Here is a 48,721-nt window from a genome sequence, read left to right on the forward strand (position 1 = left end):
ACCGCCTTGACCGCCGCCATGCCGTTGCGCTCGATGCAGGGGATCTGGACGAGGCCGCCGATCGGGTCGCAGGTCAGGCCGAGGTTGTGTTCCATGCCGATCTCCGCGGCGTTCTCGACCTGTTCGGGGGTGCCGCCGAGGATCTCGGCGAGGCCGCCGGCGGCCATCGAGCAGGCCGAGCCGACCTCGCCCTGGCAGCCGACCTCGGCGCCGGAGATCGAGGCGTTCTCCTTGAAGAGCATGCCGATGGCGCCCGCCGCGAGGAGGAAGCGGACGATGCCGTCGTCGTCGGCGCCGGGGACGAAGCGCTGGTAGTAGTGCAGGACGGCCGGGATGATGCCGGCGGCGCCGTTGGTGGGGGCGGTGACGACACGGCCGCCCGCGGCGTTCTCCTCGTTGACCGCCATCGCGTAGAGGGTCAGCCACTCGGTGGCGTGCGCGGCCGGGTCGCCCTCCGCGCGCAGTTGGCGGGCCGAGACGGCGGCCCGGCGGCGGACCTTCAGGCCGCCGGGGAGGATGCCCTCGCGGGACAGGCCGCGCTCGACGCAGCTCTGCATGACCTGCCAGATCTCCAGCAGGCCGGTGCGGATCTCGGCCTCGGTGCGCCAGGCCTTCTCGTTCTCCAGCATCAGCGCGGAGATCGACAGGCCCGTCTCGCGGGAGCGGCGCAGCAGCTCGTCGCCGGTGCGGAAGGGGTGGCGCAGCACCGTGTCGTCGAGCTTGATGCGGTCCGCGCCCACCGCGTCCTCGTCCACCACGAAGCCGCCGCCGACGCTGTAGTAGGTCTTGGCCAGCAGCACCTCGCCGTCGTGCCCGCGGGCGCTGAGCGTCATGCCGTTGGCGTGGTAGGGCAGCGAGCGGCGGCGGTGCAGCACCAGGTCGGCCGCCGGGTCGAAGGGCACCTCGTGCGCGCCGAGCAGTGCGAGGCGCCGGGTGGTGTGCACCGCGGCCACCTCGTCGTCGGCCGTCTCGACGTCGACCGAGCGCGGGGAGTGACCGGCCAGGCCCAGCAGCACCGCCTTGGGGGTGCCGTGGCCGTGCCCGGTCGCGCCGAGCGAACCGAACAGCTCCGCGCGGACTCCGGCGGTGGCGGTGAGCAGGTCCTCGTTCTTCAGCCGCTGCGCGAACATCCGGGCAGCGCGCATCGGCCCCACGGTGTGCGAACTGGAGGGGCCTATGCCGATGGAGAAGAGGTCGAATACGGAGATGGCCATGGGTCGTGTGCTCCCTGGTTTCCGCGGACGCCGTTGTCCGCGGGGTGCTGCCGGGTGGTACGGGCCCCGCGGGTCGCGCGGGGGTGCTGCTCGGGCGGCCGGGGGCCGCCGTTGTGCTGCTCGTGGTGCGGTCCGCGGCCGCGGGGCGGGTGTGCCCCGCGGCCGCGGGCGGTCAGGCGCCGAGCCCCGGGTAGAGCGGGAAGCGCTCGGCGAGCGCGCTCACCCTGCCCCGCAGGCTGTCGGCGTCGAAGACCGGCTGGAGGGCGGCCGCGATGATGTCGGCCACCTCCCGGAAGGCGTCGGCGTCGAAGCCGCGGGTGGCCAGCGCCGGGGTGCCGATGCGCAGCCCCGAGGTGACCATCGGCGGGCGCGGGTCGTTCGGGATCGCGTTGCGGTTGACCGTGATGCCGACGTCGTGCAGCCGGTCCTCGGCCTGCTGCCCGTCGAGGGCGGAGTCACGCAGGTCGACCAGCACCAGGTGCACGTCCGTGCCGCCGGACAGCACCTTCACGCCGACCGCCGCCAGGTCCTCCCGGCCCAGCCGCTCGGCGAGGATGACCGCCCCCTCCAGCGTACGGGCCTGGCGGCCGCGGAACTCCTCGGTCGCCGCGGCCTTGAAGGCGACCGCCTTGGCGGCGATCACATGCTCCAGCGGACCGCCCTGCTGACCGGGGAAGACCGCGGAGTTGATCTTCTTGGCCAGGTCGGCGGTGGACAGGATGACGCCGCCGCGCGGCCCGCCGAGCGTCTTGTGCGTCGTCGTCGTCACGACGTGCGCGTGCGGGACGGGCGAGGGGTGCAGCCCCGCCGCGACCAGCCCGGCGAAATGCGCCATGTCGACCATGAGGTAGGCGCCGACCCCGTCCGCGATCCGGCGGAAGGCCGCGAAGTCCAGCTGCCGCGGATACGCCGACCAGCCGGCGATGATCAGCTGCGGCCGGTGCTCCTTGGCCAGCCGCTCCACCTCGTCCATGTCGACCCGGCCGGTCTCGGCGTCGACGTGGTAGGCGGCGACCTTGTAGAGCTTGCCGGAGAAGTTGATCTTCATGCCGTGGGTCAGGTGCCCGCCGTGCGCGAGATCCAGACCGAGGATCGTGTCGCCCGGCTTGAGCAGGGCGAACATCGCCGCGGCGTTCGCCTGCGCGCCCGAGTGCGGCTGGACGTTCGCGGCCTCGGCGCCGAAGAGCGCCTTGATCCGGTCGATGGCCAGCTGCTCGATGACGTCGACGTGCTCACAGCCGCCGTAGTAGCGGCGTCCGGGGTAGCCCTCGGCGTACTTGTTGGTCAGCACCGAGCCCTGGGCCTCCAGGACCGCGACCGGCGCGAAATTCTCCGACGCGATCATTTCCAGGGTGGACTGCTGGCGGCGCAGCTCGGCATCGACCTCGGCGGCGACCTCGGGGTCGAACTCGTGCAGTGACTGGTTCAGGAGCGACATGGGATCTTCCCTCGGGTACGGGGTGGGGGCGACGGCTCAGGCCGCGGTGAAGTCGTCGTACTCGGCAGCGGTGAGCAGTTCCGCGTCCTCGTCGGCGACCCGCACCTTGAACAGCCAGCCGCCCTCGAAGGGCGCGGAGTTGACCAGCGAGGGATCGTCGGCCACGTCCTGGTTGACCTCGGTGACCTCGCCGGACACCGGGGCGTACAGCTCGCTCACGGACTTGGTGGACTCCAGCTCACCGCAGGTCTCGCCCGCGGTGACCGTCGCGCCCGCCTCGGGCAGCTGGACGAAGACGACGTCACCGAGCGCGTCGGCGGCGTGCGAGGTGATGCCCACGGTGGACACTCCCGCCTCGGCGGGGGAGACCCACTCGTGCTCCTTGCTGTAACGCAGGTGCTCAGGATTGATGCTCATGACGGAAATTCTCCCGGATGCGAAGGGTTGCTGGTGGAGGCGGCGCGGCAGCCTGTGGATAACTTCGTCACCCCCGGCGCCCGCGCCGTGCGGATCGGCGTGGATCGTGGTCGTCGTGGTCGTCGTGGTCGTCGTGGTCGCCGTGGTCGACCTGGTCCGGACGGCGGCGACGTCCGGCTCAGCGCTCGCGGCGGTAGAAGGGAAGGGCCACGACCCGGTACGGTTCCCGGCTGCCCCGGATGTCGACGGCGACGTCCGGCGTCCCCGGCGCGGCGGCCGACTCGTCGACGTACGCCATCGCGATGGGCACCCCGAGGGTCGGCGACGGCGCCCCCGAGGTGACCTCGCCGACGACCGCGCCGTCCGGGCCCGTGACGGCGAAGCCCGCGCGCGGCACCCGGCGGCCCTCGGCGACGAGCCCGACGAGCGTGCGCGGCGGCTGCTCGGCGGCTCGGGCCGCGGCCGCGAGCAGCGCCTCGCGGCCGACGAAGTCGCCCGGCTTGTCGAACTTCACGACCCGCCCGAGCCCGGCGTCGAAGGGCGTCACGTTCGCCGTCAGCTCGTGCCCGTAGAGCGGCATCCCGGCCTCCAGGCGCAGGGTGTCGCGGCAGGACAGGCCGCAGGGCACGAGCCCGGCGTCGGCCCCGGCGGTCAGCAGCGCCTCCCACAGCCGCTCGGCGTCCGCGGGCGCGACGAACAGCTCGAAGCCGTCCTCGCCGGTGTAGCCGGTGCGGGCGATGAGCGCGGGCACGCCCGCGACCGTGCCCGGCAGCCCCGCGTAGTAGCGCAGGGCCGGCAGATCCGCGTCGGTCAGCGACCCGAGGATGCCGGGCGCCTCCGGCCCCTGCACGGCGAGCAGCGCGTACGCGTCCCGGTCGTCGGTCACGGTGGCGTCGAAGTCCGCGGCCCGCAGCGCGAGGGTGTCCAGCACCGTCTGCGCGTTGGAGGCGTTGGCCACCACCAGATAGCGCTCCTCGCCGAGCCGGTAGACGATCAGGTCGTCCAGGATGCCGCCGTCCGGGGCACACACCATGGTGTAGCGGGCCCGGCCCACCGCGAGCGCGGACAGGTGGCCCACCAGCGCGTGGTCCAGCGCCTGCCCGGCCTGCGGGCCGCTCACGGTGATCTCGCCCATGTGGGAGAGGTCGAAGAGCCCGGCCCGGGTGCGGACGGCCTGGTGCTCCTCGCGCTCGCTGCCGTAGCGCAGCGGCATGTCCCAGCCGGCGAAGTCGGTCATGGTGGCGCCCAGCGCGCGGTGGACCGCGTCGAGCGCGGTGCGGCGCGGTGCGGCGGGGGAAGGACTCGGTGCTGCGCTCATCGAAGGTGCTCCCAAAAGCGGCGGACGGGTCGTGGACTGCCGGCCGGGACTGACCCCGGCCTCCCCATCTGTCATCGGAACCTGAGAGGTTCACCGTGACCCTGCGGGCCGCGGCTTGCACCTTGGGTGGGGCGGGACCGGTGAACGCGGCCCGCCCGCTTTTCAGATCTGCCTCGTCCGCGCGGTATCTGTGCCTGAGAGATTCAAGGGAGGACTTGCTCCTTCGGCGCCCGGCCCCCGCCGTCTCCGGTGGGGCGGGACTCTCCCGCGCGGCCTCCAAACGGCCGGTATGCGAATTGTGGGTGCTGCTCGTGCCGTCGGCGCAGGTCATGCCCTTCCCGCCGCCGGTACGCGCCGCCATCATCGCATGCCCGGACGGGCGCGGCGGCCAGCCGATAGGGTTTCCCGGCAGGCAACGGGTGGCCGCCGACGGCGGCACACAGCGCGGACGAGGATGGACATGGACAATCCGGCACCGTACATATGGCCGGCGAACGAGCTGGAGGAAGTGCTCGCGGCCAGCCTCGGCAACCCCGCCGCGACGCCCCGGCTGCTGGAGGTGCTCGGCCGCTCCCACGTGTGGGTGCCGCTGCCCAACGGCGGCTCGTCCGCGTCCACCGACCTCGACCTGCCCACCGTGGAGCTGGGCGGCGCACCCTATGTGCCGGTTTTCAGCTCGGAGCAGCAGTACCGGCTCGCCGCCGAGGGCATGTCCTGCGCGGTCGCCCCCGTCCGCGACTTCGCCCGCGGCCTGCCCCCGATGGTCGGCATCGCGGTCAACCCCGGCGGTGCTGTGGGCGTCCCGCTGCCGCCCGCCGCGGTCGCCGAGCTGTGCCGCGGCACCCGGCCGCCGGGCGCGTACGGCGAGCAGGTCCCCGGCGGCGCCAGGGTGCGGCTGTGGGAGCCCGCTCCGGATGAGGAGCCCGTCGACTTCCTGGCCATCGCCGCCGCCGAGTACGCCGTCACCCCCGTGGTGCTGAGCGCCCGCCGCGCCATGGCGGCCGTCGAGGAGGAGCCGCCCGCGCTCTTCGTCGGCGTCGAGCTGGACGGCTGGCAGGAGGGCGACCGCGCCGCCGCCATGGACGCCCTCGGCCGGGCGCTGGGCGCCGCACCGCTGCCCTGGCCGGTCCATCTGATCCTGCTCGACGTCGCCCAGGACCCGGTGGCCGACTGGATGCTGGAGACCGTCCGGCCCTTCTACGCCAGGGACTGACCCGGCGGGTGCCCGGTGCGGGCGTATACGAGCCGTATACGAGCCATTTAGCCCGTGCCGCTTGAGTCGGTCAGCGTTCCGATGGCCAGAGCCGACCTGGTTTGATGGCGTAATGACGGCGTAAGACGAATCTGACGGGAAAGGGGCGGTCCGACGTGATCGCGGGCGCGCACGGCGGCGCGGCGGCCGGCCATGTGGAGCAGATGCTGCTCCAGGTGGCGCCGGGCCGCTTCGACGCATACGAGAACCTGCTCGCGTCACTGGCCGAGGGCCAGGTATGGATGCTGCTCTGGCAGGGCGCGCCCGGCACCCACGACGCCCAGTACGCCGCGATGGAGGTCGCGGGGCACCGCTACGCCCCCGCCTGCACGTCCCCGCGCGAGCTGGGCGCCAGCGGCTGGAACCGCGAGCACGAGATCGCAGCGGGCCGCGACATCGCGCTCACCCTCTTCCCCGACCACTGCGGTCTGTGGCTCAACCCGCACGCCCCTGGCGGCGGCGTCGGTATCCCCTGGCCGGATCTGCGCCGTGTCGCCGCGGGCCTGGACCTGCTGCCCGCGGGCCCGCTGCGGATCGGCGAGCCCGCCGTGCAGATGCCGCAGTTCTACGCGCTGCTGGCCACGGCGGCGCAGCGTACGCCCGCGGTACGCGCGCTGCGGCAGGCGTGGGTACAGCCCGCGCTGGGGGAGGCGTACCTCGCCGTCGGCGTCGAGGTCTACGACTCCTCGCCGCAGGCGGTGGAGGCCGTACGGCTGATGATGCAGCAGGCCGTGCCCGGTGTCCCGGAGGGGCTGCCGGTCTCCACGGTCGCCATGTCCGATCCGCACGACCCGGTGGCGATGTGGCTGCGTGCCAACGCCCAGCCGATCTTCGACCGCGACGCCTTCAGCAGCCCGCCCGCCTGGGGCCCGCCGCCGCGCTACTGAGCCCGCCCGCCTACGCCGGTGCCCCGGCGTCCAGCAGGCCCAGCGGGGGCGCCCCGAGCGCCAGCAGGTCGGCGTGGAAGCCCGGCACCGAGAAGCCCGGCGAGCGCTCCGCCCGCTCACGGGCCCGCATGATCTCCAGCTTCCCCCACGTGTACCGCCCGTACCCGGCGTCGAAGGTCCCGCGGCGCGCCTCCGCGGCGGCCCCCGCCGGTGCCAGGTGCGCGTCCCGGACGAACAGGTGCGTGGCGTCTGCGACGTCCATCGCCCCGGTGTGCAGCCCGATCGCGCAGGTCAGCCGGGTCACCCGGACCAGCGCCTCCAGGGCCACGCCGATCGCGAAGCGCGGGTCGCGGGCCCGGAAGCCCTCGTCGAGGCAGACCTCCTCGACGTAATGTGCCCAGCCCTCGCAGAAGGCGAGGCTGTGCAGCACCCGGCGGACCGGTCCGGCCGCCCGGCGCAGGGCGCGGCCGTGCGCGAAGTGGCCGGGCGCGACCTCGTGGACGGTGATCGAGGGCAGGCTGGTGCGGCTGAAGACCGTCAGCCACTCCTCGCGGTCCTGTGCGGGCCAGTCCGGCTCCGGCGGCGTCACGTGGTACCAGGACGGCGTCTCGGGCTCCCCGGGGCCCGCCCAGGTCATCATGGCCATCGCCCAGCGCCGCGACGGCGGCGCGGGCCCCACCAGGCACTCGCCGTCCAGGTAGGGCGCGAGCTGCCGCTCGCGGGTGAAGGCGATGACCTCCTCGGTGAGCCGGGCGGCGGCCGGGATGACGCCGTCGGCGCCCGGGTGGTCGGCGAGCAGCTCGGGGATCAGGTCGTCGACCGACCGGCGCGGGTCGAGGGCGCGACAGGAGTCGGCGAGCAGCTGTCCGAGCCGTACCCGCTCCCGGTCGGCCGTCTCGGCGAGCGCCGTCAGATCGACGTGCATGCCCTCCTGGGAGCCCATCAGCGCGGCCAGCCCGGGGCCGCCGAGCCGCGGGTCGGGGTCGCCGTGCTCGGCGGCGTGCTCCAGGTGGGCGGTCAGCCGGGCGTGCGCGTCCAGGGCGTCGGCCTCCACGCCCTCGTCCGGGTCGAGGCCGAAGGCGAGTCCGTGGGCGGAGCCGAGCAGGGCGGACGCGACGGGCGCGCTCACCCGGTCGAGCGAGGCCAGCGCGGCGTCCACCGCGTCGGGCCACTGCGCGAGGTGCCTGCGGCGCGCCGCGGCGCGCTCCTTGCGGGGGGCGTACTCCCGGTCGTAACAGGCGAGTTCGAGGTTGGACAGATGGGGGTAGGGGTCGCGCCGGTGCATCTCCAGCTCGCCGTACTGCACCCGCACCGACTCCTCGAAGACGCTCAGGTGCGCCTCGTCGTGCGGGTCGGGAAGGCGTGGCGTATTGCGCCGGGCGGTGTCGACCGCGGCCAGGGCGCGGCGTATTCCGTCGGGGGAGAGGTCCTGCACGCGGCCGTCGTACTCGTGCAGCCCGGCCATCTCCCGGACGGTGGGCATCATCAGGTCGCAGACGGCGCGGAGCCGATCATCCATGCTCCGACCGTAGCGTTGCCCGCGCCGCCCGTCTGCCCGCGGGGCGGGCGAGTCGGGCCGCCCCGGAGGGCGGCTCAGGTCTGGCCGGCGGTCCTGGCGCGCTCCACGGCCGGGCCGATCGCCCGGACCAGCTCGGCGACCTCCCCGGCGGTCGTGGTGTGGCCGAGCGAGAAGCGCAGCGTCGCGCGGGCGTCCGGGGCGGGGCTGCCCATCGCGAGCAGCACATGGCTGGGCTGGGCCACGCCCGCGGTGCAGGCCGAGCCGGTGGAGCAGGCGATGCCCTGGGCGTCCAGCAGCAGCAGGAGGGCGTCGCCCTCGCAGCCGGGGAAGGTGAAGTGCGCGATCGAGGCGAGGCGGCCGCCGGCGTCCGGGTCGCCGTTGAGCACCGCGTCGGGCACCGCCGCCCGCACCCCGCGCACCAGCTCGTCGCGCAGCGCGCCGACCGCCGCGGTGAATTCCGTACGGTGCCGCGCCGCCAGGGTGCCCGCCGCGGCGAAGGCGGCGATGGCCGGTACGTCGAGGGTGCCCGAGCGGCTGCGCTCCTGCTCGCCGCCGTGCAGCAGCGGCACGGGGGTGTCGTCGCGGCGCAGCAGCAGGGCGCCGACCCCGTACGGACCGCCCACCTTGTGCCCGGTGACGGTCATCGCGTCCAGACCCGAGGCCGCGAAGTCCACGTCGGCCTGGCCGAAGGCCTGCACCGCGTCGGAGTGCATCGGCACCCCGAACTCGGCGCAGACAGCCGCGAGATCGGCGACCGGCAGGATGGTGCCGACCTCGTTGTTCGCCCACATCACGGTGACCAGGGCGGTCTCGTCAGGGTGCGCGGCCAGCGCGGTACGCAGCGCCTCGGGGTGCACCCTGCCGTAGGAGTCGACCGGCAGCCACTCCACGACGGCGCCCTCGTGGTCGGCCAGCCAGTGCACCGCGTCCAGCACGGCGTGGTGCTCCACCGGGCTCGCCAGCACCCTGACCCGGCGCGGATCGGCCGCCCGGCGCGCCCAGAACAGGCCCTTGACGGCCAGGTTGTCCGACTCGGTGCCGCCGCCGGTGAAGACGACCTCGCTCGGCCGGGCGCCGAGCGCCTCGGCCAGGGCCTCGCGGGACTCCTCGACCGTCCGCCGGGCCCGGCGGCCCGCGGCGTGGAGTGCCGAGGCGTTCCCGGTCACCGTGAGGTGCGCGGTCAGCGCCTCGACCGCCTCCGGCAGCATGGGCGTCGTGGCGGCGTGATCGAAGTAGGCCATGGTCCGTCGATTCTACGGTCCGCGGGCCGTCCGGTTCCCGGCGCTCTCCGCACGCCCTTTCGGCACGGCCCGGCGGGGCGCGCCGACGGGGGACGTGCCCCGGTCAGGCGCGCGGGGCGCGCGCCAGCTGGCGGGACTGCGCCACCAGCCGGTCCTGGGAGTCCCACACCTCGGCGTCCTCCTCCAGGAGGCCGCCCGCGAGGTTGCGGGTGGAGATCGCCACGCGCACCGGCCCGGGTGCCGGGACGGCCCGCACATGCACGGTCAGCTCGACCGTCGGCACCCACCCGGCCAGGCCGAGTTCGAAGGCGGTCGGCGGCAGGGCGTCGACGGCCAGCAGCAGCGACAGCGCGTCGTGGTCGCGCCCGTCGGCCAGGCCCAGCCAGCCGCGCATCTCGCCCGAGCCGGAGGGCGCGCCGACCGCCCAGCCGGCGGTCGCCGGGTCCAGGCGCAGGTCGAGGCGGCCGAGGATGGCGGTGGAGCCGCTGACCGGCCCGGCGCCGGGCGGCGCGTCCTCCGAGCCGACGCAGTCGGCGTAGGACGGCATCAGCGGCGGCTTGGCGGCGGTGCGGACGTCGTCGGGGAGCGCGGTGAGGTCGCCGTATCCGGCGATCACCCGGATCCGCTCGACCTCGCGCCCCTGCGCGTCGCGCTGGTAGAGCGAGGCCTGACCGGTGGACATGCTCCGCCCGGCCCGTACGGTCTGCGTCCTGACGACGGCGGGGCCGGGCTCGGAGGCCGTCAGGTAGTGCGCGGTGACGGTCAGCGGGTCGGGGTGCGGAAGCGCGTCGCGCAGCGCGCGGGCCACGACGGCGAGCAGGTAGCCGCCGTTGACGGCCCTGATGATGGTCCAGCCCGCGGAGAGCGCGGCGTCGTACGTGCCCGGCTCGTCCGGCCGCGCGACCACGGCGGTGTCGCGGTTGAACTCGCTGTCCCCGATGGCCGCGCGGGCCGTTGCATCTGCCATGGAGTGATGTTACCCATCGGTAGTCGCCGGTTGTCCAGTCCCCCGGAGGGAGGGCGATGCCACCGCCCCGCCGGACGGTCCGCGCAGGCCCGCCGGAGCCCCCGTGCCGTGCAACGCCCGGACCCGCGGGCCTCTTCCGCCGCCGCGGCCGGGCCCTGCGCGGCCCTGTGGACAACCCACGGGCCCGCGCGGAGCCGACCGTTACCCTGGACAGGTGAACGACTTCTCCCAGCCCGCCGAGCCCCGCCGGCTGCGCGTGCTCGCCGCGATGAGCGGCGGTGTCGACTCCGCGGTGGCCGCCGCCCGTGCCGCCGAGGCCGGGCACGACGTGACCGGTGTCCATCTGGCCCTGTCGGCGAATCCGCAGAGCTTCCGTACCGGCGCCCGCGGCTGCTGCACGGTGGAGGACTCGCGGGACGCCCGGCGCGCGGCCGACGTCATCGGCATCCCCTTCTACGTGTGGGATCTCGCCGAGCGCTTCCGCGAGGACGTGGTGGCGGACTTCGTCAGCGAGTACGCGGCCGGCCGCACCCCCAACCCGTGCCTGCGGTGCAACGAGAAGATCAAGTTCGCCGCGCTGCTGGACAAGGCGCTCGCGCTGGGCTTCGACGCGGTCTGCACCGGCCACTACGCCACGGTCGTCACCCGCCCGGACGGCGCCCGCGAGCTGCACCGCGCGAGCGACGCGGCCAAGGACCAGTCCTACGTGCTCGGTGTGCTCGACGAGCGGCAGCTCGCCCACGCGATGTTCCCGCTCGGCGACACCCTGACCACCAAGGACGAGATCCGCGCCGAGGCCGAGCGGCGCGGCCTGGCCGTCGCGCGCAAGCCCGACAGCCACGACATCTGCTTCATCGCCGACGGCGACACCCAGGGCTTCCTCGCCAAGCGGCTCGGCAGCGCCGAGGGCGCGATCGTCGACCAGGACGGCGAGCGGGTCGGCACCCACCAGGGCGCCTACGGCTTCACCATCGGCCAGCGCAAGGGCCTGCGGCTCGGCGTCCCCGCCGACGACGGCAAGCCGCGCTACGTGCTGGACATCTCACCGGTCGACAACACCGTGACGGTCGGGCCCGCCGAGGCGCTCGACGTCACGTCGCTCACCGCGATCCGCCCCCGCTGGTGCGGCACCCCGCCGGCCGGCCCCGCGGCGTACACCGCGCAGCTGCGCGCCCACGGCGAGGACGTCGCGGTGACCGCGGAGTCCCGGGAAGGCGAGCTGCACGTCCGCTTCGCCGCGCCGGTCCGCGGGGTCGCCCCCGGCCAGGCGGTCGTCCTCTACGACGGCACCCGCGTCGTCGGCTCGGCCACCATCGCCACGACCGACCGTGCCACCACCGACCGTGCCACGTCAGCGACCCGCCACGAGGAGAAGCCCGCGGTGAACGTATGAACATCGGAGTGTTCCTGTCGGCCGCCGACCTCGGCGAGCAGTACACCGAACCGGCCCGCGAGTTCGGCAAGCTGATGGGCGCCGGCGGCCACACGCTGGTGTGGGGCGGCTCCGAGTCGGGCCTGATGAAGGTCCTCGCCGACAGCGTCCAGGAAGCCGGCGGGCGGCTCGTGGGCGTCTCGGTGGAATTCCTCCAGCACAAGGCGCGCAAGAACGCCGACGAGATGGTCGTCACCGCCGACCTCGCGGCGCGCAAGGCGGAGCTGCTGCGCCGCAGCGACGCCCTGGTCGTGATGGTCGGCGGCACGGGCACGCTCGACGAGGCCACCGAGATCCTGGAGCTCAAGAAGCACGGGCTCCACTCCAAACCGGTGGTCCTGCTGGGCAGCGCCGGTTTCTACGACGGCCTGGAGCTCCAGCTGCGCAGGATGGACGCGGAGGGCTTCCTGCCCCTGCCGCTGTCCCAGCTCGTCCACTTCGCCTCCGACGGCGCGGACGCGCTGGCCTACCTGGATGAGCAGCTGTGAGCGGCGTGCATCTCGTCACCGGGGCCGGATCCGGGATCGGCAGCGCGGTCGCGCGGCGGCTGCTGGAGCGCGGGGACGAGGTCTGGCTGCTGGCCAGGGACGCCGCACGGGCCCGGCAGCTCGCGGAGATCCACCAGGGCGCGCGCACACTCGTCGGGGATCTCGCCGAGCCCGCCCGGCTGTCCTGGGCGATCGGCCACCAGTCGCCGCCCGACCGGCTGGACTCGCTGCTGCACATCGCCGGCACGGTCGAGCTGGGCCCGGTCGGCGACCTCACGCCGAAGATCTGGCAGGAGACACTCGCGGTCAACCTCATGGGCCCCGCCGAGCTGACCCGGCTGCTGCTGCCCCAGCTGCGGCTGTCGCGCGGCAGCGTGGTGTTCGTCAACTCCACCTCCGGCCTGAGCGTGAGCGGCGAGTGGAGCGCGTACGGGGCGAGCAAGTTCGGACTGCGCGCGCTCGCCGACGCGCTGCGCGCCGAGGAGCACGCCGCGGGCGTCCGCGTGACGTCGGTCTACCCGAGCCGCACCGCGACGCCCATGCAGCAGAAGGTCCACCAGCAGGAGGGCAAGCCCTACGACCCGTCCCGCTGGATCGACCCGGAGTCGGTGGCCACCACCGTCCTGACCGCTCTGGACCTGCCGCGGGACGCCGAGCTGACCGACCTCACCGTCCGCCCCGGCCGGTGAGGCGCGGCCCGCGGGCTACCCTTCGGGCGTGATCAGCGACCTGCACCTCCCCCCGGCCACCGCCACCGGCGTCGGCTCGATGCCCGGCACCGACGCCCGTGAGGCGGCCCGTGTCGCCACCGAGGCCCCGCAGGGCCTCCCGTTCCTGCCCGAGCTGCCCGCGCGCGGACCCGGCGCGGACATGATCGGCCGCAGCCTGGGCCTGCTCGCGGAGCTGTACGCCCGGCTGGAGCCCAGCGGCTGGCGCTTCGGCGACCACCCGGGCCGGGACACCCGGCGGGCCCGCTCCTGGCTGGGGGAGGACCTGGACGCCCTGGAGGAGTTCACGCAAGGGTACGAGGGCCCGCTCAAGCTCCAGGCGGTCGGCCCGTGGACGCTCGCGGCGTCCGTGCAGACCCGGCACGGCGAAGCCGCGCTCGGCGACCCGGGCGCCTGCCGCGACCTGGCCGGATCGCTCGCGGAGGGCCTGGCCGCGCACCTCGCGGACGTCCGCCGCCGGGTGCCGGGCGCGCAGCCGGTGCTGCAGCTGGACGAGCCGTCGCTGACCGCGGTGCTGGCCGGACGGATCCGCACCGCCAGCGGCTACCGCACCTACCGGGTGGTGGACCGCGCGGTCGTCGAGCAGACGCTGCGCGAGCTGATCGCGGCGGCCGGGGTGCCGGTGGTCGTCCACTCCTGCGCCCCCGACGTCCCCTTCGGGCTGCTGCGCGCCGCGGGCGCCGCCGGTGTGTCCTTCGACTTCGCCCTGCTCACCGAACGTGACTGGGACGCGGTGGGCGAGGCGGCCGAGGCGGGCACCGCACTGCTGGCCGGTGTCGTGCCGGGCACCGACACCCCATTGTCGGACCCTGCCGGTAGCGTGAGTGGTGTTCGGGCATTGTGGCGCAGGTTGGGGCTGGCACCGGGGGCGTTGGGGTCCTCCGTCGCCGTGACCCCGTCCTGCGGTCTGGCGGGGGCCTCATCGGCCTACGCCCGAGCCGCTCTCGTGCACTGCGCGAAGGCGGCCCGCTCGCTCGTCGACAACCCTGAGTAGTGAGGAAGGACGGGGTCGTGGAGGACACGGAGATTCCGGCGGAGGCCCGCGAGGAGCACGCGCGTCTCGCCGAGCAGGTCGAAGAGCACCGCTTCCGCTACTACGTCAAGGACGCGCCGGTCGTCAGCGACGCCGAGTTCGACCGGCTGCTGCGCCGCCTGGAGGCGGTCGAGGACGCGCACCCCGCGCTGCGCACCCCGGATTCGCCGACGCAGAAGGTCGCCGGTGCGTACGAGACGGAGTTCACCTCCGTCGAGCACCGCGAGCGGCTGCTGTCGCTGGACAACGCCTTCACCGACGAGGAGCTGACGACCTGGGCCGACCGGGTCGCCGCCGAGCTGGGCCCGCCCGACAACGCCCACAGCCCCTACCACTTCCTGTGCGAGCTCAAGGTCGACGGCCTCGCGGTCAACCTGACGTACGAGAACGGCCGGCTGACCCGCGGCGCGACCCGCGGCGACGGCCGCACGGGTGAGGACATCACGCCCAACGTCCGGACGATCGCCGGCATCCCGGAGCGGCTCTCCGGCGACCGCGTCCCGGAGCTGGTCGAGGTCCGCGGCGAGGTCTACTTCCCCGGCGAGAAGTTCGAGGAGCTCAACGCCCGGCTGGTGGAGGCCGGTGACAAGCCGTTCGCCAACCCGCGCAACGCCGCCGCCGGTTCGCTGCGCCAGAAGGACCCGCGGATCACCGCCTCCCGCCCGTTGCAGATGGTCGTGCACGGCATCGGCGCCCGCGAGGGCTTCACCATCGACTGCCAGTCGCACGCCTACGAGCTGCTGCGCGAATGGGGCCTGCCCACCGCACGGCACAACAAGGTCGTCGGCACCCTCGACGAGGTGCGCGCCTTCATCGCCTACTACGGCGACCACCGGCTCGACGTGGAGCACGAGATCGACGGCGTCGTCGTCAAGGTCGACGAGATCCCGCTGCAGGGCCGGCTCGGCTCGACCTCCCGCGCACCGCGCTGGGCCATCGCCTGGAAGTACCCGCCGCAGGAGGTCAACACCAAGCTGGTCGAGATCCGGGTCGGCGTCGGACGCACGGGCCGCGTCACGCCCTTCGCGGTCGTCGAACCGGTCACGGTGGCCGGCTCCGAGGTCGAGTTCGCGACGCTGCACAACCAGGACGTGGTCAAGAAGAAGGGCGTCCTGATCGGCGACACCGTGGTGCTGCGCAAGGCCGGTGACGTCATCCCCGAGATCCTCGGCCCGGTGGTGGATCTGCGGGACGGGACGGAGCGGGAGTTCGTGATGCCCGCCGAGTGCCCGGACTGCGGCACCCCCCTGCAGCCGATGAAGGAGGGCGACATCGACCTGCGCTGCCCCAACGCCCGCTACTGCCCCGCCCAGTTGCGCGAGCGCGTCTACTACCTGGCCGGCCGCCGCAGCCTGGACATCGAGGCGCTCGGCTACGTCGCCGCGACCGCGCTGACCCAGCCGCTGGAGGCCGCGCCGCCGCTCAGGGACGAGGGCGACCTGTTCTCGCTGGACATCGAGAGCCTGCTGCCCATCCGCTCCTACGTCCTGGACATGGACAGCGGCCTGCCCAAGCGCGACCCGGAGACGGGCGAGCCCAAGATCGTCACCTTCTTCGCCAACCAGAAGGGCGAGCCGAAGAAGAACGCGCTGGCGATGCTGGACAACATCAAGGCGGCCCGCGAGCGCCCGCTCGCCCGGGTCATCACCGGACTGTCCATCCGCCATGTGGGTCCGGTCGCCGCCGCCGCGCTGGCCCGCGAGTTCCGCGACCTCGACCGGATCATGACGGCGGCCGAGGAGGAGCTGGCCGCGGTCGACGGCGTGGGGCCCACCATCGCCGCGTCCGTCAAACAGTGGTTCGCCGAGGACTGGCACCAGGAGATCATCCGCAAGTGGCGGGAGGCGGGCGTCACCTTCACCGAGGAGGGCTCGGACGAAGGGCCGAGGCCACTCGAAGGAGTGACCGTCGTCGTGACCGGAACGCTCTCGGCATATACCCGGGATGGCGCAAAAGAGGCCCTGGGCAGCCGAGGTGCGAAAGTCACCGGCTCGGTGTCCAAGAAAACGGACTTCGTGGTCGCCGGTGACAATCCCGGATCCAAGTTCGACAAAGCCGTGCAGCTCAAAGTGCCGGTTCTGGACGAGGCGGGCTTCACCGCGCTGCTCACGGACGGTCCGGAGGCCGCCCGCGCAATGGCGGTGAATCCCGTGGAGCCCGCGCCGGACGCCGCCGACGGGGCGGCGGACGGCTCCGCCGAAGACTCCGGTACCGCCGATTCGGCCGCCGAATCCGGCTGAATGGCCCGGAGATGTCACTCGATCGGCCTATATCAGAATACGTCGATGTGCCTGGTCGCATTCGGGCAACCCCGTTCGATCGGTGCCCGGGACGGCGCCGGGCGGCCTAGTGTTGAGACGCGTCCCCACCGCGGCGATACGTTCCGTCAGCTCCGACGGAACTCCCCGGCGGGCAGGGGGCGGTGCGACCTGCTTGCTTCACCGGGCTGGAAGAGGGACGGGCATGCATCCGACGGAGAGTGCCGCAGCGGCGCCGCTGCACCCGCGCGCGCCCGTCGCCGCGCTGCCCTCCCTCGCCCCCTCCCTCTCCCGCTCGCTGGTGCGGACCGCGGCACCGCCCGCCGCGGCGATCTGCCTGGCCGTCGGCATCTGCCGGGTGCTCAAGCACGGCCACGCGCTCTTCCCGGCCGGCACCGGAGGCTGGGGCTTCGCGATCCTGACCGGCATCATCGTCGGCCATCTGGTGGCCATCGGCCGCGACCGCTGGTGGGGCGGCACCGGATCCGGTGCCGCCCTCACGCTCGCCATGCTGCTGGTGCACGGCTGGGTGTCGGCCCTGCTGGTCAGCCTCGCCGTGGTCACCCTGGTCGGCGCCGCCCGCCGGCACCGATGGCGGCAGGCCGCGCTCTACGGCTCCATCGACATCCTCGGCATCGGCGCCGGCGCCGCCGTGCTCAGCCTGTGCGGCGCGCATCCCTCGGTCGAGCACCCCTGGGCCCCCGACGTCTGGTCGATGACCGCCGTCCCGATCGTCACGATCGCCGCGCTCGCGTACCTGGCCGCCACCCGCGCCCTGCTGTGGTGCGCCTTCGCCCCGCGCGGTGACGGCCTGCCGACCGTCGCCCGCTCCGCCCTCATGCGGCAGGGCATGCTCGGCTGCGCGCTGCTCGGCATCTCGCCGCTCATCCTGGTCGTCGCGTGCGACAAGCCCGCGCTGCTGCCGCTCTTCTCCGTACCGCTCATCGCGCTGGACTCCACCTTGTGGATCGCCCACGCCCGCGCCGAGGAGCAGTTGCGCGACCCGCTCACCGGACTGCCCAACCGCCAGTGGCTGCTGGAGCGCGCCTGGAGCGCGCTGGACGAGGCGCAGGAGGACTGCGAGCGCGCCGAGCCCGGCTTCCTGGCCGCGTCCGGCGGTACGGGCACGCACCCGCCGGACGGCTGCGGCCGCGTCGGGCTGATCCTCATCGACCTCGACAAGTTCCGCTCCGTCAACGACACGCTCGGCCACCGCGCGGGCGACCGGCTGCTGCTCCAGGTCGCCGACCGGCTGCGTACCGCGCTGCCGCGCGGCGCCGAGGCGGCCAGGCTCGGCGGCGACGAGTTCGCCGTCCTGCTGCCGGGCTGCGACTCCACCACCCGCGCCCAGCGCGTCGCCCGCACCCTGGTCGCCGCCCTCGCCTCGCCGCTCAGCCTGGACGGGCTGTCCCTCGTGCTGGAGGCCAGCGCGGGCGTCGCCGTCTTCCCCGACCACGCGCTGGACGCCGAAGGGCTGCTGCGCCGCGCCGACGTGGCGATGTACCAGGCCAAACGCGACCGCAGCGGCGTCGAGGTCTACGAGGCCACGCGCGACGGCAACACCCCCGACCGGCTCGGTCTGCTCGGCGATCTGCGCCGGGCGCTGGACGCGGGCGAGGTCGAACTCCACTACCAGCCCAAGGTGCGCTTCGACGGCCGGGTCGCGGGCCTGGAGGCCCTGGTCCGCTGGGAACACCCGGAGCGCGGCCGGGTCAGCCCGGACGAGTTCATCACCATGGCCGAGACGTCCGGCCTGATGCCGCTGCTCACCGAATACGTCCTGGACACCGCGCTCGCCCAGGTCGCCCGCTGGCGCGAGCTGGGCCTCGACGTGCCCGTCGCCGTCAACGTCTCGCCCCGCGACGTCCACAGCCCCGGCTTCGCCGGCACGGTCGCCGCCCGGCTCGCCCGGCACCAGGTCCCGGCCCACTCCCTCCAGCTGGAGATCACCGAGCACGTCCTGCTGGAGGACCCGCAGCGCGCCGCCGACACCCTGCTCGGCCTCACCGGCCACGGCGTCAAGATGTCGCTCGACGACTTCGGCACGGGCTACTCCTCGCTCGTCCACCTGCGCCGGCTGCCCGTCAGCGAACTGAAGATCGACCGCTCCTTCGTCGCCCGGCTCGTCGTCGACGCCGAGGACGCGGAGATCGTGCGCTGCACGGTCGACCTGGCCCACTCGCTGGGCCTCATGGTCGTCGCGGAGGGCGTCGAGGACGACGAGACGTGGGAGCGGCTGCGGGACCTGCGGTGCGATGCGGTACAGGGGTGGCTGGTCGCCGCGGCGATGCCGCCCGAGGAAGCCACGAAGTGGCTGCTCGCCCGGGGTGAGCGCGGCGCCCTCCCCGCCGCCTTCGCCGCACGCCGCGCCCTCCCGCCCGCGCCGGGCACGCATTCGACGGTCCCGGCCGTCGCGCCGGTCGAGCGCTTGTAGCCTGCGGCCGGCCCGCCGGGTTCCCCGCGCCCCTGAAAACGCTCGCCCGGCGCGGCCTGCGCGGCCCCTCTGGGGTGAAGGCCCGAGCCCCCCGGGCCCCCCGCAGGGGAACGGCTTCGCGGGGGCGGGGCGGAGCCCCATAGGATTGGGGCTCACACCGTTGTCTCACCCGCAGAGGATCGAATGAGCATCACGCGCGAGGAGGTAGCCCACCTCGGCCGGCTGGCACGGCTGGAGCTGTCCGCCGATGAGCTGGACCACTTCGCCGGACAGCTTGACGACATCATCGGCGCGGTCGCCCGCGTCTCCGAGGTGGCCGGCGAGGACGTCCCGCCGACCTCGCACCCGCTGCCGCTGACGAACGTGATGCGCCCGGACACCGTCCGGCCGTCGCTCACCGCGCAGCAGGCGCTGTCGGGCGCCCCGGCGCAGGAGCAGCAGCGCTTCAAGGTGCCGCAGATCCTGGGGGAGGACTGACCACGATGACGGACATCATCAGGCTGACCGCCGCGCAGACGGCGGAGAAGATCGCGTCCGGCGAGCTGACCGCGGTCGAGGTCGCCGAGGCGCACCTGGCCCGGATCGAGGCCGTGGACGAGAAGGTGCACGCCTTCCTGCACATCGACCGGGAGGGCGCCCTCGCGCAGGCCCGCGCGGTCGACGCCAAGCGTGCCGCGGGTGAGCCGCTGGGGCCGCTGGCCGGTGTGCCGCTGGCGATGAAGGACATCTTCACCACCGAGGGCGTGCCCACCACGGTCGGCTCGAAGATCCTCGAAGGCTGGATCCCGCCGTACGACTCGACGGTCACCAAGAAGCTCAAGGCCGCCGACGTGGTGATCCTGGGCAAGACCAACATGGACGAGTTCGCGATGGGCTCCTCCACCGAGAACAGCGCCTACGGCCCGACCGGCAACCCGTGGGACCTGACGCGTATCCCGGGCGGTTCCGGCGGCGGCAGCGCCGCGGCGCTCGCGGCGTACGAGGCCCCGCTCGCACTCGGTACGGACACCGGCGGCTCCATCCGGCAGCCCGCGTCGGTGACGGGCACGGTCGGTGTGAAGCCCACCTACGGCGGGGTGTCCCGCTACGGCATGGTGGCCTTCTCGTCCTCGCTGGACCAGGGCGGCCCGTGCGCGCGTACGGTGCTGGACGCGGCGCTGCTGCACGAGGTGATCGGCGGCCACGACCCGCTGGACTCGACGTCGATCGACGCGCCGGTGCCGCCGGTCGTCGAGGCGGCCCGCAGCGGTGACGTGCGCGGGATGCGTGTCGGCGTCATCAAGGAGCTGGGCGGCGAGGGCTTCCAGCCCGGTGTGGTCCAGCGCTTCCAGGAGTCCGTCGAGACGCTGCGCGAGCTGGGCGCGGAGGTCGTGGAGATCTCCTGCCCGTCCTTCGTGTACGGCCTGGCCGCGTACTACCTGATCGCGCCGTCGGAGTGCTCCAGCAACCTGGCCCGCTTCGACGCGATGCGCTACGGCCTGCGGGTCGGCGACGACGGCACGAAGTCCGCCGAGGAGGTCACCGCGCTGACCCGCGAGGCCGGTTTCGGGGCCGAGGTCAAGCGCCGCATCATCCTCGGCACCTATGCGCTCAGCTCGGGCTACTACGACGCCTACTACGGCTCGGCGCAGAAGGTCCGCACGCTGATCACCCGCGATTTCGCGAAGGCCTTCGAGCAGGTCGACGTGCTGGTGTCGCCGACCACGCCGACCACCGCCTTCCCGCTGGGCGAGCGGGTCGACGACCCGCTCGCGATGTACCTGGTCGACCTGTGCACCATCCCGGTCAACCTCGCGGGCAACGCGGCGATGTCGCTGCCCTGCGGGCTCGCGCCGGAGGACGGTCTACCGGTGGGCCTGCAGATCATCGCTCCCGCACTCCAGGACGACCGGCTCTACCGGGTCGGCGCCGCCGTCGAGGCCGCCTTCGTGACGAAGTGGGGCCACCCGCTCCTTGAGGAGGCACCGCAGCTATGAGCACCAAGGGCAAGAAGAAGGGCAAGGCCGGTACGTACCTGGCCATCGGCAGCACGCTTTTCGCCGCCTTCAGCAACGTCAAGAAGGTCCGCACCGCACGCGGCGAGCACGACAACCTCCAGCTCATCGACGGTCTGATCCGGGTGGCCGCGGTGGCCACCGGCGTGGCCCTGCTCGTCCGCGAGCTGCGCCAGCCGGACGACGACGTGCTGACGGACTGACAGGCCAGGAGGAAGAAACCACGTGACCGTCACGGAACTGCTGTCCTACGAGGACGCGCTCGCGGCCTACGACCCGGTGATGGGCCTGGAGGTCCATGTCGAGCTGGGCACCAGGACGAAGATGTTCTGCGGCTGCTCCACCGCGCTGGGCGCCGAGCCCAACTCGCAGGTCTGCCCGACCTGCCTGGGCCTGCCCGGCTCGCTGCCGGTCGTCAACGAGACCGGCGTCGAGTCGGCCATCAAGATCGGCCTCGCGCTCAACTGCTCCATCGCCGAGTGGTGCCGCTTCGCCCGGAAGAACTACTTCTATCCGGACATGCCGAAGAACTTCCAGACGTCGCAGTACGACGAGCCCATCGCGTACGACGGCTACCTGGACGTCCAGCTGGAGGACGGCGAGGTCTTCCGGGTGCTGATCGAGCGCGCCCACATGGAGGAGGACACCGGCAAGTCCACCCACGTCGGCGGTGCCACCGGGCGTATCCACGGCGCCTCGCACTCGCTGCTGGACTACAACCGGGCCGGCATCCCGCTCATCGAGATCGTCACCAAGCCGATCGAGGGCGCGGGCGACCGCGCCCCCGAGGTGGCCCGCGCGTACGTCGCGGAGCTGCGCGAGCTGATCAAGGCGCTCGGGGTGAGCGAGGCCCGTATGGAGATGGGCCAGATGCGCTGCGACGTCAACCTGTCGCTGCGCCCGCGCGGCGAGCAGAAGTTCGGCACCCGCAGCGAGACCAAGAACGTCAACTCGCTGCGCAGCGTCGAGCGCGCCGCCCGGTTCGAGATCCAGCGGCACGCCGCGGTGCTCACCTCCGGCGGCACGATCGTGCAGGAGACCCGGCACTTCCACGAGGAGGACGGCTCGACGACCTCCGGGCGCATCAAGGAGGAGGCGGAAGACTACCGCTACTTCCCCGAGCCCGACCTCGTGCCGGTCGCCCCGTCCCGCGAGTGGGTCGAGGAACTGCGCGCAGGGCTTCCGGAGCTGCCGCGGCTGCGCCGCAAGCGGCTCCAGGAGGACTGGGGCATCGCCGACCACGAGATGCAGTCGGTGCTCAACGCCGGGGCGCTCGACCTGATCCTCGCCACGATCGCGGAGGGCGCGGACTCCGCGGCCGCCCGCAAGTGGTGGATGGGCGAGCTGGCCCGGCACGCCAACGAGTCGGGCACCGAGCTGGCCGCGGTGCCGATCACCCCGGCGCAGGTCGCCCGGGTCGCGGCGCTCGTCGCCGCGGGCGACCTCAACGACAAGCTGGCCCGCCAGGTCATCGAGGGCGTGCTCGCGGGCGAGGGCGGCCCGGACGAGGTCGTCGACAGGCGCGGTCTGAAGGTCGTCTCGGACGAGGGCGCGCTCGGCAAGGCCGTGGACGACGCGATCGCGGCGAACGCCGCCATCGCCGACAAGATCCGCGGCGGCAACCTCGCGGCGGCCGGTGCGCTCATCGGCGCGGTCATGAAGGCCACCCGGGGCCAGGCGGACGCCAAGCGGGTCCGCGAACTGGTCCTGGAGAAGCTGGGCGTCCAGGGCTGAGGAACACGCGGCGCCGCACGGAGCATTGCGCGAAGCGCCGCACGGAGCACCGCACGGAGGACGGCACCCCACCCGGGGTGCCGTCCTCCGGCGTTTTCCGGCGTATTCCTTATCCGGCTTTTACCGCTTGTGAGGAAGGGCACGAAAGTCCCAAAGGATCATTTTCTCCTGTCAGAGTGGGGCGACGTCCGAGCACACAGGAGCAGCTGGTTCATGGCCGCACTCGCACGGTGGTGTCTGCGCCGCCGCCTCACCGCCGTGCTGCTGTGGCTCGCGGTCCTCGTCGGCCTCACCGCCGCCGCGGGCGTCGCGGGTTCGGCGTACTCCCGGCACTACGAGGCCCCCGGCACCGAGTCGGGGCACGCCACCGCGCTGCTGCGCGAGGCGTTCCCCGGGCAGGCGGGCGACACCGACACCATCGTCTGGCACACCGCGCACGGCGCCGTGACCGACTCCGGCGTCCGGCAGACCATGACCTCGGTGCTGGACCGGGCCCGCCATCTGCCCGGTGTCGCCTCCGTCGACAGCCCCTACGCCGCCGACGGGAAGACGCAGATCAGCGCCGACGGGCGGACCGCCTACGCCGTCGTCGGCTTCGCCGCGGACGCCGACGCGATACCGCGCGGCCAGGCCCAGGCCCTGGTGGACACCGCCACCGCCGCCCGGCACGGCGGCCTCCAGGTGGAGCTGGGCGGCCAGGCGGTCGGCAGCACCGAGAGCGCGGGCGCGCACCTCAGCGAGATCGTCGGGATCGGCGCCGCCGCCGTGGTGCTGCTGGTCGCCTTCGGCTCCTTCGCCGCGATGCTGCTGCCCATCGCGACCGCGCTGGTCGGCTGCGGCACCGCCTACATGGCGATCGTGCTGCTCGGCCACGCCATGACCGTCGCCGACTTCGCACCCATGCTGGGCATGCTCATCGGGCTCGGCGTCGGCATCGACTACGCCCTCTTCATCGTCAGCAGACACCGCAGAGGCCTCAAACGCGGCCTGGACGTCGCCGAGGCCGCGCAGCAGGCGGTGGCCACGACCGGACGCGCGGTGGTCTTCGCGGGCGGCACGGTGTGCGTCGCGCTGCTCGGCATGCTGGTGCTGCGGCTGAGCTTCCTCAACGGGGTCGCGGTGGCGGCCGCGCTCACCGTGCTGCTCACCGTGGCCGCGTCCGTCACGCTGCTGCCCGCGCTGCTCGGCTTCATCGGGGAGCGTGCCCTCAGCCGCCGCGAGCGCCGCGCGCTGGCCGAGCACGGCCCGCGTCCCGAGCCGCCCGCGGGATTCGCCGCGCGCTGGTCGGCCTTCGTCGAGCGGCACCCCCGGCTGCTCGGGGTGGCCGCCGCGGTGCTCATGGCCGTCCTGGCGCTGCCCGCGCTCACCCTCCACCTCGGCACCTCCGACCAGGGCAACGGCCCGGCCAAGGCCACCACGCGGCAGGCGTACGACCTGCTGGCGGAGGGTTTCGGGCCGGGCAGCAACGGCCCGCTCACCCTCGTCGCCACCACGGACGGCGCGCAGGCCAGGATCGCCCTGGACCATCTGCCCGAGACGCTGCGCGACACCCCGGGCGTCGCCGCGGTCAGCCCCGTCGAGCTGTCCGGCGGCACGGGCGTCATCACCGTCACCCCCACCAGCGCACCGCAGGACGGCGCCACCTCGCAGCTCGTGAACCGGCTGCGGCACGACGTCCTGCCCGCCGCCGAGCAGGGCAGCGGGCTGCGCGTCTACGTCGGCGGCCCGACCGCGAGCTACGACGACTTCGCGGACGTCGTGGTCGGCAAGCTGCCGCTGTTCGTCGGCAGCGTCGTCGGCCTCGGCTGCGTGCTGCTGCTGGTCGCCTTCCGCTCGGTCGGCATCCCCGTCAAGGCGGCGGTGATGAACGTCGCCGCGGTCGCGTCGTCCTTCGGTGTCGTCACCGCGGTCTTCCAGTGGGGGTGGGGCGACGAGTGGCTGGGCCTGGGCAGGGCGGGCCCGATCGAGCCCTTCCTGCCGGTGATCATGGTCTCGGTGCTCTTCGGGCTGTCCATGGACTACCAGGTCTTCCTGGTCAGCCGGATGTACGAGGAGTGGCGCGAGACCCGCGACAACTGCCGGGCGGTACGCGTCGGGCTCGCCGAGACCAGCCGCGTCATCACCTCGGCGGCGGTGATCATGATCGCGGTCTTCCTGGCCTTCGTGCTCAGCGGCGACCGGGTCATCGCGATGTTCGGCATCGGCCTGGCCTCCGCCGTCGCGCTCGACGCGTTCGTGCTGCGCACCCTGCTGGTGCCCGCGCTCATGCACGTCCTCGGCGACGCCAACTGGTGGCTGCCCGGCTGGCTGGACCGCAGGCTGCCGCGGATCAGCATCGAGGGCCCCGCCCCGGCGCCCGTCCCGGCCGCGGTGCGGACGGCGCCGGTGCTGGTGTCTCAGGGGATCAGTGTCGGGTCCCCCAGCACGGCGGTCGGGCAGTTCCCCTCGTCGTCCGAGACCCACTCCACCCGCAGCCGCAGCACACCGGAGACGTCGAACTTCGGGTGAAACGGCTTCCCGACCGTGGCGTGGTCGCGGAAGATGCGCTTGCCGTCCGCGAAGACGGTGAACGTCTCGCCGGTGTTCGGGCTGTTGTCGTCCAGACCGAGGACGACGTCGAGCGTCCGGTACTTCTTGCCGAGGTTGTACTCGACGAAGCCGTCGAGCCCGGCGGCGTCGCGGTAGCAGTACGACGCGGTCAGCGAGTCCTGGTACTGCACGCCGTCCACGGCCGCGGTCTTGCGTTCCACCGGGAAGAGGCTCTGGTCGGTCGGGGTGAGGTCGGCGAGCGAGGTCTGGTCGGCGCCGGAGGGGTCCGGGGCGTCACCGCCGGTGTCGCCGCCGCCGGAGTCCGTGCTGTCGGTGGGGGCGTCCGCGGGGGTGGTCGCCGGGGCGCTCGTGGGGGTGTCGGCGTCGGGCGCGTGGGAGCCGGGCGCGCCGGTCGTGGCCGGGGGCTGCTTGGCCTCGCCGTCGCTCTTGCCCCCGCCGGCAAGGACGGTGCCGAGCGCCGCCCCACCGCCGACGAGCGCCGCCGCGACGACGGCGACCAGCGTGATCCGCAAGCCCCGCCGCCGGGCCCGCGGCTCCGGGACGGTGGGCGGCAGCACCGGCACCGGTGAGCGGAAGACCGGCTGCGGCGCGTGCACCGGAGGCGGCGGCACCGGCACGGCGGGCGGCCCCTGCGGCACGGGCGGCCCGGCCGGCGGCGGGGGTACGGGCGCGGCCGCGGGCACCTGCGGCTGCTCGGCGCGGGTGGCCGACACCACGGAGGAGCGCAGCTCCCGCACCCACGCGGTGAGCGAGACGGGCCGGGACTCCGGGTCGGCCGCGAAGACGGCCGCGACCCGGGCGGCCTTGTCCGGGCGCAGCGCCGAGAGCGCCGGGAGCGCGAGCAGCGCCGCCCGCAGCGTCTCCGGCACGGTCGCCGGGGACTCGCCGCTCAGCAGGAAGTACGCGATGGCGCCGAAGGCGTAGCGGTCCGTGGCGGGGCTGCGGATGCCGTCGAAGACCTCGGGCGCGGCGAAGCCGGGGGTGAACCACACCTCGGCGGTCTGGTGTTCGGCGGCGAGCTTGCTCAGACCGAAGTCCACCAGGGTCGCCTGGCCGTGCTCGTCGATCATCACATTGCCGGGGGAGAGGTCGCCGTGCACGACCCGGCGGCCGGACGGGGTGGCCGCGCCGCTGTGCAGCCAGTCCAGCACCTCGGCGAGCTGCTCCAGGCAGCGCACCGCCGCGCGGCGCTCCTCCGCCGACTCCAGCGTCCGCTCGGCCCGCCAGTCGCGCAGGTCCAGACCCCGCACATGGTTCATCACCAGGTAGAGCGCCCGGCCGCCGGTCTCCGGTAAGACCCCCGCCGGATGCGCGGACGGCCCCTCGAAATGCTCCCTGATCCCCACCACGCCCGGACGGTGCACGAAGCGCAGCAGCTCGGCCTGCTCCCGCCACTTCGCGCTGACCCGCGCGAACAGCTCCGGGGAGAGGGCCTGCCGGTCGTCGAGCATCTTGACGACGACCGGTTCCGTCGCGCCGCCCAGCTCCAACTCGGCGAGATACAGCACGGCTTCGCCGCCGCGGCCGATCGACCGCCGCAGGCGGTATCTGTCCGGCGCGTCGTCCGGCCCTATGTACGAGGCGGTGTCCACGCACCTCAACTTACCGCCGGGGGTACGCCCCGGGCTGCCCTTCCGGAGGTGCCCGCGACCTTCCGCCACGGCGAATGCCGCATCCGCGAACGTGCCCTGTGCGCCGGTGCCTTAGGCATCCCGCGCGCCGGCGCGGCGTACGGCACCGGCCTAAGGACGTGACGGCGCGGGCTAAGGCCCCCGCGGGGCACAGGTTCGGGCAGGTGCCCGATGTGAGGGGGGTGCCTCACGGACGAAGCTTGAGGCACCGAGAAAGAGATCCCCTTCCAAGGAGAAGAAGATGTTCGCGTACGAACTGCACCAGGCCCGCAGGGCCGACCTCACGGAGCAGGCCGACCAGTGGCGCCTCGCCCAGCAGGCCAAGGCGGCGCGGGCCGAGCGCCGCGCGGCGGCCCGCCGCTCCGCCGCGAGACCGGCGGTACGAACCGACCGGGAGTCCGCGGAGAGTCCCACCCCCCACCGTCACCTGCGCCCGCACAGTGCGTCATGACGGCCGCGCCCGTGGAGGCCCCGCCGGGGGCCGGGGCCTCCACCCCGTCCGCCGGAGCGGATCCGGCGGACGAAGCGCACAAAGTATTGGGTGTCGGTACAGCCCCCGGGCGTGACATGCTCGGGGGCGTGCAGACGCAGTCGTTCAGCCCCGTGTTCATCGGCCGGGACACCGAGCTGACGCGGCTGGCCTCGGCGCTGGCGGCGGCGGACACCGGCGAGTCGCAGGCCGTGCTGATCGGCGGTGAGGCCGGGGTCGGAAAGACGCGGCTGACCGAGGAGTTCCTCGCCGCGGCCCGTACCGCGGGAGCGGTCACCGCGCTCGGCGCCTGCGTGGAGATCGGCGCCGAGGGCCTGCCCTTCGCCCCGGTCTCCGGCGCGCTGCGCGACCTCTACCGCCAGCTCGGGCCCGAGCTGACCGCCGCGGCGGCCGGCCAGCAGGCCGAACTCTCCCGGCTGCTCCCGGAGCTGGCGAGCCCGGACGGCGCCCTGCGCGAGGCCTACGACGAGGACGGCCGCGCCCGGCTCTTCGAACTCACCGCCCGCCTGCTGGAACGCCTCGGCGCCGACCGCACGGTCGTCGTGGTCGTCGAGGATCTGCACTGGGCCGACCGCTCCACCCGCGAACTGCTCGCGTACCTCTTCCGCTCGCTCCAGCGCTGCCGGGTGCTGGTCGCGGCCACGTACCGGGCGGACGACATCCACCGCCGGCACCCGCTGCGCCCCTTCCTCGCCGAGACCGACCGGCTGCGCCGCGTCGAGCGCCTGGAGTTGTCGCGCTTCACCCGCGCCGAGGTCCGCAGCCAGCTGACGGCGATCCTGCCGGACGCGCCGGACGAATCGGTCGTCGACCAGGTCTTCACCCGCTCGGACGGCAACCCGTTCTTCGTCGAGGAACTGGCGTGCAGCCTGGGCCTGGGCTGCGCGACGGGCCTGAGCGACTCGCTGCGCGACCTGCTGCTGGTGCGCGTCGAGGCGCTGTCCGAGGACGCCCAGCGGGTCGCGAAGTTCGTCGCCGAGGGCGGCAGCACCGTCGAGTACAGACTGCTCGCCGCCGTCACCGGGCTGTGCGAGGACGATCTGCTGGACGCGCTGCGCACCGCCGTGGGCGCCAACCTCCTGCTGCCCACCGACAGCGGCGAGGGCTACCGCTTCCGCCACTCCCTGGTCCGCGAGGCGGTCGGCGACGACCTGCTGCCCGGCGAGCGCAGCCGGATCAACCGGCGCTACGCACAGGCCGTCGAGGCCGACCCGGCACTGGTGCCCGCCGACGAGCGCGCCGCGCGGCTGGCCAACTACTGGTACGCCGCCCACGACACCGGCCGCGCGCTGCCCGCGGCGCTCGGCGCCGCCGTCGAGGCGCGGCACCGCCACGCCTACGCCGAGCAGTACCGGCTGCTGGAACGCGCGCTCGAACTGTGGGACGACGCGCCCGCGGAGGTACGCGCCGCGCTGCGCCCCACCGACTACGCCGAGGCCTACCCGCCCTGCGACTGCCCCACCGACCAGCCGCTCGACCTCGTCGACCTGCTCGCCGAGATCACCGTCGCCGCCCGGCTCAGCGGCGAGCAGGAGCGCTCCTACACGATGGCCAAGCGGGCGCTGCGGCTCATGGAGCGCCTCGGCAGCCACGATCCGCTGCGCGCCGCCTGGTTCTGGGCGCAGCGCGCCACCGCCACGGAGAACCTGGGCCGCGGCGACGGCTGGGAGGAGCTGAACCGGGCCCGCGAACTCGTCCGCGGGCTGCCGCCGTCGGCGACACACGCCGAGGTGCTGGTGCGGATCGCCGGATGGATCATGGTCCACAAGTCCGGCGCCGAGGGCACCGCCATCGCCGGGCAGGCCGCCGAACTGGCGAAGTCCGCCGGGGCCCGCGACACCGAACTGCACGCCCGCATCACCCTCGGCCTCCTCCAGGCCGACGCCGGTGACGTCGCCGGCGGCATCGCCGTCGTCGAAGAGGTGCGCCGGCAGATCGCCGACTGGGGCGTGCCCCGGCTGATATCCCGCACCTACGGAAACCTGTCCTCCGTCCTGGAGGGCGCCGGCCGCTCCAGCGACGCGGTGCGCGTCAGCCGCGAGGGCCAGGAACGCGTCGCCGGCCACGTCGCCAACGCCACGAACTCCTGGCTGCTCGGCAACGAGGGCGAATCCCTGTTCATGCAGGGCTGCTTCGACCAGGCCGCCGTCAAACTCGCCGCCGCCCGCCAGGCCCAGAACGTCGAGCGCAGCGTGCAGTGCGCGGGCGTGGAGATGTTCCAGGGCTTCCTCGCGCTCGCCGTCGGCGACACCGAGGCCGCCGTCCGGCACCTCGCCTTCGCCACCGACGGGCTGCGCTACGACACCCAGCCGCAGCACCAGATCCCGCTGCGCGGCCTCGGCCTGCGGCTCGCCGCCGCCCAGGGACGCTACGAGGAGGCGCGGCACCGGCTGCTCGCCGCGATCGACGCCGGATTCCCCAACGGGACCGCCCGCTACGCCTGGCCGCTGCTCGCCGACGGCGCCGCCGCCGAGGCCGACGGGCCGTGGCCGCTCACCGGCGACCCCGCGCGCGGGCACGTCCTGGAACGGATCCGCGCCGCCGCCCGCGAGACCCCGCGGCCCGCGGGCGTCCACAAGGCGTACGCGCTGCGCGTCGAAGCGGAACTCGCCCGCGCGGAAGGACGCCACGAGCCCGACCTGTGGGCCGCCGCGGAAGCCGCCTTCGCGGCGGAGGAACGGCCCCTGGAACTCGCCGCGGTGCGCTACCGGCACGCCGAGGCGCTGCTCGGCCGCGGACCCGACACCCGCGAGGCCGCCGGGTGCCTGCTGGCCCTCGCGTACGAGGCCGCCACCGACACGGGGGCGAAACCGCTGGCCGCGGAGGTGGCCGCGCTCGCCGCGCGGGCCCGGCTGCCGCTCGACGCGACCGCCGCCCCCGCGCCCGCCCCGGCGGAGCCCGCCGACCCGGCGGACGCGCTGGGCCTGACGGCCCGGGAGCGCGACGTGCTCCGGCTCGTCGCGGACGGCCGGACGAACCGGCAGATCGCGGAGGAGCTCTTCATCTCGCCGAAGACGGCGAGTGTGCACGTGTCGAACATCCTGGGCAAGCTCGCCGTCGCCACCCGCGGCGAGGCCGCCGCCCTCGCCCACCGCCTCCACCTCTTCGCTCCCGCGGGGTGAGCGTTTTCCGCCCCGGGGGGGGTGCCACTCGCGGTGGCGCCCGCGACCTTCTGCCGGTGGGGGCTTGTCGCGCAGTTCCCCGCGCCCCTGAAAACGCTCGCCCTGCGGAGTAAGAGGGCGCTCATGCCGCGCAGGGCAACAAACCAGGGGCGCGAGGAACTGCGCGCTCAGCCTCCACCGGGGGTAAGGCGCACGGCCACGCCAGGTGGCAATCACCCGGGGGCGCGAGGAACTGCGCGCTCAGCCTCCACCGGGGGTAAGGCGCACGGCGACGCCAGGTGGCAATCACCCGGGGGCGCGGGGAACTGCGCGCTCAGCCTCCACCGGGGGTAAGGCGCACGGCGACGCCAGGTGGCAATCACCCGGGGGCGCGGGGAACTGCGCGCGCAACCCCCCACCAGGGGACGGTCGCGGACGCCACCGCAAGTGGCACCCCGGAGCGAAACGCCTAGGACACCGCCACGCGCAAGATGCGGTCGTCGCCCGGCTTGGGCGTCCCACGCCCGTCCGTGTTGCTCGTCGTCACGAGCAACGTGTGGTCGTCGACGGCCACCACCGTCCGCAGCCGCCCGTACGTCTTGACGAAGAATGCCTGCGGCGCGGCCGCCGCCTTCGTCCCGTCGAGCGGGATCCGCCACAGCCGCTCGCCCTTGAGCGAGGCCATCCAGATGCAGCCCGCCACGTAGGCGATGCCGCTGGGTGAGGCCTCGTCGGTGTGCCACTGCGCGACGGGGTCCACGTATCCGGCGCGGTGCGCGATGCCCTCCACCACGGGCCACCCGTAGTTCTTGCCGGGTTCGATGAGGTTGAGCTCGTCCCAGGTGTCCTGGCCGAACTCGGAGGCCCACAGGTGGCCTTCGGGGTCCCAGGCGAGGCCCTGGACGTTGCGGTGGCCGGGGGAGTAGACGAGGGAGCCGGAGACGGGGTTGTCGGGCGCGGGCTGCCCGTCGGGCGTCATCCGCAGGATCTTGCCGCCGAGCGAGGACATGTCCTGGGCGAGCCCGCGGTTGCCGGTCTCGCCGGTCCCGGCGTAGAGCATGCCGTCGGGGCCGAAGGCGATCCGCCCGCCGTTGTGGATCGAGCCGGTGGGGATGCCGCGCAGGATCGTGTCGGGGGCGCCGAGCTGGTCGCCGGCCGACCGCGTGGGGTCGTACAGCATGCGGGCGATGCGGTTGTCGGAGTCGGTGCTGAAGTACGCGTAGACGAAGTGGTCCGTGCCGAAGTTGGGGGAGAGGGCGAGCCCGAGCAGGCCGTTCTCGCCGCCCTGGGTGTGGGTGACGCCGGGGACGGTGCCGGCCAGCGTGCTCGTGCCCTTCTCCGGGTCGACGAGGCTGACCTTCCCGGTGTCGCGCGAGCCCACCAGCAGCGTGCCGTCGGCGAGCTGGGCGACGCCCCAGGGCGCGGCGAGCTTCGTGGCGACCGTGGCGTCGGCCTTGGCGCTGCCGGTGGCGGCCGCGGCGGGCGTGGTCGGCGTGGCGGAGGGGCTCGGCGCGGCGCTGGTGGTCGCGGCGGTGGACGCGGTCGGCGCGCCCTTGGAGTGCGAGGCCGTCGGGGCCTGCAAGCCCGGCGGATTCCCGCCGGAGCACCCCGCGGCCAGCAGCGCTCCCGCTGCCGCCACCGCGGCTCCGCGTACGACCCCGCGCGCGCGCCTGCGACGCCCTGTGCTCACCGTCTGCCCTCGCAAATCGTCCGCCGCGATCATGGTGCCCCCGTCCCGTCCCACCCAAGCACACGGCCGACCGCGCCGCCCGCAGAACGCCGCCACGGGCCGGGGCTCCCGGCCGCCCGGGGGTGTGCCCTAGCCTCCTGACCATGAACGACATCACCCAGGATTCCGCCGCGGGCCGGCGGCCGCAGGTGTGGCTGTCCCTGCCGCCCGAGGAGATCGACGGACTGCCGGACGCCTTCGACTACGTCTACTGGGACGGCACGGGGGACTTCCCCGCCGATCCCGCGCAGGCCGTCTTCTACGTCGTGCCCTATATGAAGGGGGCGGCGGCCGGCGCGCTGCCGCACATGACGTCGGTGCGCGTCATCCAGACGCTGAGCGCCGGTGTGGACCACATCACGCCCCACCTGCACCACTTCGCGCCGGGCGTGCGCCTGTGCAATGCGCGCGGGGTGCACGAGGCGAGCACCGCCGAGCTGACGCTCGCCCTGATCCTGGCCTCGCTGCGCGGCATCCCGCGCTTCGTCCGGGGCCAGGACGACGAGAAGTGGTACAGCGGCTTCTACCCCGCGCTGGCCGACCGCCGGGTGCTGATCGTCGGCTACGGATCGATAGGGGCCGCGGTCGAGGACCGGCTGCTGCCCTTCGAGGTCGAGGTCACCCGGGTCGCGCGCAGCGCCCGGAACTCCGCGCGGGGGCCCGTGCACGCGCTGGCCGACCTGCCCGCGCTGCTGCCGGACGCCGACGTGGTGGTCCTCACCACCCCGCTGACCGAGCAGACCAGGGGCCTGGCGGGCCCGAAGTTCCTCGCGGCGATGAAGGACGGCGCGCTGCTGGTGAACGTCGCGCGCGGCCCGGTCGTCGACACCGGGGCACTGCTCGCCGAGACCGCGTCGGGGCGGCTGACGGCGGCGCTGGACGTCACCGACCCCGAACCGCTGCCCGCCGGGCACCCGCTGTGGCACGCGCCGGGCGTCCTGATCAGTCCGCACGTGGGCGGCAGCACGTCGGCCTTCCTGCCGCGCGCCCAGCGTTTGATCCGGTCCCAACTGGCCAGGTTCGCAAGCGGGGAGGACCTCGCGAACGTCGTCCAGGTGACCGGCTGAGCGAGCCACCCACCGCGGAACGGCACCGGCCGACTGCGGCGGGTGTGCGCCCACCCCCATGTGGTTACGCTCAGTAGAGAGGCCCTATCGCTGAGTGACGATTCTGGTGTATCGTCCGGAGGCGGGGCCGCCGCGTGCGGAGCGGACGACCGCGGCGGAGGAACGACGAGCGAGTGAGGGGGGCGACGGGCGATGGACGGACCGAGGCGGTTCCCCGGCGGGCACACCCAGCGCGCCGCACGATCCGGCCGGCCGCGCGCCGGACGTCCGGTGTGCCCGGCGCACCGGCGGCGCACCGCGCGCCCGCCGGTCCCGGCGTACGGGACACCGAAGTGACCACCAGCGGCGCGGTCCTCACCCGGACCCCGGCGCGGGCCGGCGGCGGCCTGCTGCCGCAGCTCCTGCTGACCCTCGCCTGCGCGGGCTACACCACGGGGGCGGTGCTCGGCTGGGGCACCGGCCAGGTGGCCGCCTTCATGGGCGACTTCGGACTGTCGGCCGCCGCCGCGGCCGCCGCCGTCTCGATGCTGCTGTACGCCCGCAGATGCGCCTCCGGCCACCGGGCCGCCTGGGTGCTCTTCGCGGTGTCCTCGCTGATGGCCGCCCTCGGCAACGCCGTGTGGGGGTGGTACGAGGTGGTGCTCGACCGCCCCGTCCCGCAGACCTCGCCCGCCGACTTCTGTTTCCTGCTCTTCGCGCCGCCCGCCGTGATCGGCCTGCTGGTGCTCGCCAAACGCCCGGTGTCGAAGGCCGGCTGGATCTGTCTGGGCCTGGACACCTGGCTCATCGGCGGCTCGCTGCTCACCCTGTCCTGGAGCCTCGCGCTCGCCCGCGCCGCCACCTACGACGGGCCGAGCACCGCCAAGGTCGCCCTGTCGCTGGCCTACCCGCTGCTGGACATCGTGCTCGTGAGCATGGTCCTGGCCCTGCACTTCCGCCGCTCCGCCGCCAACCGCGCCGCCGTCAACACCGCGCTGGCCGCGCTCGCGCTCACCGTGCTGTGCGACGCGCTGTTCACCTCGCCGCTGCTGCGCGAGCACTACCACTCCGGCCAGATCCTGGACGCCGGCTGGTTCGCCGGCAGCATGCTCATGGCCTACGCGCCCTGGGTCGGCCGCGGCGAACTGCCGCTGCTGCGCCCGAGCGTCACCACCCGCCGGGTGACCGGCTCGCTCGCCGCCCTCACGCCCTACCTGGCGGCGGCGGTCTGCACCCTCGGCATCCTCTACGACATGATCACCGGCGAGAAGTGCGACAAGGTCGTGCTGCTCACCGGCAGCACCGTCGTCCTCGCCCTGGTGGTCCGGCAGGCCATCATGCTGCTGGACAACATCGCGCTGACCCAGGAGCTGGCCCAGAAGGAGAACCACTTCCGCTCCCTGGTCCAGGGGTCGAGCGACGTCATCATGATCGCCGCGCCCACCGGGGTGCTGCGCTACGTCAGCCCCGCCTCGGCCGGTGTCTACGGGCGCGACCCGGAGGAGATGGTCGGCACCGAGCTGTCCGCCCACATCCACCCCGACGACCTCGGCCGGGTCGTCCACGAGGTGCGGCGCTTCCTCGCCGCCCCGCCCGGCGAGGAGTCCGCCACCCGCATCGAGTGCCGTATCCGGTCCGGCCGCCGTGGCGGCCCGCCCGGCGCCGAGGACGGCTGGCTCAACGTGGAGTCCAGCGTCACCCGTTACCAGGGCGGCCTCATCTTCAACAGCCGGGACGTCACCGAGCGGGTCCGCCTCCAGGCCCAGCTCCAGCACAACGCCTCCCACGACCCGCTCACCGACCTGCCCAACCGCGCCCTGTTCCTGGACCGGGTCGGCAAGGCGCTGGCCGGCCGCCGCCCCGGTGACGACCGGGCCGCCGTCCTCTACGTCGACCTCGACGGCTTCAAGGGCGTCAACGACTCCATCGGCCACCAGGCCGGCGACCACCTGCTCACCCAGGCCGCCCGCCGCCTCCAGGGCGCGCTGCGGGCCGGTGACACCGCCGCCCGGCTCGGCGGCGACGAGTTCGCCGTGCTGGTGTGCGGCGCCGACGAGGAGCAGGCCGCCGAGATCGCCGAGCGGCTGCGCGCCGCCCTGTGCGAGCCCTACCGGGTGGACGGCGGCGAGGTGCGCGTCGGCGCCAGCATCGGCATCGCCTTCGGCGAGCCCGGCGGCTCCGCGGGCGAGCTGATGCGCGACGCCGACCTGGCGATGTACCGCGCCAAGCAGGCGGGCAAGGGCCGCGTCGAGGTCTACGCCCCGCAGCTGCGGACCGCCGCCGTACGCCGTACCGAGATGGCCACCCGGCTGCACCAGGCGCTGCACGACGGCGAGTTCACGTTGCTGCACCAGCCGGTCGTGGAGCTGGCGGGCGGCCGGATCGCGGCCGTCGAGGCACAGGCCCGCTGGCGCTCCTCGCAGGGCATCCTCTTCACCCCCGCGGAGTTCCTGCAAGCCGCCGAGGACACCGACCGCACCGTCGAGCTGGGCCGCTGGCAGCTGGAGCAGGCGGTCGCGCAGGCCGCGCTGCGGCACGGGGCCGGCCACCGGGTGCCGGTCACCGTCAAGCTGTCCGCGCTGCGGCTGCTGCACCGCGACCTGCCGCCCGGCGCCGTCGAGGGCCTGCTGGAGCGGTACGGGCTGCCCCCCGGCGCCCTGGTCGTGGAGCTGACCGGCGGCGCCCCCGGCGTGGCGCTGGACGAGCTGGAGCGGCGGCTGCGCCAGCTGCGCCGCACCGGCGTGCGGATCGCCCTCGGTGGCTTCGGCACCGGCCACGCGGCGCTCGGCGCGCTGCGCACCCTCCCGGTGGACGCCGTCAAGCTCGACCGGCTCTTCGTCGAGGGCATGGCCGACTCCCCGCGGCTGCGGACGATCACCCGCGGGCTGCTGATGATGGCCACCGACCTGGGGCTGCGTACCGTCGCCGACGGGGTGGACCGGCCGGAGCAGGTGCACGCGCTGCGTGAGATGGGCTGCGGCCAGGGCCAGGGCATGGCCTTCTCCGGGCTGCTGGACGAGCACCGGCTGCGCGGCTCGCTGACCCGCGGCGGATACCCACTGCCGGGTGATCCGGAGCGCCGCGGCGGCCCCGACGGCACCTGCCCCGTATCCCAGGAAACCGCACGTGAGCAGGTTGCGCAGCGCACCGTGCAGCTGCCGTCCTGTCGATCACATAGTGAGACGCGTGTCCCACCCGCTTGACACCCGCCGGGGGTCCGGAGGAAGGTCGAGGCCATGCGCACCCGAATTCTCGTACTTGGAAAGCGCGTCGGCTGACCGAGGCATCACCGCCTCGCACTCGCACCGGCGCGCTCCCCTCGCTTGCCTCACGGCACGAGGGGTTTTTTGTTGTCCGGCGACCGGCCGACGAGCCCACCGCCCCCACTTCACCACCCTCATCTTCGAGAGAAGAGAACGCAGATGACCGAGCAGGCCACCGGGTCCCACCATCCGCAGCCGCGGACCCGCACCGCGGTTCCCGCCGCTGCCCCCGCCGAGCGCATGACGGGTGCGCAGGCGCTCATCCGCTCCCTTGAGGCCGTAGGCGTCGACACCGTGTTCGGCATCCCGGGCGGTGCGATCCTGCCGGCGTACGACCCGCTGATGGACTCCTCCAAGGTCCGCCACGTCCTGGTCCGGCACGAGCAGGGCGCGGGGCACGCGGCCACCGGTTACGCGCAGGCCACCGGCCGGGTCGGGGTGTGCATGGCGACCTCGGGCCCGGGGGCGACCAACCTGGTCACACCGATCGCCGACGCGCACATGGACTCGGTGCCGATCGTCGCCATCACCGGCCAGGTCGCCTCGAAGTCGATCGGCACCGACGCCTTCCAGGAAGCCGACATCTGCGGCATCACCATGCCGGTCACCAAGCACAACTTCCTGGTGACCGACCCCGCCGACATCCCGCACACCATCGCCGAGGCCTTCCACATCGCGGCCACCGGCCGCCCCGGCCCGGTCCTGGTCGACATCGCCAAGGACGCGCTGCAGAACCAGACGACCTTCTCCTGGCCGCCGCAGCAGGACCTGCCCGGCTACCGCCCGGTGACCAAGCCGCACGCCAAGCAGATCCGCGAGGCCGCCCGGCTGATCAACGAGTCCCGCCGCCCGGTCTTCTACGTCGGCGGCGGTGTCGTCAAGGCGCACGCCACCGCGGAGCTGCGGATCCTGGCCGAGCTGACCGGTGCCCCGGTCACCACGACCCTGATGGCGCTCGGCGCCTTCCCCGACAGCCACCCGCAGCACGTCGGCATGCCGGGCATGCACGGCGACGTCTCGGCGGTCACCGCGCTGCAGAAGTCGGACCTGATCGTCGCGCTCGGCGCCCGCTTCGACGACCGCGTCACCGGCCGGCTGGACACCTTCGCGCCCAACGCCAAGGTCGTGCACGCCGACATCGACCCGGCGGAGATCTCCAAGAACCGGGTCGCGGACGTGCCGATCGTCGGCGACGCCCGCGAGGTGCTGGCGGACCTGATCGTGGCCGTCCAGGCCGAGCACGAGTCCGGCCACAAGGGCGACTACACCGAGTGGTGGAACCACCTGAACTTCTGGCGCAACACCTACCCGCTCGGCTACGACGTCCCCGAGGACGGCAGCCTCGCCCCGCAGCAGGTCATTGAGCGGATCGGGCAGCTCGCCCCGGAGGGCACCCTGTTCGCCGCGGGCGTCGGCCAGCACCAGATGTGGGCCGCGCAGTTCATCAAGTACGAGCAGCCCGGCACGTGGTTCAACTCCGGCGGCGCCGGCACCATGGGCTACGCCGTCCCGGCGGCGATGGGCGCCAAGGCCGGCCGTCCGGACGCCACCGTGTGGGCGATCGACGGCGACGGCTGCTTCCAGATGACCAACCAGGAACTGGTCACCTGCGCCCTCAACGGCATCCCGATCAAGGTCGCCGTCATCAACAACGGCGCGCTGGGCATGGTCCGCCAGTGGCAGAACCTCTTCTACGGCGAGCGCTTCTCCAACACCGTGCTGCACTCCGGCGCCGAGAACGTCCCCGGCTCCACCCAGGGCGTCGGCTCCATCACCAACCGCGGCACCCGCGTCCCGGACTTCGTGAAGCTGGCCGACGCGATGGGCTGTGTGGGCCTGCGCTGCGAGTCCGCCGACGACCTCGACAAGGTCATCGCCGAGGCCAACGCCATCAACGACCGGCCCGTCGTCGTCGACTTCATCGTCCACGAGGACGCGATGGTCTGGCCCATGGTCGCGGCCGGCACCTCCAACGACGAGATCATGGCCGCCCGGGACGTCCGCCCGGACTTCAGCGACGACCTCGACGACTGACCGCGCGGAAGAGCGAGAGAAGGAAGCACGCAGACATGTCCAAGCACACGCTCTCCGTCCTGGTGGAGAACAAGCCGGGTGTCCTGGCCCGGATCACCGCGCTGTTCTCGCGCCGCGGTTTCAACATCGACTCGCTGGCCGTCGGCACCACCGAGCACCCGGACATCTCCCGGATCACCATCGTCGTCAACGTCATCGACGAACTGCCGCTGGAACAGGTGACGAAGCAGCTCAACAAGCTGGTCAACGTGCTGAAGATCGTCGAGCTGGACCCGGCCGCGGCGGTCGCACGTGAACTCGTCCTGGTGAAGGTGCGCGCCGACAACGAGACGCGCTCCCAGATCGTGGAGATCGTCCAGCTCTTCCGCGCCAAGACCGTGGACGTCTCGCCCGAGGCGGTCACCGTCGAGGCCACCGGATCCGCCGACAAGCTGGAGGCCATGCTCAAGATGCTGGAGCCGTTCGGCATCAAGGAGCTGGTGCAGTCCGGCACCATCGCCATCGGGCGCGGGGCCCGGTCCATCACCGACCGCTCGCTGCGCGCGCTGGACCGTTCGGCGTAACGCCGCACGGCCGCCCGCGCTCGCCGATCCGCATGGCGAGACCCGAAAACCCGTATCCGCCCGCCCGACGTACGGTGGGCCGCACAACCCGAAACAAGGAGAACCCCAAGTGGCCGAGCTGTTCTACGACGACGACGCCGACCTGTCCATCATCCAGGGCCGCAAGGTCGCGGTCATCGGCTACGGCAGCCAGGGCCACGCCCACGCGCTGTCGCTGCGCGACTCGGGTGTGGACGTGCGCGTCGGCCTGCACGAGGGCTCGAAGTCGAAGACGGTTGCCGAGGAGCAGGGCCTGAAGGTGCTGCCGGTCGCCGAGGCCGCCGCCGAGGCCGACGTCATCATGATCCTGGTGCCGGACCCGATCCAGGCGAAGGTCTACGAGGAGTCCATCAAGGACAACCTCAAGGACGGCGACGCCCTCTTCTTCGGCCACGGCCTCAACATCCGCTACGGCTTCATCAAGCCGCCGGCCGGTGTCGACGTGTGCATGGTCGCCCCCAAGGGCCCGGGTCACCTGGTCCGCCGCCAGTACGAGGAAGGCCGCGGCGTGCCGTGCATCGCGGCCGTCGAGCAGGACGCGACGGGCAAGGGCTTCGCGCTCGCGCTGTCGTACGCCAAGGGCATCGGCGGCACCCGCGCCGGCGTCATCAAGACCACCTTCACCGAGGAGACCGAGACCGACCTCTTCGGCGAGCAGGCGGTGCTGTGCGGCGGCACCTCCGCGCTGGTCAAGGCGGGCTTCGAGACCCTGGTCGAGGCCGGTTACCAGCCGGAGATCGCGTACTTCGAGTGCCTGCACGAGCTCAAGCTCATCGTGGACCTGATGTACGAGGGCGGCCTGGAGAAGATGCGCTGGTCGGTCTCCGAGACCGCCGAGTGGGGCGACTACGTCACCGGCCCGCGGATCATCACCGACGCCACCAAGGCGGAGATGAAGAAGGTCCTCGCCGAGATCCAGGACGGCACCTTCGCCAACAACTGGATCGCCGAGTACAACGCCGGCCTGCCGAAGTACAACGAGTACAAGAAGGCCGACGAGGACCACCTGCTGGAGACCACCGGCAGGAAGCTGCGCAAGCTCATGAGCTGGGTGGACGACGAGGCGTAAGGCCTCCCGCGCGGCGGTCCGCCGCGCACCCGGGTTGCGTCGCTCCGTGGCGTCCGCACGGTGCCGTGTGCACCGTGCACAGGTGGCTGACCGCCATCTGGTACGCACTTTGTACGAAGCGACGCAACCCCTCCGGGTGATCCTTCCATTTCGGCAAAGGCGCGGATTCGCCCCGCCGATACACTGCTCTGACAAGCGCGTTCAGGCTCACAGCGTCGTGCGTCTTCCACGCGGCAAGCCCCCCGAAACCTCCCTGGTAGCGGTCGTACGGGACTCGGCCGCCCACGAAGGACAAGTGAGGACCACGTGAGCCAGAAGCCTGTCGTACTCATCGCAGAAGAGCTGTCGCCGGCCACGGTGGACGCGCTCGGGCCGGACTTCGAGATCCGGCACTGCAACGGTGCCGACCGAGCCGAACTGCTTCCCGCCATCGCCGACGTGGACGCGATCCTGATCCGCAGCGCCACCAAGGTGGACGCCGAGGCCATCGCCGCCGCCCGCAAACTCCGTGTCGTCGCGCGGGCCGGTGTCGGCCTGGACAACGTCGACGTCGCCGCCGCCACCAAAGCCGGTGTGATGGTCGTCAACGCGCCGACCTCCAACATCGTCACCGCCGCCGAGCTGGCCTGCGGTCTGCTGATCGCCACCGCCCGCAACATCGCGCCGGCCAACGCCGCGCTGAAGAACGGCGAGTGGAAGCGCAACAAGTACACCGGTGTCGAGCTGAGCGAGAAGACCCTCGGCGTCGTGGGCCTCGGCCGCATCGGCGTCCTGGTGGCCCAGCGCATGTCGGCCTTCGGGATGAACGTCGTCGCGTACGACCCCTACGTGCAGCCCGCGCGCGCCGCCCAGATGGGCGTCAAGCTGCTGACGCTGGACGAGCTGCTGGAGCAGTCCGACTTCATCACCGTGCACCTGCCCAAGACGCCGGAGACCCTGGGTCTGATCGGCGACGAGGCGCTGCACAAGGTCAAGCCCTCGGTGCGGATCGTCAACGCCGCCCGCGGCGGCATCGTCGACGAGGAGGCGCTGGCCTCGGCGCTCAAGGAGGGCCGGGTCGCGGGCGCGGGCCTGGACGTCTTCTCCAAGGAGCCGTGCACCGACTCGCCGCTCTTCCAGTTCGACAACGTCGTGGCCACCCCGCACCTGGGCGCCTCCACCGACGAGGCGCAGGAGAAGGCCGGTATCGCCGTCGCGAAGTCGGTGCGCCTGGCGCTCGCCGGCGAGCTGGTCCCGGACGCGGTCAACGTCCAGGGCGGTGTCATCGCCGAGGACGTCAAGCCCGCGCTGCCGCTGGCCGAGAAGCTCGGCCGGATCTTCACCGCGCTGGCCGGCGAGGTCGCCGCCCGGCTCGACGTCGAGGTCTACGGCGAGGTCACCCAGCACGACGTGAAGATCCTCGAACTCAGCGCGCTCAAGGGCGTCTTCGAGGACGTCGTCGCCGAGACGGTGAGCTACGTCAACGCGCCGCTGTTCGCGCAGGAGCGCGGTGTCGAGGTGCGCCTGACGACCAGCTCGGAGTCGCCCAACCACCGCAACGTGGTGACCGTGCGCGGCACCCTCGCCGACGGCACCGCGGTCGCGGTGTCCGGCACGCTGGCCGGGCCCAAGCACCTGCAGAAGATCGTCGCGGTCGACGACAACGACGTGGACCTCGCGCTCGCCGACCACATGGCCTTCCTGCGCTACACCGACCGCCCCGGCGTCGTCGGCACCATCGGCCGCATCCTCGGCGAGGTCGGCGTCAACATCGCCGGTATGCAGGTCGCCCGCTCCACCGCAGGCGGCGACGCGCTGGTCGCCCTCACCGTCGACTCGACGATCCCGGCGGGCGTGCTCACCGACATCGCCGGCGAGATCGGCGCCACCTCGGCCCGCGCGGTCAACCTGACGGACTGAGCCCCCGGCACGACACCGGCGCCGCCCCCTCCCGAGGGGGCGGCGCCGGCGCGTTCTGCGGGCCGGGCGTCAGAGCCGGGCGGCCTTGAGCGCCATGTGGAGCAGCAGCCGCGCCTCGCCGTCCGCGAGGTCCAGGCCGGTGAGCTGCTCGATCCGGGAGAGCCGGTAATACAGCGTCTGCCGGTGGATGGCCAGCGCGGTGGCGGTCCGCCCGGCCTGGCCCGCGTGGTCGAGGAAGACCTCGGCGGTGTGCGCCAGCTCCTGGTGGTCCTCGGTGAGCAGCGGCGCGACCGCGGGGTCCGGCGGCGCCCCCGACGGCAGCGCGGTCAGCAGCCGGTAGGGGCCCAGCGTCGACCACTTCGCGATCGGGCCCAGCTCCCCTTGCGCGTGCGCCGCCCGCGCCGCCGACGTGGCCTCGCGCCAGGCTCCGGGCAGCTCGCCGAGGGTGCCGCGCGCCGCGCCGATCCCGGCGACCGCGCCGGGCGAGCCCACCGCGTCCAGCAGCCGGGCCGCAGCGGTACGGGCCGGGCCCAGCACCTGCCGGGACCGCAGCCGCACCAGCAGCGCGACCAGCTCGCCGCGGCCCCGCTCCGGAACCCGGGCCAGCGCCGCGCCCGACGGGATGGTCCGCAGCCCCGGCAGCACGCCCGGCGGCTCCCCGGCGGGCGCGCGTACGCACACCAGCGCGTGCGGCTCGTCCGCGTCGCGGTCCAGGGCCAGCCGCAGCGCGTCCTCCGCGGTGTCCCGGTCGGCGCGGCCGGCGGCGGTCAGCAGTCCGCGCAGCGCCCGCCCGGTCTCGGCCCCGGCCAGCGACATCGCGGCGAGCCGCTCGCCCATCCGGCCGGCCACCGCCATCGCGGCGGACAGCTGCGCGGGGGAGTGCTCGGCCTCGTCCAGCAGCCACACGTAGCCGTAGACGAACCCGGCGTGCCGGACCGGCAGGCAGAGCCGGCCGCGCACCACGCCTGCGTCGGGGGCGGCGGGGATCCGGACGGGGCCGGAGGCGCGCGCGATGCCGTACCGCTCGAACCAGGCGCGCACCTCGGCGGTGGAGTGCCGGGTGAGGATGGAGCGGGTGCGGACCGGATCGAGCGCGCCGGCGTCCTCGCTGTCGTGGACCCCGAAGGCGATCAGCCGGAAGTCCCGGTCCTCCAGCGTGGCGGGGGCGCCGAGCAGCGCCGACACCTCGTCGACCAGGTCCTGGAGATCGCTGTGGTCCCCGTACTCAGCTCGCACCCGGTCATTGTCCCTCATACATCTGTATGAGGGACGGCGGGGCGATGCGTGACAGGTGTCGATGGTCCGGCGGGAAGGAGACTTCTAGATTCACGGTGTCGGAGCCTGTCCGCCGACGATTCCGCTGTTTCGGCCGTGTTCTGGAGGACACCCCGTGTTCGGTCCCGTGTTGCTCGCCGCCTCGCGCAGCGACCGTCTGCGCCGCGTCGTCGCCGCCGCGCCGGTCACCCGTCCGGTGGTGGACCGGTTCGTCGCCGGTGACGCCCTGCACCCCGCCCTCGACACCGTGCGCGCCCTCACCGCGAGCGGTCTCGACGTCACCCTCGACCACCTCGGCGAGGACGTCACCGACCGGGCCACCGCCACCGCGACCCGCGACGCCTACCTGCGGCTGCTGGAGACGCTGCGCGACGAGCGGCTCGGCGACCGCGCCGAGGTGTCGGTCAAGCTCTCCGCCTTCGGCCAGGCGCTCCCCGACGGCGGCCACGACATCGCGCTGGAGAACGTCCGGGCGGTCGCCGAGCTGGCGTCGCAGTCCGGCACCACCGTGACGCTCGACATGGAGGACCACACCACCGTGGACTCCACGCTCGCCATCCTCGCCGAGCTGCGCAAGGAGCACCCGGGCACCGGCGCGGTCCTCCAGTCGTACCTGTTCCGCACCGAGGAGGACGCCCGCGCGCTCGCCGTCGCCGGCTCCCGGGTGCGGCTGGTCAAGGGCGCCTACAAGGAGCCCGCCCGGGTCGCCTTCCAGAACAAGCGGGACGTCGACAAGGCGTACGTCCGCGCGCTGCGCACGCTCTTCGCCGGCGACGGCTACCCGATGGTCGGCTCGCACGACCCGCGCATGATCGCCATCGCCCAGGAGTTCGCCTCCCGCTACGGCCGCGCCCCCGGCAGTTACGAGTTCCAGATGCTCTACGGCATCCGCACCGCCGAGCAGCGGCGGCTCGCGGACGAAGGGGAGCGTATGCGGATCTACGTGCCGTACGGCGCAGACTGGTACGGCTACTTCATGCGCCGCCTCGCCGAGCGCCCCGCCAACCTGGCCTTCTTCCTGCGCTCCTTCGCCCCCGCCGCCGGCCGCTGACGGCCCGACCCTCCAAGGAGACATCCCCCATGGACGCCGTGACCCAGGTCCCCGCCCCGGTCAGCGAGCCGGTGCACACCTACGCCCCCGGCAGCCCCGAGCGGGCCCGGCTGGAGGCCAAGCTCAAGGAGCTGGCCGCGCACCCCGCCGAGCTGCCGATGACCATCGGCGGCACCGAGCGGATGGGCGGCGGCGAGCGCTTCGACGTCGTCCAGCCGCACAACCACGGCCAGGTCCTCGGCAGCTACGCCAACGCCACCGCGCAGGACGCGCAGGACGCGATCGACGCGGCGCTGGCCGCCGCCCCGGCCTGGCGGGCGCTGCCCTTCGACGAGCGCGCCGCGGTCTTCCTGCGCGCCGCCGAGCTGATGTCCGGGCCGTGGCGCGAGACGCTGGTGGCCTCCACCATGCTCGGGCAGTCCAAGACCGTGCAGCAGGCCGAGATCGACAGCCCGTGCGAGCTGGTCGACTTCTGGCGCTTCAACGTCCACTACGCCCGGCAGATCCTCGCCGAGCAGCCGGTGGCCAACGCGCCCGGCGTGTGGAACCGGCTGGACCACCGTCCGCTGGAGGGCTTCGTCTACGCGATCACGCCCTTCAACTTCACCGCCATCGCCGGCAACCTGCCGACCGCGCCCGCCCTCATGGGCAACGTCGTGGTGTGGAAGCCGTCGCCCACCCAGACCCACTCGGCCGTTCAGATCATGCGGGTGCTGCGGGAGGCCGGGCTGCCCGACGGCGTGATCAACCTGGTGACCGGCGACGGCCTGGCCGTCTCCGAGGCCGCGCTGCCGCACCCGATGCTGGCCGGCATCCACTTCACCGGCTCCACGAAGACCTTCCAGCACCTGTGGCGCACGGTCGGCGAGAACATCGAGCGCTACCGCTCCTACCCGCGGATCGTCGGCGAGACCGGCGGCAAGGACTTCCTGATCGCCCACCCCTCGGCCGACCCGGCGGTGCTGAAGACCGCGCTGACCCGCGGCGCCTTCGAGTACCAGGGCCAGAAGTGCTCGGCGACCTCGCGCGCGTACATCCCGCGCTCGATCTGGGAGTCCGGCTTCAAGGAGGACTTCGCCGCCGAGATCGACGGCATCACGATGGGCGACGTCACCGACCTGTCCAACTTCGTCGGCGCCCTCATCGACGAGCGGGCCTTCGCCAAGAACAAGGCGGCCATCGACCGCGCCAAGGCCGACCCGACGATCGAGGTCGTCGCGGGCGGCACGTACGACGACTCGGTGGGCTGGTTCGTCCGCCCGACCGTGCTCGCCAGCACCGACCCGGACAACGAGGTCTTCACGCAGGAGTACTTCGGCCCGGTGCTCGGCGTGTACGTCTACGACGACGGTGCGGACGGCGCCTACGAGGCGATGCTGGACCAGATGGAGTCGGTCGCGGACTACGCGCTGACCGGGTCGGTCGTCGCGCGGGACCGGGCCGCGGTGACGTACACGATGGAGCGGCTGCGGGACGCGGCGGGCAACTTCTACGTCAACGACAAGTCGACCGGTGCGGTCGTCGGCCAGCAGCCCTTCGGCGGCGGCCGGGCGTCGGGCACCAACGACAAGGCGGGCGCCGCGCAGAACCTGATGCGCTGGACGTCCACCCGGGCCATCAAGGAGACCCTGGTGCCGCCCACCGACTACCGCTACCCGCACATGGGCTGACCGGCGCCGCCCCAGGGCGGGCCCCCGGCAGACGATCACCCGTTCGCGACGGCCGAGTCCGCGAACGGGTGATCGTCTGTCTCAGATAGTAGGAAGTCCGAGTAATTGTGGCGACAGGACGAGCGAGCTGGCCTAGCTTTGTAGGAGCCGAACGTCTCGCCCATCCGGTGAGCGGCGGATGCGTCCAGCAGGCCTTTCGAGCGGGTCACCCCCGCGGCCGGACCCCGCCCCGTTCCGCGTCCTCCATGTCAGTGCCCGCGGCACCTCCGCCCGTTCTTCCCGCTTGCCCCGCTTTCCCCAGGAGTTGATCCCTCATGGACGACACCGCCCGCCAGAACGCCCTGCGCGCCCTGCAGCGCAGCCTGGACCGCCGTGACAACGGCGGCAGCACCGGCCACGAGAGCCACTGAGCCCGCCTCCTTCCACGACATCGGGCCCCTGACCGGGACGACGGCGCCCGATGTCCGACATGCGGACATCGGATGTCACCGGCTGGGATGGGGAGTACGGTGCCGGACATGTCTCGAAGCCTCAGCCTCGCAGTGATCCCCGGTGACGGAATCGGCCAGGAAGTGGTCGCCGAGGGCCTCAAGGTCCTCTCCGCCGTCCTCCCCTCCGACACCAAGCTGGAGACGAAGGAGTTCGACTTCGGCGCCAAGCGGTACCACGCCACCGGGCAGACCCTCACCGACGAGGACCTGGAGCAGCTCAAGCAGCACGACGCGATCCTGCTGGGCGCCATCGGCGACCCGTCCGTGCCCTCGGGCGTGCTGGAGCGCGGCTTCCTGCTCAAGCTGCGCTTCGCCTTCGACCACCATGTGAACCTGCGCCCGAGCAAGCTCTACCCGGGCGTCGGCACCCCCCTCGCGGGCAGCCCGCAGATCGACTTCGTCGTCGTCCGCGAGGGCACCGAGGGCCCCTACACGGGCAACGGCGGGGCGATCCGCGTCGGCACCCCGCAGGAGGTCGCCACCGAGGTCAGCCTCAACACCGCGTTCGGCATCGAGCGCGTGGTGCGCGACGCGTACACCCGCGCGCAGGCCCGCCCGCGCAAGAAGCTCACGCTCGTCCACAAGAACAACGTACTGGTGCACGCCGGCCACCTGTGGACCCGGATCTTCGAGCAGGTCGGCCGCGAGTTCCCCGAGGTCAGCACCGACTACCTGCACGTCGACGCCGCGACCATCTTCCTGGTCACGCAGCCCGAGCGGTTCGACGTCATCGTCACCGACAACCTCTTCGGCGACATCATCACCGACCTCGCCGCGGCCGTCTCCGGCGGCATCGGCGTCGCCGCGAGCGGCAACATCAACCCCGGCCGCGAGTTCCCGTCGATGTTCGAGCCGGTCCACGGCTCGGCCCCGGACATCGCCGGCCAGTCCAAGGCCGACCCGACCGCGACCGTGCTGTCCGTGGCCCTGCTGCTGCGCCACCTCGGCTACGACGCGGAGGCCGACCGGATCGACGCCGCCGTCCAGGCCGACCTCGCCGAGCGCACCGGCGGGCCCGCCCGGTCCACCGTCGAGATCGGCGACGCGCTCGCCGCCCGGGTTTCCGGCTGACCCGGCACCGGAGGTAGGTACCCGGCCCCGCCGCTGCGATAATCGGAGGCGGGGCCGCGTTACGGCCTAGAACTTGGACGTCCTAGCAAGTGGGGCGCCACAGGTGGCAGCGGGACACGGCAGCAGAACACGACGCACCTGAAGGACACACACCATGACGACGCCCACGATCGAGCTGAAGCCGTCCTCCCACCCGCTGCCCGTCGCCGAGCGCGACGCGATCCTGGCGAACCCCGGCTTCGGCCGCCACTTCACCGACCACATGGTCACCATCAAGTGGACCGAGGGCCGCGGCTGGCACGACGCGCAGCTGGTGCCGTACGCGCCGCTGTCGATCGAGCCCGCGAACATGACGCTGCACTACGCGCAGACCATCTTCGAGGGCCTCAAGGCGTACCAGCAGCCCGACGGGACCGTCGCCACCTTCCGCCCGGAGGCCAACGCCGAGCGCTTCCAGGCCTCCGCCCGCCGCCTGGCCATGCCCGAGCTGCCCGTGGAGACCTTCATCGAGGCCTGCGACGTGCTCGTCCGGCAGGACCGCGGCTGGGTCCCCGGCGCCGGTGAGGCCTCGCTCTACCTGCGGCCCTTCATGTTCGCCACCGAGGTCGGCCTCGGGGTGCGCCCGGCCAACGAGTACCTCTTCGTCGTCATCGCCTCCCCGGCCGGCGCGTACTTCTCCGGCGGCGTCCAGCCCGTGTCCGTCTGGCTCTCCGAGGAGTACGTCCGCGCGGCCCCCGGCGGCACCGGCGCCGCCAAGACCGGCGGCAACTACGCGGCCTCCCTCGTCGCCCAGGCCCAGGCCACCGAACACGGCTGCGACCAGGTCGTGTGGCTCGACGCGATCGAGCGCCGCTGGATCGAGGAGATGGGCGGGATGAACCTGTACTTCGTGTACGGCAACCGCATCGTCACCCCCGAGCTGAGCGGCTCCCTGCTGCCCGGCATCACCCGTGACTCACTGCTGCGCATCGCCGCGGACCTCGGCTACGAGGTGGCCGAGGGCCGCATCAGCGTCGACGACTGGCGCGCCGCCACGGAGGACGGCTCCCTCACGGAGGTCTTCGCGTGCGGCACGGCCGCGGTCATCACGCCGGTCGGCTCGGTGAAGTCCACCCGGGCGAACTGGCTGGTCGGCGACGGCACCCCGGGCGAGGTGACGATGCGGCTGCGGGCCGCGCTCCTCGACATCCAGACGGGCCAGGCCCCGGACCCCCACGCCTGGATGCATCCACTCGGCGCGTGAGCGCTTGACGGGCCCCCTGCTGCGCAGGGCGGTGAGCGTTTTTAGGGGCGCGGGGAACTGCGCGCTCAGCCCCCACCGGCCGGCGGTCCGGATCGGACCGAAGAGACCCTTCGGGTCGGTGACGACCCGCGCCCCGGTGGGGGCTGAGCAGC

35 protein-coding genes and 1 riboswitch are annotated in these 48,721 nt (G+C 73.3%); of the genes, 25 read left to right on the forward strand and 10 right to left on the reverse strand.

Going from position 1 to position 48,721, the window contains the following annotated elements; genetic code table 11:
- From ACWERV_RS30935 to gcvT, 4 genes are all read right to left on the reverse strand, one after another.
- On the reverse strand, window positions 1-1,214 hold a 1,214-nt coding region (locus tag ACWERV_RS30935), incomplete at its 3' end, for an L-serine ammonia-lyase (protein ID WP_452939346.1).
- 172 nt (window positions 1,215-1,386) lie between these two features.
- Window positions 1,387-2,652, reverse strand: coding sequence for a serine hydroxymethyltransferase (gene glyA, locus ACWERV_RS30940; RefSeq protein ID WP_452939348.1), 1,266 nt, complete (start codon window positions 2,650-2,652; stop codon window positions 1,387-1,389).
- Window positions 2,653-2,688: 36 nt separating this feature from the next.
- The gene (gene gcvH / locus ACWERV_RS30945) at window positions 2,689-3,069 is read right to left on the reverse strand and encodes a glycine cleavage system protein GcvH (protein ID WP_398186997.1); all 381 of its coding nucleotides are present in this window, start codon (window positions 3,067-3,069) and stop codon (window positions 2,689-2,691) included.
- 178 nt (window positions 3,070-3,247) lie between these two features.
- Window positions 3,248-4,387 carry a glycine cleavage system aminomethyltransferase GcvT gene (gene gcvT / locus ACWERV_RS30950; RefSeq protein ID WP_398186994.1) on the reverse strand — a complete coding sequence of 380 codons (1,140 nt, stop codon included), beginning with the start codon at window positions 4,385-4,387 and terminating at the stop codon, window positions 3,248-3,250.
- Between the two features lie 172 nt (window positions 4,388-4,559).
- Window positions 4,560-4,665, reverse strand: a riboswitch (glycine riboswitch).
- Window positions 4,666-4,847: 182 nt separating this feature from the next.
- Between gcvT and ACWERV_RS30955 the strand changes: the two genes are divergently transcribed.
- Together ACWERV_RS30955 and ACWERV_RS30960 are read left to right on the forward strand one after the other, a co-directional pair.
- A complete protein-coding gene (locus tag ACWERV_RS30955; protein ID WP_398186991.1) occupies window positions 4,848-5,600 on the forward strand; it encodes an enhanced serine sensitivity protein SseB in 753 nt (250 codons plus the stop codon).
- 155 nt (window positions 5,601-5,755) lie between these two features.
- Window positions 5,756-6,526 carry an enhanced serine sensitivity protein SseB C-terminal domain-containing protein gene (locus ACWERV_RS30960; RefSeq protein WP_398186988.1) on the forward strand — a complete coding sequence of 257 codons (771 nt, stop codon included), beginning with the start codon at window positions 5,756-5,758 and terminating at the stop codon, window positions 6,524-6,526.
- 10 nt (window positions 6,527-6,536) lie between these two features.
- Here the strand turns inward: ACWERV_RS30960 and ACWERV_RS30965 are convergent, their stop codons facing one another.
- The 3 genes from ACWERV_RS30965 to ACWERV_RS30975 form a co-directional block, all read right to left on the reverse strand.
- Window positions 6,537-8,045: a DUF885 family protein gene (locus ACWERV_RS30965; protein ID WP_452939353.1), complete on the reverse strand. Its 1,509-nt coding sequence runs from the start codon at window positions 8,043-8,045 to the stop codon at window positions 6,537-6,539.
- A 74-nt stretch (window positions 8,046-8,119) separates the two neighbouring features.
- The gene (locus ACWERV_RS30970) at window positions 8,120-9,286 is read right to left on the reverse strand and encodes a cysteine desulfurase family protein (RefSeq protein WP_452939356.1); all 1,167 of its coding nucleotides are present in this window, start codon (window positions 9,284-9,286) and stop codon (window positions 8,120-8,122) included.
- A 103-nt stretch (window positions 9,287-9,389) separates the two neighbouring features.
- Complete coding sequence (locus tag ACWERV_RS30975) at window positions 9,390-10,253, reverse strand: thioesterase family protein (protein WP_452939358.1); 864 nt, start codon at window positions 10,251-10,253, stop codon at window positions 9,390-9,392.
- Between the two features lie 214 nt (window positions 10,254-10,467).
- Here ACWERV_RS30975 and mnmA point away from each other — a divergent pair, with 214 nt between their 5' ends.
- The 11 genes from mnmA to ACWERV_RS31030 all read left to right on the forward strand — a co-directional run bounded on the left by mnmA (window position 10,468) and on the right by ACWERV_RS31030 (window position 24,862).
- Window positions 10,468-11,646: a tRNA 2-thiouridine(34) synthase MnmA gene (gene mnmA / locus ACWERV_RS30980; RefSeq protein WP_452939361.1), complete on the forward strand. Its 1,179-nt coding sequence runs from the start codon at window positions 10,468-10,470 to the stop codon at window positions 11,644-11,646.
- Window positions 11,643-12,173 carry an LOG family protein gene (locus ACWERV_RS30985; RefSeq protein ID WP_452939363.1) on the forward strand — a complete coding sequence of 177 codons (531 nt, stop codon included), beginning with the start codon at window positions 11,643-11,645 and terminating at the stop codon, window positions 12,171-12,173. The genes mnmA and ACWERV_RS30985 overlap by 4 nt, the downstream gene beginning before the upstream one ends.
- A complete protein-coding gene (locus tag ACWERV_RS30990; protein ID WP_398186970.1) occupies window positions 12,170-12,862 on the forward strand; it encodes an SDR family oxidoreductase in 693 nt (230 codons plus the stop codon). Before ACWERV_RS30985 ends, ACWERV_RS30990 begins: the two co-directional genes overlap by 4 nt.
- Window positions 12,863-12,941: 79 nt before the next feature.
- The gene (locus ACWERV_RS30995) at window positions 12,942-13,895 is read left to right on the forward strand and encodes a methionine synthase (RefSeq protein ID WP_452939412.1); all 954 of its coding nucleotides are present in this window, start codon (window positions 12,942-12,944) and stop codon (window positions 13,893-13,895) included.
- A 17-nt stretch (window positions 13,896-13,912) separates the two neighbouring features.
- Complete coding sequence (gene ligA, locus ACWERV_RS31000) at window positions 13,913-16,174, forward strand: NAD-dependent DNA ligase LigA (protein ID WP_452939366.1); 2,262 nt, start codon at window positions 13,913-13,915, stop codon at window positions 16,172-16,174.
- Between the two features lie 223 nt (window positions 16,175-16,397).
- A complete protein-coding gene (locus tag ACWERV_RS31005; protein WP_452939369.1) occupies window positions 16,398-18,626 on the forward strand; it encodes a putative bifunctional diguanylate cyclase/phosphodiesterase in 2,229 nt (742 codons plus the stop codon).
- Window positions 18,627-18,809: 183 nt separating this feature from the next.
- Entirely contained in the window at window positions 18,810-19,103 is a 294-nt protein-coding gene (gene gatC, locus ACWERV_RS31010) for an Asp-tRNA(Asn)/Glu-tRNA(Gln) amidotransferase subunit GatC (protein ID WP_398186961.1), read from the forward strand.
- 5 nt (window positions 19,104-19,108) lie between these two features.
- Window positions 19,109-20,602, forward strand: a complete 1,494-nt coding sequence (gene gatA, locus ACWERV_RS31015) for an Asp-tRNA(Asn)/Glu-tRNA(Gln) amidotransferase subunit GatA (protein ID WP_398186958.1) — start codon at window positions 19,109-19,111, stop codon at window positions 20,600-20,602.
- Window positions 20,599-20,823 carry a hypothetical protein gene (locus tag ACWERV_RS31020; protein WP_452939373.1) on the forward strand — a complete coding sequence of 75 codons (225 nt, stop codon included), beginning with the start codon at window positions 20,599-20,601 and terminating at the stop codon, window positions 20,821-20,823. Before gatA ends, ACWERV_RS31020 begins: the two co-directional genes overlap by 4 nt.
- A gap of 22 nt (window positions 20,824-20,845) precedes the next feature.
- Entirely contained in the window at window positions 20,846-22,354 is a 1,509-nt protein-coding gene (gene gatB / locus ACWERV_RS31025; protein WP_398186952.1) for an Asp-tRNA(Asn)/Glu-tRNA(Gln) amidotransferase subunit GatB, read from the forward strand.
- A 213-nt stretch (window positions 22,355-22,567) separates the two neighbouring features.
- A complete protein-coding gene (locus ACWERV_RS31030) occupies window positions 22,568-24,862 on the forward strand; it encodes an MMPL family transporter (RefSeq protein ID WP_452939376.1) in 2,295 nt (764 codons plus the stop codon).
- Here the strand turns inward: ACWERV_RS31030 and ACWERV_RS31035 are convergent.
- Window positions 24,751-26,496, reverse strand: a complete 1,746-nt coding sequence (locus ACWERV_RS31035; RefSeq protein WP_452939379.1) for a protein kinase domain-containing protein — start codon at window positions 26,494-26,496, stop codon at window positions 24,751-24,753. The genes ACWERV_RS31030 and ACWERV_RS31035 overlap by 112 nt on opposite strands.
- Before the next feature lie 280 nt (window positions 26,497-26,776).
- Here ACWERV_RS31035 and ACWERV_RS31040 point away from each other — a divergent pair, with 280 nt between their 5' ends.
- Together ACWERV_RS31040 and ACWERV_RS31045 are read left to right on the forward strand one after the other, a co-directional pair.
- Window positions 26,777-26,986, forward strand: a complete 210-nt coding sequence (locus tag ACWERV_RS31040; RefSeq protein ID WP_398186943.1) for a hypothetical protein — start codon at window positions 26,777-26,779, stop codon at window positions 26,984-26,986.
- 128 nt (window positions 26,987-27,114) lie between these two features.
- Window positions 27,115-30,147, forward strand: coding sequence for a helix-turn-helix transcriptional regulator (locus ACWERV_RS31045; RefSeq protein ID WP_452939382.1), 3,033 nt, complete (start codon window positions 27,115-27,117; stop codon window positions 30,145-30,147).
- 448 nt (window positions 30,148-30,595) lie between these two features.
- Here the strand turns inward: ACWERV_RS31045 and ACWERV_RS31050 are convergent, their stop codons facing one another.
- Window positions 30,596-31,849, reverse strand: coding sequence for a PQQ-dependent sugar dehydrogenase (locus ACWERV_RS31050; protein WP_452939385.1), 1,254 nt, complete (start codon window positions 31,847-31,849; stop codon window positions 30,596-30,598).
- A gap of 110 nt (window positions 31,850-31,959) precedes the next feature.
- On the opposite strand from ACWERV_RS31050, the gene ACWERV_RS31055 reads away from it, so the two are divergent.
- From ACWERV_RS31055 to serA, 6 genes are all read left to right on the forward strand, one after another.
- Entirely contained in the window at window positions 31,960-32,922 is a 963-nt protein-coding gene (locus tag ACWERV_RS31055; protein ID WP_452939388.1) for a 2-hydroxyacid dehydrogenase, read from the forward strand.
- Window positions 32,923-33,254: 332 nt separating this feature from the next.
- Window positions 33,255-36,104: a putative bifunctional diguanylate cyclase/phosphodiesterase gene (locus tag ACWERV_RS31060; protein WP_452939391.1), complete on the forward strand. Its 2,850-nt coding sequence runs from the start codon at window positions 33,255-33,257 to the stop codon at window positions 36,102-36,104.
- 219 nt (window positions 36,105-36,323) lie between these two features.
- Window positions 36,324-38,198: an acetolactate synthase large subunit gene (locus tag ACWERV_RS31065; RefSeq protein WP_452939393.1), complete on the forward strand. Its 1,875-nt coding sequence runs from the start codon at window positions 36,324-36,326 to the stop codon at window positions 38,196-38,198.
- A 35-nt stretch (window positions 38,199-38,233) separates the two neighbouring features.
- Window positions 38,234-38,761, forward strand: coding sequence for an acetolactate synthase small subunit (gene ilvN / locus ACWERV_RS31070; RefSeq protein WP_398186926.1), 528 nt, complete (start codon window positions 38,234-38,236; stop codon window positions 38,759-38,761).
- Window positions 38,762-38,870: 109 nt separating this feature from the next.
- A complete protein-coding gene (gene ilvC, locus ACWERV_RS31075) occupies window positions 38,871-39,869 on the forward strand; it encodes a ketol-acid reductoisomerase (RefSeq protein WP_398186923.1) in 999 nt (332 codons plus the stop codon).
- Window positions 39,870-40,175: 306 nt separating this feature from the next.
- Window positions 40,176-41,768 (forward strand): phosphoglycerate dehydrogenase, encoded by a 1,593-nt coding sequence (gene serA / locus ACWERV_RS31080; RefSeq protein WP_031523231.1) that lies wholly within the window; start codon window positions 40,176-40,178, stop codon window positions 41,766-41,768.
- A gap of 69 nt (window positions 41,769-41,837) precedes the next feature.
- On the opposite strand, the gene ACWERV_RS31085 is transcribed toward serA, so the two are convergent.
- Window positions 41,838-43,022 carry a PucR family transcriptional regulator gene (locus ACWERV_RS31085; RefSeq protein ID WP_452939400.1) on the reverse strand — a complete coding sequence of 395 codons (1,185 nt, stop codon included), beginning with the start codon at window positions 43,020-43,022 and terminating at the stop codon, window positions 41,838-41,840.
- 136 nt (window positions 43,023-43,158) lie between these two features.
- Here ACWERV_RS31085 and ACWERV_RS31090 point away from each other — a divergent pair, with 136 nt between their 5' ends.
- The 4 genes from ACWERV_RS31090 to ACWERV_RS31105 all read left to right on the forward strand — a co-directional run bounded on the left by ACWERV_RS31090 (window position 43,159) and on the right by ACWERV_RS31105 (window position 48,569).
- A complete protein-coding gene (locus ACWERV_RS31090; RefSeq protein WP_452939402.1) occupies window positions 43,159-44,094 on the forward strand; it encodes a proline dehydrogenase family protein in 936 nt (311 codons plus the stop codon).
- Between the two features lie 29 nt (window positions 44,095-44,123).
- Complete coding sequence (gene pruA / locus ACWERV_RS31095; RefSeq protein WP_452939405.1) at window positions 44,124-45,764, forward strand: L-glutamate gamma-semialdehyde dehydrogenase; 1,641 nt, start codon at window positions 44,124-44,126, stop codon at window positions 45,762-45,764.
- 518 nt (window positions 45,765-46,282) lie between these two features.
- Window positions 46,283-47,326, forward strand: a complete 1,044-nt coding sequence (locus tag ACWERV_RS31100) for a 3-isopropylmalate dehydrogenase (RefSeq protein ID WP_398186911.1) — start codon at window positions 46,283-46,285, stop codon at window positions 47,324-47,326.
- 154 nt (window positions 47,327-47,480) lie between these two features.
- Complete coding sequence (locus ACWERV_RS31105) at window positions 47,481-48,569, forward strand: branched-chain amino acid aminotransferase (protein WP_452939409.1); 1,089 nt, start codon at window positions 47,481-47,483, stop codon at window positions 48,567-48,569.
- Window positions 48,570-48,721: the final 152 nt, after the last annotated feature.

It is taken from the genome of Streptomyces sp. NPDC004031 (genome assembly GCF_053604375.1).

Bases quoted from the DNA above. Each gene is read 5' to 3' on its own strand.
- glyA (WP_452939348.1), bottom strand. From the start codon at position 2,652: ATGTCGCTCCTGAACCAGTCACTGCACGAGTTCGACCCCGAGGTCGCC.
- gcvH (WP_398186997.1), bottom strand. From the start codon at position 3,069: ATGAGCATCAATCCTGAGCACCTGCGTTACAGCAAGGAGCACGAGTGG.
- gcvT (WP_398186994.1), bottom strand. From the start codon at position 4,387: ATGAGCGCAGCACCGAGTCCTTCCCCCGCCGCACCGCGCCGCACCGCG.
- ACWERV_RS30955 (WP_398186991.1), top strand. From the start codon at position 4,848: ATGGACAATCCGGCACCGTACATATGGCCGGCGAACGAGCTGGAGGAA.
- ACWERV_RS30965 (WP_452939353.1), bottom strand. From the start codon at position 8,045: ATGGATGATCGGCTCCGCGCCGTCTGCGACCTGATGATGCCCACCGTC.
- ACWERV_RS30970 (WP_452939356.1), bottom strand. From the start codon at position 9,286: ATGGCCTACTTCGATCACGCCGCCACGACGCCCATGCTGCCGGAGGCG.
- ACWERV_RS30975 (WP_452939358.1), bottom strand. From the start codon at position 10,253: ATGGCAGATGCAACGGCCCGCGCGGCCATCGGGGACAGCGAGTTCAAC.
- ACWERV_RS30985 (WP_452939363.1), top strand. From the start codon at position 11,643: ATGAACATCGGAGTGTTCCTGTCGGCCGCCGACCTCGGCGAGCAGTAC.
- ACWERV_RS30995 (WP_452939412.1), top strand. From the start codon at position 12,942: ATGCCCGGCACCGACGCCCGTGAGGCGGCCCGTGTCGCCACCGAGGCC.
- ACWERV_RS31005 (WP_452939369.1), top strand. From the start codon at position 16,398: ATGCATCCGACGGAGAGTGCCGCAGCGGCGCCGCTGCACCCGCGCGCG.
- gatC (WP_398186961.1), top strand. From the start codon at position 18,810: ATGAGCATCACGCGCGAGGAGGTAGCCCACCTCGGCCGGCTGGCACGG.
- gatA (WP_398186958.1), top strand. From the start codon at position 19,109: ATGACGGACATCATCAGGCTGACCGCCGCGCAGACGGCGGAGAAGATC.
- ACWERV_RS31020 (WP_452939373.1), top strand. From the start codon at position 20,599: ATGAGCACCAAGGGCAAGAAGAAGGGCAAGGCCGGTACGTACCTGGCC.
- ACWERV_RS31030 (WP_452939376.1), top strand. From the start codon at position 22,568: ATGGCCGCACTCGCACGGTGGTGTCTGCGCCGCCGCCTCACCGCCGTG.
- ACWERV_RS31040 (WP_398186943.1), top strand. From the start codon at position 26,777: ATGTTCGCGTACGAACTGCACCAGGCCCGCAGGGCCGACCTCACGGAG.
- ACWERV_RS31050 (WP_452939385.1), bottom strand. From the start codon at position 31,849: ATGATCGCGGCGGACGATTTGCGAGGGCAGACGGTGAGCACAGGGCGT.
- ACWERV_RS31055 (WP_452939388.1), top strand. From the start codon at position 31,960: ATGAACGACATCACCCAGGATTCCGCCGCGGGCCGGCGGCCGCAGGTG.
- ACWERV_RS31065 (WP_452939393.1), top strand. From the start codon at position 36,324: ATGACCGAGCAGGCCACCGGGTCCCACCATCCGCAGCCGCGGACCCGC.
- ilvN (WP_398186926.1), top strand. From the start codon at position 38,234: ATGTCCAAGCACACGCTCTCCGTCCTGGTGGAGAACAAGCCGGGTGTC.
- ACWERV_RS31085 (WP_452939400.1), bottom strand. From the start codon at position 43,022: ATGAGGGACAATGACCGGGTGCGAGCTGAGTACGGGGACCACAGCGAT.
- pruA (WP_452939405.1), top strand. From the start codon at position 44,124: ATGGACGCCGTGACCCAGGTCCCCGCCCCGGTCAGCGAGCCGGTGCAC.
- ACWERV_RS31100 (WP_398186911.1), top strand. From the start codon at position 46,283: ATGTCTCGAAGCCTCAGCCTCGCAGTGATCCCCGGTGACGGAATCGGC.
- ACWERV_RS31105 (WP_452939409.1), top strand. From the start codon at position 47,481: ATGACGACGCCCACGATCGAGCTGAAGCCGTCCTCCCACCCGCTGCCC.